We start from the raw sequence: 57,671 nt of genomic DNA on the forward strand, positions 1-57,671 counted from the left end.
GCCACGCCGATGCTGTCCGTGCGCGGCGCCACCCGCGCGCAGGTCGAGGCGCTCGCCGCCCGCGTCAACAACCCGCGCGGCCCCATCTCCATCGCCGTGACCAACTCCGCCAACCATCACGTGCTCTCCGGATTCCCGGACGATCTGGCCGCATTCGGCGTCGAAACCGCCAAGGAGCACAGGAAGCAGGCGCGTCTGCGCGAGGAGAAGGTGCGCGGTGGCGCCGTGTTCGCCCCCGTGCTCGAATACCTCGATGTCACCCTGCCGTTCCACTCGCCGCTCATGCAGCCGGCCGTCGACCGGACCGTCGAATGGGCGCGCGCCTGCGGCTTCGACGAGGATCGCGCCCGCGCGCTCGCCGAGGAAGTGCTCCTGAACCATGTCGACTGGGCCGCCCGCGTGCGCGCCACGCTCGAGGACACCGATCCGGCCAAGCTGTGGATCGTCGACCTGGGCCCGGGCACGACGCTCGGCAAGCTCATCGGCCACGTCGCGGAAGGCACCGGCGTCGGCATCGTCGAGGCGACCACGCTCGCCGAGCGCGCCGCCCTGTCCACCGCAACCGACGAGCCCGCGCGCACCCAGAACTGGAAGGTGTTCGCCCCGCGTCTGGCGCATACGCCCGCCGGCGACAGGCTCGTCACCAGATTCTCCAAGCTCACCGGCAAGCCGCCGGTGCTGCTGCCCGGCATGACCCCCACCACCGTCGATCCGGAGATCGTCGCGGCCGCCGCGAACGCCGGCTACTGGGCCGAGCTCGCCGGCGGCGGCCAGGTCACCGCCGAGGTGTTCGACCGCCACGTCGCACGTCTCGAGGAGCTGCTCGACGAGGGACGCACCGTCGAATTCAACGCGATGTTCATGGACCGCTACCTGTGGAACCTCCAGTTCGGCTCGACCCGCATCGTGCCGAAGAAGCGCGCGTCCGGAGCCCCGATCGACGGCGTCGTCATCTCCGCCGGCGTGCCCGAACTCGACGAGGCCGTCGAACTCATCGCCAAGCTGCGGAAGGACGGCCTGCCGTACGTGAGCTTCAAGCCCGGCACCGTCGACCAGATCCGTCAGGTGATCCGCATCGCCAAGGCCGTGGCCCCGACCGTCATCCTCATGCAGGTCGAAGGCGGCGCCGCGGGCGGCCACCACAGCTGGGAGTCGCTCGACGACCTGCTGACCTCCACCTACGCCGAGGTGCGCGCCTGCGACAACCTCGTGCTCGTCGCCGGCGGCGGCATCGGCACGCCCGACCGTGCGGCCGACTACCTGTCCGGCCAGTGGTCGCGCGCCTATGGCCTGCCCGACATGCCGGTCGACGGCGTGCGCTCGTCGGCACCGCCGTGATGACCGCCAAGGAGGCGCACACCAGCCCCGAGGTCAAGAAGCTGCTCGTCGCGACCCCCGGCATCACCGCCGACACCGCGGCCGACTCCGACACCGACCCGTTCGCCCCCGCCGGCGAGCGCTGGGTGCCGTCCGGCAAGTCGATCGGCGGCGTCGCCTCCGGTCTGTCCCACCTGCACGCCGACATCTACGAGGTGGAGAATTCCTCTGCCGAGTGCGGTCGACTGCTGGTGCGCGTGATGAAGCATCCGGAGGAGTTGGAGTCGCGTCGCGCCGAGATTATCGAGGCGCTCGACAGGACCGCCAAGCCGTACTTCGGCGACCTGAAGACCATGACCTACTTGCAGTGGGCGCAGCGCTTCGCCGAACTCGCCTACCCGTGGGTGGACGACACGTACGCCGATCGTTTCCTCGACCTGCTGCACCGCATCGAGGCGCGCGTCGCCGACGTCGACTCCGGCGAGTTCGTCTCGAAGCTCGACGTGACGCGCGAGGACGTGATCAAGGATCCGGCTCCGGCGCTCGCCGCGTTGGAGCGCGAGTATCCGCAGGCCGCCGGCATCACGGTGACGCCCGCCGACGAGGCGTGGTTCCCGGTGCTGGTGCGCGAGTATCCCAAGCCGATGCCGTTCGTGCCGGTGATCGACAACGATCTGCTGCGCTGGTGGGGTCAGGATCAGCTGTGGCAGTCCGAGGATCCGCGTTATTCTGCCGATTCCGTGCGTGTGATTCCGGGCCCGATCTCCGTGGCCGGCATCACGACCGTCGACGAGCCGGTGGCCGACATCCTCGGCCGCTTCGAGACGGCCGCGATCGAACGCGCCAAGGAACTGACGGAGGCGGAGACCGCCGCGCCGCTGTACGCGACGCTCGGCGAGGCGGCCAGCGCCGAGGACTTCATCCGCAAGTCCCCGAACGTCTCCTGGGTCGGCCACGTGACCGACAACCCGGCCTATGGCACGCCGCTCGGCGACAAGAACTACGAGATCCGCGCCGTCGACGAGGCGAAGGGCGAGTACGATCTCGACATCCATCTCGACACCTATTGGGACAACGATCCGGACGGCGGCACCTCGAAGCACGCCGTGCGCGACATCGTCATCCCGCTGACCGTGCCGGCCGACGCGACCGGCGGCATGCCGATCGTCAACCGTGAGCGTCTGATCCCGGACGTGTATGCGATGCTCGCCGCCACGGCCGGCATCGGCAACACCGCCATCACCGGCGACGTGCTCGCCGCCATGCCCGAGATCGAGAAGACGGACGGTGACAAGGAGCATGTGTTCGGCGTCGCCACCGCCGCCTACACGTTCTCCGCGAACCTCGGCTACGACCACGAGGCCGCGACCGGCGGCGCGCTGCCGTCCACTCTCAGGGCCTCCCGCATCGCGCCCGACGCGCTGGTCGGCCCGGCCTGGCCGGCGATCTACGCGGCGCTCGGCTCGGTGTCCGTCCACGGCTATCCGGTCATCGAAGGTCTGCTCAACGCCGTCCACCTCGACCACCTCATCGAACTTGAACAGACCGAGGACGAGTTGCTGAAGCACGTCGGCGAGACCATCACCCTGAAGTCGTGGGCCGAGGACTACTTCGAATCCGCCTCCGGCCGCGTCGTCACGATCCACGTGACGCACACCGCCGCCGACGGCACGCTGCTTGCGCGCGAGACCGAACGCTTCGCGATCCGCGGTCGCGTCTACTCCGACGTGCTGCCGGCGGACGCGCCCGAATACGGCGACTGGCTCGCCGCGCATCCGAGCGAATCGGACGAGCGTGGCGAGGAGCAGACCCGGATCCTGCCCACGCAGAGGCGCCTCCTGCGTCGCGTCAAGGTCACCGCTCCCGGCGATATGACCGCGTTCGCCCGCACCTCCGGCGACTTCAACCCGATCCACACCTCGAAGCGCGGCGCCGCGATCTCCGGACTGGCCGCCCCGCTCGTGCACGGCATGTGGCTGTCCGCCACCGCCCAGCACGCGGTGCAGGCGCTCGACGACAAGGGCGCCCACTACGAGATCGCCGGATGGACGTACAACATGTACGGCATGGTCCAGCTGAACGACCAGGTCGAGATCTCCATCGAACGCGTCGGCCGCGTCGAACACGGCGGCATGGCCCTCGAGGTCACCTGCCGCATCGCGGGTCAGCTCGTCTCCCGCGGCACCGCGCTCGTGCGCGCCCCGCGTGCGGCGTTCGTCTACCCCGGACAGGGCATCCAGAAGCAGGGCATGGTCCTCGACGAGCGCGCCAAGTCGCCCGCCGCCCGCGACGTGTGGGAGCGCGCCGACAAGCTCACCCGCGCCAAGCTCGGCTTCTCGATCATCGCCCTCGTGCGCGATAACCCGAAGGAGCTCACCGCCAACGGCGTCACCTACCGCCACCCGGAGGGACTGCTCAACCTGACGCAGTTCACGCAGGTCGCGCTCGCCACCGTCGCGTTCGCCCAGACCGCGCGACTGCGCGAGGCCGGCGCCGACATCTGGCCCGCCTACTTCGCCGGACACTCGCTCGGCGAATACAACGCGCTGTCCGCGTTCGCCGGCGTGATCCCGCTGGAGACCGTGCTCGAGCTGGTCTTCCACCGTGGCTCGACGATGCACCATCTGATCCCGCGCGACGCGCAGGGCCGCTCCAACTACCGCATGGGAGCCCTGCGTCCGAACCAGTTCGGCGTCGACGACGCGCACGTCAAGGCGTACATCGAATCCGTGGCAGAGAAGAGCGGCGAGTTCCTGCAGATCGTCAACTACAACCTCGCGGGCGCGCAGTACGCGGTCGCCGGCACCATCGCGGGATTGAAGTTCCTCAAGGAGGATGCGAACCGCCGCGCCAGGGAGGCGGGCGGCAAGCCGGCGTTCATGCTCGTGCCGGGCATCGACGTGCCGTTCCACTCCACGCTGCTCAGGAAGGGCGTGCCGGAGTTCCGCGACAAGCTCGACGCGCTGCTGCCGCAGTACATCGACTACCGCGGACGACTGGTAGGCCGCTACATTCCGAACCTTGTGGCCTGCCCGTTCGAAATGACCAAGGAGTTCGCCGCGAAGATCCTTCAGGTCGTGCCCTCCGAGCGCATCAAGGCCGCGCTCGACGATCCGGCCGTGTGGGACTCCTACGCCGCCGACGACCAGAAGCTCGGCCGCCTGCTGCTGACCGAACTGCTCTCCTGGCAGTTCGCCTCCCCGGTGCGCTGGATCGAAACCCAGTCGCTGCTCTTCCGCCACGCGGCGCAGGGTGGTCTGGGCGTCGAGGAGTACGTCGAGGTCGGTCTCGGCAACGCCCCGACCCTCGCGAACCTCGGTTCCAAGACCCTGCGTCTGCCCGAGTTCTCCGGCACTGACGTGACCGTGTACAACGTCGGTCGCGATGAGGGACGCGTGTACATGACCGACACCGATTCGCTCGTGCCGGACGAGTCGGCTGAGTCGGCTGAGTCGGCCCCGGCGCCCGTCGAAGCCGCCCCCGCCGGCGGATCCGCCGTCGCCAAGCTCGGCTCGGCCCCTGCCGACGGGGGAGAGAAGCCAGCGGCCGCCAAGCCCGCCGCGGCTGCCGCAGCTGGTCAAGCGGATGACTCCGTCGCCGGACAGTCCACTGGACTGTCCGACTCCTCGCGCGGCCTGCAATCAGGGCAGGCCGCCGGTCCGTCCGGCGCCGACGTGCCCGACATCCCCTTCAAGGCGTCCGACGCGATCGGCGTGCTCATGGCCTACTCGACCAAGATCCGCATCGATCAGATCGGCACCTCCGACACCACCGACACCCTGACCAACGGCGTCTCCTCGCGCCGCAACCAGCTGCTCATGGACATCAGCTCCGAGCTGGGCGTGGCCAGCGTCGACGGCGCCGCCGAGGCGACCCTCGACCAGCTCGCCAAGATCGTCAACAAGGTGGCCCCGAACTACAAGCCGTTCGGCCCGGTCCTCTCCGAGGCGATCCGCGACCGTCTGCGCGCCCTGTTCGGTGCGGCCGGCGTCAAGCCACGCACATCCGCGAGCGCGTCACCGGCGTGTGGGGCCTCGGCGAAGGCTGGGTCGCGGCCACGACCGCCGCGCTCCTGCTCGACACCCGCGAGGGTTCGAGCTCGCGTGGCGGCGATCTCGCCAAGCTGCCCACCGGCGCCGCCGCCAACCAGGCCGCCGCCGATCAGCTCATCGACGACGCCGTGGCTCTGGTCGGCCAAACCAAGGGCGTGCCGGTCTCCAAGCCGTCCGCGGGAGGTGCCGCGGGCGGAGCGGTGGTCGACTCCGCCGCGCTCGACGCGTTCGCCGAGAAGGTCACCGGCTCCAACGGCGTGCTCGCCGCCACCGCCCGCTTCGTCCTGAACGAGCTCGGCGTGGCCGCCCCGGCCTCCGAGGCTGGCGAGGACGAGAACGCCGCCGTGATCGCGGCCGTCGACGCCGAGCTCGGCTCCGACTGGCCCAAGCAGGTCGAGCCGCGCTTCGACGCGAACAAGGCGATCCTCTTCGACGATCGTTGGGCGTCCGCCCGCGAGGATCTCGCCCGCGCCTTCTACGAGAAGGACGCGGACCTGCTCTCCGGCGGGTTCGTCGGCCTCGGCAAGGCGGTCGCCGACGAGGCGCAGTGGTTCGCCGTGAAGAGTGATCCGGCAGACGCCGCGCTCAAGGGCGCCTTCGCGCGCATCGCCTCCGAGGCGCTGGAGCCCGTCAGCGAGGACCCGGCCGCCTCCCGCTTCGCGCGTGACATCGCCGTGGTCACCGGGGTCAGCCCGAACTCGATCGCCGCGCAGGTGGTCGAGGGGCTGCTTGCGGGCGGCGCGACCGTGATCGCCACGTCGCACAGCTTCAGGCCGTCCATCAAGGAATGGGCCAAGCGCGCCTACCGCACCCACGCGGCCGAAGGCGCCAGGCTGTGGCTCGTGCCCGCGAACCTGTCCAGCTTCCGTGACGTGGACGCGCTCGTCGACTGGGTCGGCAACGTCCAGAAGAAGACGACCGGCGCGACCACCACGATCCTCAAGCCCGCGTACGAGCCGACCCTGTTCTTCCCGTTCGCGGCCCCGCCGGTGCACGGCACGCTCGCCGATTCCGGCGAACTGTTCGAATCGCAGGCCCGTCTCATGCTCTGGGGCGTTGAGCGTGCGATCGCCGGCCTGTCGAGGATCGGCGCCGACACCGATGTGCAGCATCGCCTGCATGTCGTGCTGCCCGGCTCGCCGAACCGCGGCGTGTTCGGCGGCGACGGCGCATACGGCGAGGTCAAGTCGGCCTTCGATGCGATCGTCAACCGCGCCCACGCCGAGCGCGTGTGGTCCGACCGCGTGACCTTCGCCCATCCGAAGATCGGCTGGGTGCGCGGCACCGGACTCATGGGCGGCAACGACCCGCTGGTCGCCGTCGTCGAACGCCATGGCATCCACACGTACTCGACCGCGCAGATCGCCGCCAAGCTGCTCGACCTGTGCACCGCCGAATCGCGTGCCGCCGCGGCCGTCAAGCCGCTCGACGTGGACCTGACCGGCGGACTCGGCTCCGAGCCGATCGACATCAGGGCCCTGCGCGCGGAGGCCGAAGCCGATGCGGCAAAGGCGTCGGCTCCCTCCGACGAGGGAGAGCAGGCGCGGGAAACGGATGGCTCCGTCGTCGGACAGCGAATCAAGGCGCTGCCCACCCCGCACACCCCGCACCAGCCGCACGTCGACCTCGCCGACTGGGCGAACGTGACCGCCCGCCCCGAGGATGAGATCGTCATCGTCTCCATCGGCGAGCTCGGACCTTGGGGCTCCGGGCGCACGCGCGCCCAGGCCGAACTCGGCATCCACTCCGACGGTTCCGTCGACCTCAACGCGGGAGCCGTGCTGGAGCTCGCGTGGAACATGGGTCTGCTCACGTGGGCCGACAGCCCGAAGCCCGGCTGGTACGACACCGACGGCAACCTCGTGCCCGAGGAGGACATCGCCGAGCGCTACCACGACGAGGTCGTGGCCCGCTCCGGCATCCGCCCGTTCGAGGAGGGCATGGGCAACGACTACAGGGATGGCTCCGACGAGGAGGAGAGCGAAGTCTACCTCGACCACGACGTCACCTTCTCCGTGCCCACCGAGGACGTCGCCCGCGAATACGTCAAGCTTGACGAGGCCCACACCTCCTACGCGAAGGACGACGAGTCCGGCGAATGGAACGTGACCCGTCACGCCGGCTCGATGATCCGCGTGCCGCGCCGCGCCGCCATGACGCGCACGGTCGGCGGCCAGTTCCCGAAGGGCTTCGACCCGGTCAAGTGGGGCATCCCCGCCTCCATGGTCGGCGACGTCGACGAGATCGCGCTGTGGAACATCGTCACCACGGTCGACGCGTACCTGTCCGCCGGATTCAACCCGGCCGAGATCCTCGAGGCGATCCACCCGTCGATGGTCGCGTCCACGCAGGGCACCGGCTTCGGTGGCATGATGTCGATGCGCAAGCTCTACCTCGACCGCTTCCTGAACCACGAGATCCCGACCGACATCCTGCAGGAGGCACTGCCGAACGTCGTCGCCGCGCACGTGATGCAGAGCTACATCGGCGGCTACGGCAACATGGTCCAGCCGGTCTCCGCCTGCGCCACCGCCGCGGTGTCGCTCGAGGAGGGCGCCGACAAGATCGCGCTCGGCAAGGCCGACTTCGTCGTCACCGGCGCGATCGACGACATCGGCGTCGAATCCGTGATCGGATTCGGCAACATGAACGCGACCGCCAACTCCGAGGAGATGTACGCCAAGGGCATCGACGCGCGCTTCTTCTCCCGTGCGAACGATCGTCGCCGCGGCGGCTTCCTCGAATCCCAGGGCGGCGGCACGATCCTCTTGACCCGAGGCGACATCGCGCTGAAGCTCGGCCTGCCGGTCGCCGGCGTCGTCGGCTTCATCCACTCCTACGCGGACGGCGCGCACACGTCGATCCCGGCCCCGGGCCTCGGCGCGCTGGCCGCCGGCCTCGGCGGACGCGACGCGAAGCTCGTGAAGGATCTTGCGAAGCTCGGCGTCACGCCGGACGACATCGCCGTGGTCTCCAAGCACGACACGTCCACCAACGCCAACGATCCGAACGAGTCCGAGCTGCACAACACGCTCGCCCACGCGATCGGACGCACCGACGGCAACCCGCTGTTCGTCATCTCGCAGAAGACCCTCACCGGCCACGCGAAGGGCGGCGCCTGCATCTTCCAGGTCAACGGCCTGACGCAGCTGTTCGCCTCCGGAGTGATCCCTGCCAACGCCTCGCTCGACTGCGTCGACCCGAAGCTCGAACGCGACGACCACATGGTGTGGTTGAGGAAGCCGCTGCGCATCGGCGGTGGCGAGGACGCGTTCGGACGCGCCGCGGACGGCAGGCCGGTCAAGGCCGGACTCGCCACCTCGCTCGGCTTCGGCCACGTCTCCGGCTTCGTGGCGCTCGTGCACCCCGGTGCCTTCGAGGCGGCCGTCGCGAAGGCCGACGGCGAGGAGGCGCTGGAGTCGTGGCGCAAGCGCGCCAACGCGCGCCTCGCGGCCGGTCAGCGTCGCCTCGAGGAAGGCATGATGGGTCGCGCCGCGCTCTACGAGCCGATCGACAACCGCCGCTTCCGCGAGGACGGCACGCGTCTCGCCTCCGGCGGCCGCTACGACGCGCACGAGGTCGAGAAGGCCATGCTCCTCGACCCGAACGCCCGCCTCGGCGCCTCCGGCTACTTCGAGGCGTGAGCCGGTAACTGGTTATTCGCGCCTGTCATGTGAGATAGGCGAGTGAAGACCGGTGCGCTGGTGTGAAAAACCGGCGTGGCAAGGCTGGGGTAACGGGCTATGTGCCCGTTACCCCAGCCTTTCTTCGTTATAAGGGGTACTTCTGCGGTCTTGCGGACATCTATCTCGCTTACGAGGGGTACCTGCCGCGGGTATAGAGGCATCAAAATGGCTTGACTCCAACGGAATCAAGCCACATATGGGCTTTGATACTTCGCGTGGGTACCTCTCGTAAGCGAGATAGATGTCCGCAGTCGAGGAAATGTACCCCTTGTAACGCAGATAGCGTCTGTGGGGATATTGTTGTGACGCATGAAGTTGATGTCGTCGGGCATGTCGATGACGCACATGGCAGTGGCGCACGCATGCTGTTGACATGCGTGCTGTTGACGCAAGGTGAAAGGGAGCCTCAATGAGCGTATATGGACTGGGCCATGATGTGGTGGACGTCGTGGCGTTCGGCGGGCAGCTGGCCGAGCCCGGCTCTCGCATGCGTAACCTGTTCTCGGTGCGCGAAGTGCGGCAGGCCTCGGCCCGCGCACGTCTGAAGAACGACGGCGAGGCCGTGCACCTCGCCGCCAAGTGGGCCGGCAAGGAGGCGTTCCTCAAGGCGTGGTGCGAGGCGCTGGGGGAGGGTGACTACCCGTTCACGCTGGATGATTTCCCGTGGTCAGGCGTCGAGATCCTCGACGATTCGCGCGGCGTACCCCACGTAACTCTGACCGGTCGGCTCGCCGAGGCGTTCCGTGACTCGATCGGAGGGGTGCTCGGTGGTGCGGGTGCCTCGGGCGTCGAAGGCGTCGGCCGGTCGGGCATCGGCTCGACTTCGGGTTTGGGGGCCGGCGGAGCGGAGACGAGCCCGTACGCCGTGATGCGCGGCTCCCGACCGGTTGATCCCTCCATGGGGCCGTACGCCGTGATGCGCGGCGCTTCCGGTACATCGTCTCGTGGCGCCGCATCGGGCGCCGCCGGCAACCTGCCGGCGCGCATCCACGTCTCCCTGAGCCATGACGGCCCTGTCGCCTCCGCCGTGGTGGTCATCGACGGCGACTGATCGTCAACGTAGCCGAGTCTCCCCATGCGTGGGACGGTTGCCGTGCCGTATCGACGGCATATCGATGGCAGTCGGTGTCGAACCGTTTCGACACGCCGATATCGAACCGGTTTGATATTACGTGCGCGCGCGGATACCATAAAGCCAACGCCGATGCAGCACAACGGCATCGAACGACAGAACAATGAAGTGAAGTTGAGTGCAGTCCAGCACGACCAGTCAAGGAGCGATGATGTCCGCCAAGTCCCACGCCGCGAAGTCCAAGTCCATCAAGCCGTCGCAGGCCGCAAAGCCGGCCGAGGCCGTCGAGCCGATCGAATCGGCCGCCACGGCGTCCGACGACGGAATCTTCGCCGCCCGATTCGACCGCCACCGCGACGAGCTCGAATCGCTCTTCCGCATGCTCTACGGCGAGTCCGCCGAACTCAACGAGTTCGAACGCGCGATGGCCGACGCCTACGCCGCTCGACCCGCCGACTTGAAGGCCCTCGACGTCGCCCGCGAGCAGGACCCGCAGTGGTACAAGCGCGGAGACATGTTCGGCATGACCATGTACACCGACCTGTTCGCCGGCGACCTGAAGAAGCTCGCAGGAAAAATCGACTACTTGAAGGAGCAGAAGCTCACCTACCTGCACCTCATGCCCCTGCTCCAGATGCCCCACCCGGACAACGACGGCGGCTACGCCATCGAGGACTTCGACGCCGTCGACCCGCGCATCGGCACCAACGAGGACCTCGCCGCGCTCACCAGGAAGCTGCGCGAGGCCGGCATCAGCCTGTGCCTCGACTTCGTGATGAACCACACCGCCTCCTCCCATCGCTGGGCCAAGGCCGCCGAGGCCGGCGATCCGAAGTATCAGGACTACTACTTCTGCTACGACGACCGCACCGTCCCCGACCAGTACGACGCGCAGGTGCCGCAGGTCTTCCCGAACACCGCGCCCGGCAACTTCACGTACAACGAGAAGATGGGCAAGTGGGTGATGACCCAGTTCTACCCGTTCCAGTGGGACCTCAACTACCGCAATCCCAAGGTGTTCGTCGCGATGATGAGCTCCGTCATGCACCTCGCGAACCTCGGCGTCGAGGTGTTCCGACTCGACGCGGTGCCCTACATCTGGAAGCAGCTCGGCACCAACTGCCGCAACCTGCCGCAGGTCCACACGATCGTGCGCATGATGCGCATGATGCTTGAGATCGTCTGCCCGGCCGTCGTCCTCAAGGGCGAGGTCGTCATGGCACCCAAGGAGCTCGCCGCCTACTTCGGCACGCCCGAGCGCCCCGAATGCCACATGCTGTACAACGTATCGATCATGGTGAACCTGTGGAGCGCGCTCGCCAACGGCGACACCCGACTGCTCAAGGCCCAGATCGACAAGCTCGACGCCCTGCCCGAGAACTGCTGGTTCGTCAACTACCTGCGCTGCCACGACGACATCGGCTGGGGCCTCGACGAGGACGAGGAGGTGCGGCTCGCCATCGACCCGCTCAAGCACAAGGAGTTCCTCTACCACTTCTACGAGGGCGCGGAGCCCGGCAGCTGGGCGATGGGCGAACTGTACAACTACGACGAGGCGTCCAAGGACGCGCGCAGCTGCGGCACCACCGCGTCCCTGTGCGGTGTCGAGAAGGCGATCATCACCCACGACAAGCCGGCCTACGAGAAGGCCATCGGACGCGACCTGCTCATGCATCGCGCGATGGCGTTCCTGCGCGGCTTCCCGATGCTCAACTGCGGTGACGAGATCGGCCAGCTCAACGGCTGGGAGTACAAGGAGGATCCGGACCGAATCGAGGACAGCCGCAACCTGCACCGCAGCCCGTTCGACTGGAACAAGGCAGACGAGCGCCACACCGAGGGCACGCTGCAGAGTCGCCTGTGGGAGGGCATGGAGGGGCTGCGCGAGATGCGCTCCGACCCCTGCTTCGCGCCCGACGCGTGGGTCACCACGTGGGACACGCGCGACGACGGCGTCCTTGCCGTGGTCCGCAAGCAGGGCGAGCGCACGATCGTCGGCCTGTTCAACTTCGCCGATCGCGACGCCACCGCCACGATGGACAGCACCGCCGACGCGACGCTGCCCGCCGAGCCGGTCGCCCTCGCCCCGTACGAGTACAAGGTGATCGTCACCCACGAGTGACGTCCGGCCGACGCGTGCGCCAGACATCCTGATGCCGCCGGAACGAGACGGCAGCGAGGACTTCGCCGATCGCGTCCTATCGTGGAGGGCATGGTGCTCAACAATGCGATGTCCACGGATGGCACGTCGGCCGCGTCCGTGAGAATGCCGGCGACCTGCCGCGCCGCCGATCAGGTGACGCTTCTCGACGAGGTCGGTTCGACCAACACGCTCGCCCGTCAGATGGTGGCGGACGGTCGAATCGACCTGGTCGGGCTGTCCAATCCCGCCAATCCCATGAAAATCGCGGTCGTCGCGGCCGACACGCAGTCCGCCGGCCGCGGCCGCCTCGACCACACGTGGACGAGCCGGCCGGGCGAGTCGTTCACCGTGACCTTCGTCGTCGCCGTGCCGCGCGCGGTCGCCGTCGACGAATCCGTCAACGGCTGGCTGCAGATGATCGCCGGGTTGTGCGCGCTCGACGCCATCGACGACGCGCTCGCCATCAGCGGTGCCCGCCCATTGGCGGCCGATACGGTCGGCGTGGCCGGCGCCCCGCGGCTCAAATGGCCGAACGACGTGTATCTCGCCGGCCGCAAGCTCGGCGGCATACTCGCCGAAATGGTCCCGCTGCCGCAACAGGGCGATGACGCGGACGCGTCGTCCGTCGCCATCGTCTTCGGCATCGGACTGAATCTCGACGTGCCGGCCGATCGACTGCCGACGGACGAATCGACCTCGTTGCAGCTGCATTACGCGCCGCTGCCCTCGTCCGACGGTCTGCGCGACGCGATCGCCGCCGGCGTCGTACGCTCCCTGCGCCGTCGCCTCGCCGCGTTCGTGTCCGATCCTGGGCGACGCGCGGCCGTGCTGCTGCGCGAGACGCGCGAGCGCAGCTACACGCTCGGACGACACGCCGTCGCGCACTTCGTCGACGGCACGGAGCTGGAGGGCGTGGCCGAGGACCTGAACCCCGACGCCTCGCTGATCCTGCGTACCGCCGACGGCGCGGAACACACGGTGCACACCGCCGACGTCGGCGTATTGCCCACCCCTCGTGTATAATTGCTCGAGTTGTTTCGTTCGTACGGGCGCATCCCGTCGCGAACGGTGCGGCGCGCGGATGTAGCTCAATGGTAGAGCCTCAGTCTTCCAAACTGATTACGCGGGTTCGATTCCCGTCATCCGCTCCACCTGACAGGCCTTGGAATCACGCGATTCCGGGGCCTGTTCGCGTATCCGGGGCCGCCCGGGCGTGAAAGACGCCGTGCGCGCATCCGAGTACCATGTAACCGACAATGCAGGAACGGACGTGTCGACGGGAGGGCTATGACACACGCCAGCGGGGACAGCGAGGCCGACAACGAGGCCGACAACGAGGCCGTCGAGATCGTCAACGGCAAGGTCGAGACGGTCGAGGTGTCCAAGCACCCCGAAGCCACCATCCCAGTGACGGAGCTCTCCCTCGCCGACATCGAACGCCGTCGCTCGCACCCCGCGCAGTGGGCCGTGTACTTCACCGCCGTGCTCGCCGCGATCATCGGACCGTACTGGTTGGGCCGCGCGCTCGCCGTCGGCAGCACCGCGTGGCTGACCGAGCGCCTGAGCATGTTCACGCCGCAGGGTGCCGCGTTCGTCTCGTGGACCGTGACCCTCGTCGCCGTCGCCAGTCTGGGCCTCGCCGTCGTCGATTCGGGCCGATGGCTGTGGCGCATCGTGTTCGCGATAGGTCTTGCCGCCGAACAGTTCGTGGCCGGTATCTGCCTGCTTAAATTCGACTTCTGGTATTCGACGTACGTCGTCTACGGTGATTCCGCCACGATCGCGAACGCCACGAACCTCGGCATCATCGCCGCCGGCTTCGGTGTGGCCGTGTTCGCCGTCGTCTGGGTGGGGCTGCTCGTCATCATCAAAAAGGATTCGCCCCTGAACGTCCTGACCCGCAGCTGGGCCTCGTTCATCCTCTTCTTCGTCATCGAGGTGATCGCCCTTCTGGTCGTCATGTTCGGCGGCCTGCTCACCACGGTGTGATCGGTCCGCATTGTGCTGGTCCGCACTGTGCCCTATACTTTCCATTTGGCGTAAATCGCCCGCGGATAGAGAGCGCTTCAGGTAGCGTGCCTGAGGCACCGCGCAACAAACAACCTTGAAGGAGGACGCCGTGGCACTGACGGCTGAACAGAAGTCCCAGATTATCAACGAGTTCGCGACGCACGAAGGCGACACCGGCTCTCCGGAGGTCCAGGTCGCTCTGCTGTCCAAGCGCATCGCCGATCTGACCGAGCACCTGAAGGAGCACAAGCACGATCATCACTCCCGTCGTGGTATGCAGATGATGATCGGTTCCCGTCGTTCCCTGCTTGACTACCTCAAGCGCAACGACATCAACCGCTACCGTGCGCTGATCGAGAAGCTTGGTCTGCGTCGATAGAAGACTTCCGCCCGGGCGCCAATGGCACTCGGGCGTTTTACATACGCCTGACAATGGCAACACGAACGAAGTAGGAACGAGCCAGGAGGATAGGCTCCGCAGGCCGGAAGGTCCGGACCGGTCGGGGTCGACAAGAGGACTCACCTCTCGGGGTTGACACGAGGGAAACGCGGTCGAGGCACGTCACGGGGGAAACCAGAGGCTGCCGGAAGCGACAATGACAGAAGGCCGCGGGGTCGCAAGGCCGAAGCACACGCCCGCAACACATGCGAATGTAAGAGCCCGCCCAGCTGAAGATGGGCACATGTCCGTAGGAAAAAAAGAACACACGATAACAGAAAAAGGAGGAACCCTATGGAGGGTCCCGAAATCAAGGCCACCGAGGCCGTGATCGACAATGGTTCATTCGGCAAGCGCACGCTGCGCTTCGAGACCGGCCGCCTCGCCCAGCAGGCCGACGGCGCCGTCGCCGCCTATCTGGACGACGACACGATGGTGCTGAGCACCACCACCGCCGGCTCCAGCCCGAAGGAGAACTACGACTTCTTCCCGCTGACCGTCGACGTCGAGGAGAAGATGTACGCCGCGGGCAAGATCCCGGGCTCGTTCTTCCGCCGCGAAGGCCGTCCGTCCAACGACGCGATCCTGGCCTGCCGCATCATCGACCGCCCGCTGCGCCCGCTGTTCCCGCACACGCTGCGCAACGAGGTGCAGGTCGTCGAGACCGTGCTCGCCGTCAACCCGGACGACGCGTACGATGTGCTCGCCCTGAACGCCGCCTCCGCCTCCACCATGATCTCCGGTCTGCCGTTCTCCGGCCCGGTCTCCGGCGTGCGTCTGGCTCTGATCGACGGCCAGTGGGTCGCCTTCCCGAAGTGGAGCGAGCGCGAGCGCGCCGTCTTCGAGATCGTGGTCGCCGGCCGCGTGATCGACAACGGTGACGTCGCCATCGCCATGATCGAGGCGGGTGCCGGCAAGAACGCCTGGCACCTGATCTACGACGAGGGCCAGGCCAAGCCGGACGAGGCCGTCGTGGCCGAGGGCCTCGAGGCCGCCAAGCCGTTCATCAAGACCATCTGCGTGGCGCAGAACGAGCTCAAGGAGAAGGCCTCCAAGGAGACCAAGGAGTTCCCGCTCTTCCCGGAGTACACCGACGAGCTGTACGCCCGCATCGACGAGATCGCCCACAAGGATCTCGATGAGGCCCTGACCATCGCGGAGAAGCTGCCGCGTCAGGATCGCATCCACGAGATCAAGGAGCACGTGCGCGCCATCCTCGCCAACGAGTTCACCGACATGGCGGACGACGAGAAGGACAAGGAGCTGTCCAACGCGTTCAAGGAGCTGCAGCGCCAGATCGTGCGTCGTCGCATCCTCACCGAGGACTACCGCATCGACGGCCGTGGCCTGAAGGACATCCGCACCCTGTCCGCCGAGGTGGACATCGTGCCGCGCGTTCACGGTTCCGCCCTCTTCCAGCGCGGCGAGACCCAGATCCTGGGCATCACCACGCTGAACATGCTCAAGATGGAGCAGCAGCTCGACTCCCTGTCCGGCCCGCAGTCGAAGCGCTACATGCACAACTACGAGATGCCGCCGTACTCCACCGGCGAGACCGGCCGCGTCGGCTCCCCGAAGCGCCGCGAGATCGGCCACGGCGCCCTCGCTGAGAAGGCCCTCGTCCCGGTGCTGCCGGATCGCGAGGAGTTCCCCTACGCCATCCGTCAGGTCTCCGAGGCCATCGGCTCCAACGGCTCGACGTCGATGGGCTCCGTGTGCGCCTCCACCCTGTCCCTGCTGGCCGCCGGCGTGCCGCTGAAGGCCCCGGTCGCGGGCATCGCGATGGGTCTGGTCTCCGGTGACGTGGACGGCAAGCACGTCTACAAGACCCTCACCGACATCCTGGGCGCCGAGGACGCGTTCGGCGACATGGACTTCAAGGTCGCCGGCACCTCCGAGTTCATCACCGCCCTGCAGCTCGACACCAAGCTCGACGGCATCCCCGCCGACATTCTGGCCGCTGCCCTGCAGCAGGCCAAGGACGCCCGTACGACGATCCTCGAGGTCATCAACGAGTGCATCGACGGCCCGGCCGAGATGAGCGAGTTCGCCCCGCGCATCATCACCACCACGATCCCGGTCGAGAAGATCGGCGAGGTCATCGGCCCGAAGGGCAAGATGATCAACCAGATCCAGGAGGACACCGGCGCCGAGATCGCGATCGAGGACGACGGCACCGTCTTCATCTCCTCCGAGGGCGGCGAGGCCGCCGAGAAGGCGAAGCAGATCATCGATTCCATCGCCAACCCGCACGTGCCGGAGGCCGGCGAGGTGTACAACGGCAAGGTCGTCAAGACCACGAGCTTCGGCGCGTTCGTGAACCTCACGCCGGGCACCGACGGCCTGCTGCACATCTCCCAGATCCGCAACCTCGCCAACGGCGAGCGCATCGATCAGGTCGAGGACGTGCTCAAGGAGGGCGACACCGTCGAGGTCGTCGTTCAGGGCGTCGACGATCGCGGCAAGATCAGCCTTGCGATCCCGGGCTTCGAGGATCAGGAATCCGGCGCCGACCGTGGCTCTCGCGGTGGGGATCGTGGCGATCGCGACGATCGTCGCGCCGGCCGTGACGATCGCCGTTCCGCCGGCCGTGGCCGTCGTGACGATCGTGACTTCGATGATCGTCCGCGTCGCCGCCGTCCGGCCGATGATGACGATCGCGATTACGATGATCGTCCGCGTCGCCGCCGTGCCGCCGATCGTGACGATCTCGACTCCCGTGACGACGATCGTCGCGCCTCCCGCGGCTATGATCGTGACGACCGCGATGACGATTACGATGATCGTCCGCGTCGTCGCCGTGCCGCCGATCGCGATGACGACCGCGGCTACGATCGCGATGACCGTCGTGCCTCCCGTGCCTCCCGCGATGACGATCGTCCGCGTCGCCGTCGCTCCTCCGACCGTGACGACGACCGTCGTTCGTCCCGTGGCGGCCGTGGCGGCTACGATCGCAACCCGCGCTACGCCACCGACGAGAACTACGACGAGTACCACGCCGACCGCATCGAGCGCACCGAGCGCCCGCGCCGCCGCGTGCGTCGCGACTTTGATCCGTTCGAGGACTGATCGTCCTCTCACGGATCCCTCGCGGCATAGCCGCTCGCCTCACCTACGGAAAGCCCGCTGGGCTTTCCGCTTGGCGGTTCGGCATTCGAGGACTGATCGTCCTCTCACGGATCCCTCGCGGCATAGCCGCTGAGTGATGAAAGGGGTCTGTCACCGGTTGATTTCCGGTGACAGACCCCTTCTGCATCCGGTTGCCGCTAGCAGGCATGCACAACCGATATGATCCGGACTCGCCCTTACAACTCCGCTTCGGCCAGCGCGTGGTCGATGTCGCGGATCAGGTCGTCGGTGTCCTCGAGGCCGACGGCGAGACGGAAGAATCCGCGGTGGAACTCCGGCGGGTAGAGGTACTTGCGTTCGTCATCCTCGCCGAGGAACACGATCAGGCTCTCGTCATGGCCGAGCGAGACGGCCGAGGTGATCACGTTGAGCTTGGAGACGAAGCGGTTGTGGCCGTCGTGATCGGTGTCGAGGCCGAAGGCGAGCACGCCGCCGAAGCCCGCATCCGGGCGGGCGAGCTGACGGGCCGCAACATCATGGTGCGGATGCGATTCGAGTCCCGGATAGGCGACGAACCGCACCTGCGGCAGCGATTCGAGGTGCTTCGCAATGGCCAGTGCGGAGGCGTTGTGCTGCCGCATGCGTAAGGGGAGCGTCACCGAACCGCGGTTGATGAGCCACGCGTTGAACGGCGAGATGATGCCGCCGTAGTTCACCTGATACGTGAAGCGGATCTGGTCGGTAAGCTCCTTGCGTGTGGCGATCGCGCCGCCCAAGGCGTCGCCGTGGCCGTTGATGTACTTGGTGAGGCTTTCGATGACGATGTCCGCGCCGAGGTCGATCGGTCGCACGTTGAACGGGGAGTTGAACGTGTTGTCGACCGACAGCAGTGCACCCGCATCGTGCGCGAGCTTCGCCGCCGCCTCGATGTCCGTGACCTTGAGGGTCGGGTTCGCGGGCGTCTCGATGTGGACGAGCTTCGTGTTCGGACGGATCGCGTCGGCGATGTTCCTCGGATCCGACGTGTCGACGATCGACGTCTCGATGCCGTACTTCTCGGGCAGGATCTGGTTGAGCAGACGGTAGGCGGCGATGTACGTCGTGTCGGAGAAGATCGCGTGGTCGCCGCGGTTCAGCACCGTGGTGAAGGTCGCCGCGAGCGCCGCGACGCCGGAGGCGAGCACGACCGCGTCCTCGGCGCCCTCGAGATTGGCGAGCTTCGCCTCGAGATAGCGCTGGTTCGGGTGGCCGTTGCGCGTGTACAGGTTCACATCGGAGCTCGACCAGTTGATGTCGGACGGGTCGTAGGGCAGCGCGTAGGCATTCGCCAGGGTGATCGGGCGGCGGATCGCGCCGGTTTCGGCGTCGACCCCGTTGCCGAGGTGGATGGATTTGGTCGCGAAGCCGAGCGGCGTGCCGTCGAAGGATTCGCCATGATGCACAAGATCTGAAGTCATGATTCAAGTCTGCCAGCCGCGGCCCGGACGCGCACCTTGTCTCGGTAGCTCGGAAACGTTGCGATTCCGGCGTTTGATAGCCGTTCATAGTTAGAAACGAATACGGGTTCGCCGGGTTCGTCGGCGTTCGCTCCGAGTGCTCGGGCCGTGGGGAGCCGGGCCATCCCGTTCGGGACACGCTCAAGGCCGCTCGGCCAAGCCTACGGTCCCGAACGGGATGGTCCGGCTCCCCACTCCTTTGGCTGTGATGTTCCGGTTATTGTCCTTCATCTTTTTGCGTGAAACAGTGATTTCATCCTTAGAATTTTTGCATAGATATGCATATACTTCGTCAGTATTTTTGTATCACACTTGTATGGACGGTAGACTGGAGTGTGTGTGCAGACCGCGCGGAACGTGATCGGAGACAGGGAAGGGGACGCGATGAAGCGTGATGTGATGGGTCAACTGGAGTCATGGAGCAAGTCCAGACACAGACTTCCGCTGATACTGTGCGGAGCGAGACAGGTGGGCAAGACCTACGTGCTCAAGGAGCTGGGTTCTACTCGATACGACTCGTGCGCTTATCTCAATCTCATGGATGAATCCACGCACGCCGTGTTCGCTCCGGGGTATGACGCGCGTCAGGTGTTGGAGAACATCGAGGTGTTCACAGGGGTGAAGATCGTTCCCGGTCGTACGCTGGTCGTCATCGACGAGATCCAGGAGGTGCCCTCCGCCATCACGCTGATGAAGGCGTTCGCCGAGAATACGCCCGAACAGCATATTGCCGCGGCGGGCTCGTATCTCGGCCTGTCATACCATGCCGGTCGCTCATTCCCCGTCGGCAAGATCGATTCGATCGACATGTATCCTCTGTCGTTCATCGAGTTTCTGCGGGCGTGTGGGCAGGATGTGCTCGCCGACATCGTATGCTCTCTCGACTTCGTTCGAGCGGAGGCGTTCGGCGACCGGTTGGAACGCATGCTGCGTCGATATTATTTCGTCGGCGGTATGCCGCAGGTCGTCAACGAGTTTCTGGACGGAGACAATGACTACATCGCGGCACGTCGACGTCAGAATGCGCTGTTGTCTGACTATGACAACGACTTCTCCAAGCACAAGGGTGATGTGCCGGAGATCGACGTTGAGCGCGTACGCCTCGCGTACCGTTCCATTCCCTCGCATCTGGGACGGGAGAACCACAAATTCGTCTTCGGCCACATCGCGCAGGGCGCCCGGCGCGCGCAGTATGAGACGGCGATACAGTTCATCGTGGATTCCGGTCTGGCGCACCGTGTGTATCGTGTCGACAAGCCGCAGCTTCCGTTACGGGATTACGAGGACCTGTCGGCGTTCAAACTGTATATGCACGATGTCGGATTGCTTGGTGCCGCGATGAATGTGACGGCCCGTGACGTGATCCTGTCGAATACGGCATTCGAGGAATACAAGGGCGCTATGACCGAACAGTATGTCTGCCAGCAGCTCGCTGCGGCAGGCCGGGATCCCTACTATTGGACGTCGGGCAAAGGTACGGCGGAAGTGGATTTCGTCCTGCAATATGATGGTCGTCCCGCGCCGCTGGAGGTCAAGGCCGAGGAGAATGTACATGCCAAAAGTCTGCGACTACTGTGTTCAGCCACCGGATTGCACGGGTATCGTACATCGATGAGGGGATTCCGTGAGCAGGATTGGCTCACCAACGTGCCGTTGTGGGCGGTCGGTGAGTATTTCTCTGCGTCGCATGATCCCGCCAACATCATCCCGGATGACGTTTTGGATTGACGAACATGGTCTCGGCGCTGATCCCGCTGATCCCGCCGATTGTGTGAGACAATGGAAGGGCGACCAATAGGGGGACGCTCCGAAGAAGGGGAATGGTCATGGGTGCGGGAACGGATGGGCGCAGTACTTCGAGGCCGACGAGGCGAGTCGCGCCGTGCCTCAGGTCCGGTTCTGAAGACGGTTCCATCGGGCACGACCCAGTGCGCAAGGAAGCGAAGGACATAAAAGGACATAAGCCATGAGAAACCGCATCGTCCGCGCCGCTCTCCAGTCGGTGCTCATCACGCTTATCATCGCGCTCATCGTCGGCGGCGCCGCCTTCATCGTCACGGTGGCCGATGACGATTCCGCCAGCCTGAGCTACCGTTCCATCGACTATGAGGCGACGGCGACGAAGGACGGCGACCTCAAGATCACGCAGCGTCTCGACTACAAGCTGCGATCCCGCGACGACGAGGACGGCAATACCAAGCCGTGGAAGCAGCTGTACTGGCGGTACACGCTCGACCCGTCGAACCTCATCGACATCACCGACATTCGGGTGCGCAACGTCGACACCGGGCAGGCGTTCACGCAGACCGAGTTCCGCAACCCGAACCAGGTCGGCGACACCAGTTGGGACAGCGACTACGCGAACCGCTGGTACATCGTCGACGTCACCGGCGGCGACTCCAATCCGCAGCCGTACGAACCCGGCTCGAACCTCGCGCCGAACACGCAGCCCGGGAGACGGATCATCGAGATCGGCTGGAACATCCCCGCCACGGACAATGCGAAGAGCCTCAAGATCGACGTATCGTTCACGATGCGCGGCGTCGCCACGAAATACGACGACGTGACCACCTTCCAGTGGGAGCCGATCGCCAAGGAGAACGAGGTGCCGGCCGGCAAGGTCACCGGCGTCGTACGATTCCCCGAGGGCACGGGCTCGTCCGGTGCGCCGGACGCCTCCGACCCCACCGTCCCGCACACCTGGCTGCACACCGCCAACACGAACGAGGTCACGCGTGAGTCGGACGGCACGATGCACTTCACCGTGTACGACCTCAAGGTCGGCGGGTACATCAACGTGATCGGCGCCTTCGACTCCGCCCGCGCCGGCGACGTGGCGCGCACGGCGGCCGGCGGCCGTCTGCAATCGCTCAACGACGAGGAGGACGCCAAGGCGCGCTATGCCGCCGATCGCAAGCGCGACAGCGCACGTGTCACGGTCATGGTATGGGCGGGCAGCGTCGTGCTCGCCATTGCGCTCGGCATATGGGGCGTGCTTGGCGCGCTCTACACGCTTCGCGCCGCCCGCTACAAGGGAAACATCGAATACTGGCGCGACAAACCGGGCATCAGTCCCGACTCCGCCGCACGGCTCGTCGACGTGTTCGACGCCGCGGGCTCGAGCATCCACCCTTCCGGCAAACTGGACGACCGGTCGCTCTCCGCCACCGTCATGTCGCTCGCCGTAAAGAAGGCGATCGCGCTCTACCCCGGCCCGTCCGACCTGTACCGCGACCTCGACATGGCTCACGCCGATCCAGCAGCCATCGCGCAGCGGATCGGACGGCAGACGAGGCGAGTCAGGGCCGCACAATCGACCACCACGGTCGTGATCCTGCCGGCGGCGCTCGCCGTCCCCTACGATCCGCGACGTAAGACGCTGGAACTGAGCAGGTCGGAATCCGCCTGCCTCGATCTGCTCGTCGACATCTCGCGGCGGGTCGGCGGACCGGTGTTCGATTTCGTGCAGATGAAGCACGCATGCGAGGACTGGAAGACGGGCTACCAGTCGCTCGAACGGTTCCGCACCACCGTGCGCGACGAGTTCGCCCAGCTCGGCGCGACCAGATCGGTCTCAGGGTATTATGTTCTGCCTGCCGTCCTCGAGACGATGCTCGGGGTGGTGTGCTTCATCTTCAACCTCGCATTCGCCGGCAATGCCGTGGCCGCCCTGTGCTTCGGATTGCCGCCGTTCGCGATCGGCCTGTTCTGCGCTCTGGCCGGGGTGGAGGATGTCCCCACACCGGCCGGTCAGGAGTACGGCGGCCGATGCCTGGGGCTGAGACGCTACATGGTCGATTTCTCCGACTTCACCGACCGTGGCGTGCCTGATCTGGCGCTGTGGGACTGGTACATGGTGTATGCGGCCGCGTTCGGCATCTCGCGCGAGGCCATCGCGCAGCTTGCCAAGGCGTATCCGCAGGTCAGGGATTCCGAATGGCTCGACGAGCACGCCTCCGATTCGCTGTGGTACTGGACGTACCGTCCGTACCTCTGGAACGCCGGTTATTCCGGTTCGGACCGATCGGGCGGCGGGTCGACGGGTGATTTCGCGTTCGGCGGCGACTCGTTCGCGTCCGGTCTATCCGATCTCGGCACGCAGATCAGCGCCGGTTTCGCCGACATCTCCTCGACGATCAGGGCCGCGGCCCCCTCGTCGTCGTCCGGTTCCTCGAGCTTCGGCGGCGGCTTCGACGGAGGCGGCGGCGGTTCCGGCGGCGGCACCTCCGGTGGCCGTTGACCGGTCAGCCGACCAACTGGTCGACTGCTACAGCGATTGGAGATACTGCCCGAGATGCGGCACGGCGAATTCAAGCTGCCCGTGTCCGGCAGACCGGATGAGTCGGTCCTTGATGAGTGCCGCGCGGTACTTGCTCACCCAGCTGCGGCTGCGTTTGGTGCGTTCCGCGATGTCCCCGACCTGCGTGGGGTCGGGGACATCCTTCGCCATGGCCTTGAGGAACAGTCGCTCCGCACTGGTGGTTCCGTCCATGGCGGGAGCGCAGACGGCGTCGTCGAAGGCGAGTTTGGCATCCGCCGCGCCGGTCGCGATGTCCGAAGCGGTGATGACGTCGGAGTGACGTCGCTGCGCGGACTGCCACATGTAGTAGCCGACAAGCTGCACCATATACGGATATCCGTCGGAAAGCCTCGCCGCTTCGCGTGCGTCGGGCTCGCTGACGGTCTTGCCCGAATCCAAAACGGTCTCCAGAAAGGCGTTCCTGACGTCCGGCAACGGCACGTTCTCCAGTTCCCGTCGCAGTGCGCGGCGCAGGAAGGTGGTCACTTCGTTGTCCAGCAGATCGTTGAGCATGTATGGCAATCCCGCGAATACGATGGCGACGCCCTTCTTGTCGGCGTCGGGGACGTCGCTTTCATCGGCATCGGTGATGACATGCTGTACGGCGGTGGCGATCGCGACCAGATCCTCGTGTGCGGCGGCCTGCGTCTCGTCGATGGTGATGAGGATGCCTTTGCCTTTGCCGATCTTCCTGGAGTTCAGGCGTCTGTTCAATGCATTGCGCAGGGTGAGCGGATTGGATTCCGCGGAGAATCGTGCCTGGCCGAGACTCGCGGTTGCGATGCCTGCGATTCCGATTGACGGGCTGATGTCGGCCTGATCCAGTCGCATGCCGGTGGGGGAGAGAGTGGCTATAAGTCGTGCGACGAGGCCTGTGGACGCGGTTTCCGCGATGACCTCCCAATGTCGTGCCTTGGCTATGCGTCGGAATTCCGTCAGCATGACGGTTTTGCCGAAGCCACGTTGCCCGGTGATCAGCATGATGCGTCCCGGAGCGCCGACTCCGTTGTCAAGCGCCTCCGAGAAGTCGTCGATGATCGGCTGCCGTCCGATGAGGATCGGCGGCATCTTGCCGGCAGTCGGTTTGAACGGATTGATGGATGGCATGACGGAGTCTCATTCCTTCTTGGAAGCATTGCTGATGCGGTTTCGTATTGCCGTTGCATCTTCCTTCAGTATATGCGAATACGTACCAAGTTACACGAATGCGTACCAAAGTACACGAATGTACACTATTGCGTACCATCTTCCACCGGTACGCGTCAGCGGATGCGTATCGGACGTCCGTGTGGCGAAAACCGGCCGGGACGCCTACGCTTGGCACTGTCACCGTTTCGACGAATGAAGGGAGCAGCCATGGCGCTGTATCGTAATCTGGGACCGTTCTCCACCACCGCGATCGGCCACGGCGAGATGCCGCTGACCATCGAGAACAACCGTGGGCATGACGTCGGCATCGAGACGCTGCACGCCTCGCTCGATGCCGGATGCCGCCACATCGACACCGCGTGGGCGTACTACACGCCGGGCGAGGAGGAGCAGACCGGCGAGAAGCTGGTGCGCGAGGCGCTCGCCACATGGAAGGGCCCGAAGAGCGAGGTCACCGTCGCCACGAAGATCGGCCTGCGCCGCGTCTGGGGCGAGCACGGCGAGCCGCTGTGGCCGCGCGACGGCAAGCCCGAGCACCTCATCGAGTACGGCAAGCAGTCCGCGCTGGCGCTCGGCGTCGACACGATCGACCTGCTCTACCTGCACCGCCACGATCCGGAGGTGCCGTACAACGAGTCGATCGAGGCGCTCAAGCAGCTCGTCGACGAGGGTGTGGCGCGCGTGGCCGGCGTCTCCAACGCCTCGATCGAGCAGATCGACATCGCCCGTTCGATCCTGGGGGACAAGCTCGTCGCCGTGCAGAACCAGTACTCGCCGATCCACCTCGACACGCAGGACACGCTTGACTACTGCGCCAAGCTCGGTCTCGCGTTCGTGTGCTGGAGCCCGCTCGGCGGCTACCGTCACCCGTACGACGAGTCGAAGTTCGACCCGTTCCGCGAGGTCGCGGCCGCCCACGGCGTCAGCTACCAGCAGGTCGTGCTTGCGTGGGAGCTTGCCAAGGGCGATCATATGTTCGTCATCCCCGGCGCCCACCGCCCCGAGACGATCCTCGACTCCCTCAAGGCCGACCAGCTCGAGCTCTCTCCGGACGAGCTCGCCAAGCTCGGCTGATTTCCGTCTCCCTCGCCCCCACGTCACACGAGATCGGCCAGCACCTGCGCCGCCCCGGCGAACTCCTCCGGGGTGGTGTAGACGTAGCTCAGACGCAGCGCGTTGTTGCCTCGGAAGTCGTAGATGTCTCCGGGGTTGAGCAGTATGCCGTGATCGATCGCCCGCTGGAACAGGCGTCCCATATGCACCGGCTCATCGAACGTGAGCCAGATGTAGAAGCCGCCGCGCGGCACGTTCCAGTGGGCGCGGCCGGCGAAGAGGCGGTCCAGCGTCTCCAGCGCGGCGTCGCGACGCCGGCGCAGTTCGGCGCACAGCGACTCCAGATACTCCGCGTACAGGCCGGAGTCGAGGAACCGCGCGAACACCCACTGGCTCAGCGTGCTCGCGCCGTAGTCCATCTGCATCTTCACGTCGGCGAGACGATGCACGATGCGCTCGTCCGCGCACACCCAGCCGATTCTCAGCCCCGGCGCCAGCGCCTTCGACGCGCTGCCCACCGTGATCACCATGCCGTTGTCGTCCAGCGCGGCGAGTGAGCGCGGCGTCGGCCCCTCGAAGACGAGGTCCTGATACGCGCAGTCCTCGATGATCGGCAGACGATGCTCCGTGCAGGCGGCGAGAAGCGCACGCCGTCGTTCCTCGGGCATCGTGATCCCCGTGGGATTGTGATTGGTGGGAATCGTGTACAGCACCGCGTCGCCGTGGTCGGTGGCCTGATCGGGTTGAGCGTCGGCGCGATCGTCGCCGTGTCATCTCCGAGTAGCTTCCCCAGCGCATTCACGTCGAGTCCCCGCCCGTCCATCGGCACGCCGGTCAGCCGCATGCCGGCCGACTGGAACACCTGCAGCGACTTGATGTAGCTCGGTGCCTCCGCGTACACGGTGGATCCTGCCGACAGCAGGCTCACCGAGATCATCTGCAGACCCTGCAGCGCTCCCGAGGAGACGAGTATTCGCTCGGGTCGGCAGTCGACGCCCCATTCGCGCATGTGCGCGGCGATCGCCTCGCGCAGCACGTCCAACCCCTCCGGTGGCGGATAGCCGAGCGAATCGATCCGGTCGGCGGCCTCGCGTGCCACGCGCCGCCACATGTCACGCGGGAAGAGCCGCGGGTCGAGTTCGCCGGTGCCGAGTCTCGTCTTCGTATGGTCGAATTCCAGACGGTTGATGGTCTGGATCGTCGTGTTGTTCGCCTTGAAGAAGCCGGAGGAGACGTAGTCGGCCCAATCGGGCGCGCCCGGCAGCATCAGCGACCACGTGTTGCTCACAATGCGCGTGCCGCCGCCGCGCCTCCCCTCGACGATGCCGTAGTCGGCGAGCTCCTCGACGGCCGCGATGACCGTGGACCGGTTCACGCCGAAACGCTCCGCCATTGCGCGCTGACTGGGCAGGCGCGAGCCGATCGGCCAGGCGCCCGAGGAGATGCGCTCGCACATGAAGTCGACGATCTGTTCGGTGACGGGCCTGCCGGACGTGCGATCCGGAGCCCAGTCGATGTCGAGTGGTGCGCTGCGTGCCATCCATACTCCTTTGGCTGGGTTGCATGTGGTGTTCTTGGCTGGTTGTCAAGTGTAATGCGCTGCGTAGGATATGGCAATGGTATTGGAATATGGCGGATTTCCGTTCGAGGCATCCGCAAGGAAGAGTTCACTCGAAGTTTATTTGGCTGGTTTGGCTGGGTGTGTATGGTCCAGCCAAACATGAAGACGTGGGGAGAGTAGACGATGGGCCTGTACATTCAGGGACTGACGATGGGATTGGCGTACATCGCGCCGATTGGCATGCAGAATCTGTTCGTCATCAATTCGGCGCTAACGCGCACGCGGCGCAACGCCCTCATCACGGCGCTCATCGTCATTTTCTTCGATATGGCGTTGAGCCTGTCCTGCTTCTTCGGCATCGGCGCGTTGATGCAGGCGAACCCGTGGCTCGAGACCATCGTGCTCGGCCTTGGCGGCTTGGTCGTGATCCGCATCGGCATGGGGCTCGTGCTGCCGAAGCGGAAGCGGAATGATGCGGCCGGGGCCGAACCCGTTTCGGCCGCCGCCCCGGCCGACCAGTCGGCTCCGTCCAAGCATCTCGGCATGCGCGGCCTGCTCGACACCATCGGCACCGCCTGCGCGGTCACCTGGTTCAACCCGCAGGCGATCATCGATGGCACGCTGATGCTCGGCGCGTTCGCCGCCACGCTCAACGCCGGCCAGACCACGCCGTTCATCACCGGCGTTGAAACCGCCTCCGTACTGTGGTTCCTCGGCGTCACCCTCGTCGTCAACGCGTTCGCGCACAAGTTCAGCCCGAAGGTCATCGACGTGCTCAACCGCGTGTGCGGCGGCGTCATCACCCTCTACGGCATCAAGCTGCTCGTCGACTTCGCGCTTGCCGTCCTGTGAAGCATCCCCGCGCGTCGCGGGGCCTGTTCGCGCCTTGTCGGGCTAGCTCCGCAAACATCTGCGCCGTCCCAAAGGAGTTCCTAGTATCCTGCGCCGTAAGTTCATTGTTGAATTGACCGCTCCTCAGGCCTGCTTCAGGTCTGCTTCGCGGTCTGGCTTGTCCTGAGATTACGGACGCGCTGCGCGCGTCATGCTGGGTCGCCTGTCGGCCCCGACGTTGCCTGCAAACGGTGAAACTGTTTTTTCACGGTGACGTTTGGCCAACGGCGACGCCCCGACAAGGGGAGATGGGATGAGACCAGCGAATTTCCGGTGGAGGTGCTAGACACTCGGCCGCGCCATCGCAGACCGACTCAATTGTGTGTGTCGCCGGGCCGCGCCACCTCAGTCATGCCGTCCGGCCACGCCTCGGCTGTGCCGTCCGGCCATACTGTCCAGTTGTGCTGCAGCTGTGCCGTCCGGCTGTGCTCTGGCTGTGTCGTTCAACGCATTTTTCAGTGTTTTTGGCGTTGAGCGGCACGACGATACGTCATTGCTGCCTCGCCGACTTTTTGACATGTTGTCAAAATGGCTGTTTTCCAACGATTCCGCAATGGCCGGTATCGCAAGGACCGCCCCTGTCGCCGATGTGTCTGCCGTTCAACGCGAAAAACCACCGAAATCGCGTTGAGCGGCACGGTTTTCTGCCGCTCAACGAACATCAACCGATTGACATGCACTGAGTGGCAGCCCCATCGCGACTCATCGCGCATTCATCCTCGATTCACCCTAATCGACGTATCGGCCCCTACGGAATCAAACGTTGTCGCCACTTCCCACCACCCCCTCAACGCCGGATCCTACAGGATCGGACGAAGTGTGTGTTCAATAGAAAGTGGGCCGTATGGGCGTGCGGAAAGGCTCCGAAGCAGGCCCGAGGGGGCGGCCAATTCAACAACGAACTTCCAACGCAGGATACTAGGGCGGCACAGATGCTGGCTCACGTACAGGGCGTATCTTCTGTGAAGTTAGATTCTTTCGTTGTTTTTCTTGCGATCCTTTATAGCTCTTTTTTATTAATGCTTCTTAAATGCTTTTATAAAAGCGTAAACTACTATGCCGATAATGCTGAATGCCATTATGCCGATAACGGCTTCTCCTATTAAAGCTCCCATAATATGCCTCATTGATACCTTGAAGAACAGATATTGTCATAACCGACAACGGCGCATTGCAAATACAACATGCCTCCTCCTCCGGCTGTCGTGGAGTAGATCCAAGTCATTTTTGCTGTCGTAGAATTATGCGTTAGGGTGACTTCTGATGGGATGAATGGTGGTAGCATCGCGACATAAGGACTATCTGCAGCCGTCACGCGATTGTTTGTTACCGTCACCCAAAAGCTTGCGTGGTCAGTCACTGTGGTTCGGTGTATCTTTGCTCGTCTTGAGCTGCGTGTGGAATCGGGCGATACTTCAAGTTGCCATATGACCGTCTCTCCATTGGGATCGTAGGTGGTGGCGATTAGTGGTTGGCCTGATTGAAGCAGATTGATGTTTTTAAATACTACTGTTCCATCAGTGCTGCTTATCGCTTGTGCCTGAATATGGTCGTTGCGATACTCTGTAGCGTTAGCTGAAGTAGGCACTGTGCAGATGGTTGCTAGCATAAAAAGTGTGACAAAAAAAGAAATATAACGATGCATTTTGTTCTCCTTTGAGCACATTTCTATTATATGTGCATAACGGTGAGATGTCAACGCCGACGCATACACCGCTACACCGTTCTCGCTACACTGTTGGGGTGATGAACGAGGACATGAGTAAGAATCTGCATATGCGCCGCAAGCCCGAGGTGCTCGCCCCGGCCGGAAACCTGCGCGGGCTCAAGACCGCCGTCGACTACGGCGCCGACGCCGTCTACTGCGGCGGCAAGGCCTTCGGCATGCGCTCCGCCCCGAAGAACCTGAGCCTGGAGGACTTCGAGGAGGGTGCCCGCTATGCGCACGAGCGCGGATCGCGCGTCTACGTCACCCTGAACGTACTGCCCCGCAACGCCGAGGTCGAGGCGATGCGCGACTACATCGGCCAGCTGAAGGACACCGGCATCGACGCGATGATCGTCACCGACATCGGCGTGATGATGATGGCCCATCAGATCGCCCCCGACGTCGAACTGCACGTCTCCACGCAGGCCGGCGTCACCAACTACGGCGCCGCGCAGGCCCTCTACGAGTTCGGCGCGCGCCGCGTCGTGCTCGCGCGCGAGATGGATCTTCAGGCCGTGCGCGACATCCGCGCCCGCATCCCCGACGACATGGACATCGAATGCTTCGTCCACGGCGCGATGTGCATGGCGTTCTCCGGCCGCTGCCTCTTCTCCAACTATCTGACCGGCCGCGACGGCAATCACGGCGAATGCGCCCAGCCCTGCCGCTGGAAGTACTCGATCGTCGAGGAGAAGCGCCCCGGACAGTACTTCCCGATCGAACAGACCGAGGAGGGCGCGTACCTGTTCAACTCGCAGGACATGTGCATGCTCGAGCACATCGACGATCTCATCGACTCCGGAGCGACGAGCCTCAAGATCGAGGGCCGCTCCAAGTCCGCCTACTACATCGCGGCGATGACCAACGCGTACAAGACCGCCGTCAACGAGTACATGGTCCAGCGCGGCTTCGAAACCGCCGACGGCACGGTGCTGCAGCCGTTCCGCGATCGCGTGATCCGCGAGGGCGATCCCGACTACGCCGCCTCGATCGGCGAGACGCCCGATCAGATCGAACGCGACGCCGACAAGGCGTTCGCCGGCGTGCCCGGAGGCGACATCGGGCTGGAGTTCGCGGGCGATGCCGCGCCGACCGCGCCGACAGTGCCGACCGAGGACGCCGCGGCCCGTTCCGCCGGCGGCGCCGAACTCGACGAACTGAGCTACAAGGCCCGCTCCGCACGCCGCAAGTCGAACACGCGCGAGGAGGTGCTGCCCGAAGGCTGGCATCACGCGAAGGTCCGCCCCGCCGAACACGTCACCCTGCCCGACTGGCTGCTCGACGAGCCGGACAAGGTCGCCCACCGCGACTACTCCACCGGCTTCTACTACCCGGAGCACAAGGTCACGCAGAACACCAACCGCTCCGCCTACTTCCGCGCGTGGATGGTCGTCGGCGAGGTGCTCTCGTGGAGCCCGGAGCGCGGCGGACGAGTCACCATCATGAGCCGCAACAAGATCGAACCCGGTCAGCTCGTCGAATTCGTGCTGCCCGGCGAGCCTCCGCTCGTCTACACCGTGCCGGCCCGCGGACTCGAGGACACCGACGGCGTGCCGGTCTCGGCGATCAACAACCCGGCGCACGTGTTCTCGCTGCCCTGCCCGCACGAGGTGCCGGACAACGCCGCCATCCGTTCGCGCACGAAGCATCCGACCCTCAAGGCCGAATAGCCCCGCATCCATCATCGCCAAGACTTCGACTGACTTCGACCGTAAGGAGAACCCACATGAGCGAATACGACGATACGATCATCGACTCCAACAAGATCAGCTCCACCGACCGCGACGGCCGTCCGATCCCGGTGACCATCCCGATCGCGCTCGCCCCCGGCGTGACCGTCGTCTACACCACCCGACTCGGCGGCCTGAGCACCGGCGACTACGGCAACCTCAACCTGGGCGGCAAGTCCGGCGACGACCCGGAGGCCGTGCTGTCCAACCGCGTGGCCCTCGCCGAGGCGATCGGCGCCCGACTCTCGCTCGTCTCGCAGGTCCACTCCGGCATCGCCGTCGACGTGGACAGCGCCTTCGAGATCAACACCCCGTTCGGCTTCGACGTCTCCGGCACGAATCATACGGGCGATGCCGCCGACTCCGCCGCGCCGCAGGTCAAGGAGGCCGACGGACAGGTGACCACGCGCACCGGCATCGCCCTGGGCATGTTCGCCGCCGACTGCCTGCCCGTGCTCATGGCAGACCCCGAGGCCGGCGTGATCGGCGCCGCCCACTGCGGCCGCCGTGGTCTCGAGAAGGGCGTGATCGGCGCGACCGTCGACCTGATGAAGCTCAAGGGCGCCGATCCGAACCGCATCGTCGCCACGCTCGGCCCCCGCATCTGCGGAGACTGCTACGAGGTCGGCGACGAGATCGCCGACACGTTCGAGAAGCGCTTCCCGCTGACCCGGACCACGACCCGTTTCGGCGGCGCCGGCATCGACATCGCCGAAGCCGCGATGATCGACCTCGCCTTCGCCGGCGTGAGCCACGTCGTCGATTCGATGCCGCGCGTCCACGCCGCCACCGAATACCTCGAGGAGGATACGGAGCTCGCCGAACTGTGCCGCACCGACGGCGAGGGGCCGGCCGAGCTCGCCGAACGCATCGGCGCGATCAACCACTCGATGTGCACCCTCGAGAACCCGCTGTGGTACTCCCACCGCCGCGCCTCCAAGGCCGGCAAGACGCACGAGGGGCGCCTCCTCGCCCTCATCGTGCGTCACTAGTCACCGGTTGCCCTCGCGGCCGGCCCCTACCGGTACAGCTCCTTCGCCAGTTCGATCAGCGTCTTGTCCGAACCGGCGGGGCCGATGAGGCATGCGCCGCATGGCAGGCCGTCGGCGGTCTCCAGCGGGATGTTCACCGCCGGCAGACCGCCGACGCCCGCGATCGACGTGAGCCGCAGCGTCTGGGCGCGCGCATGCTCGACCATCGTCACATCCCCGTTGTTGACAAGGAACGGCGCCACCGACGAGGCCGACGGGATGAGCAGCGCATGCCGTCCGATGATGCCGCGCACCAGCGTACGCGCCTGTTCGAGACGCGTACGCCCGCGTCTGTAGTCGTCCTCGCCGATCGTCGCATCATGGCGGAACCGCTCGGCGATCTCCGGAGCCGGCGAGTCCCAATGCCTCGAGATCCACGCGCCGTTGGCACGCCACGCCTCGAACCCGCGCACGACCTGGAAGATCGCGAGCAGCTCGTCGAGCATGTTCGGCGTGATGCCGGCGTTGTCCACCTGTTTGCCGCTCTTGCGCAGCGCCATGTCGCGGAACGCCTCGAACGCCTCGCGCACATCGTGCTCGGCGAGAGGATCGAGGTCCGTCGCGATCGCGAGCCCGTCGATCGCGTCTCCCGATTCGCGATCCGGCATCAGCGCGCGGGCCACGAATCCCAGCGTCTGCGCGTCGCGCGTCATCCAACCGACCGTGTCGAACGAGTCGGACAGCGGATGGATGCCCCTGCGGCTGATGCGGTCATGCGTCGTGCGAATACCCCACAACCCCTGATATGACGCGGGAATGCGGATCGAACCGGCGGTGTCCGTGCCGAGACCGATCTGCGCCTGACCAAGCGCCACGGCCGACGCCGGACCGGACGACGAGCCGCCGCTGATGCGGTCCGGGGCCTTCGGATTCGGCGGCGTGCCGTAATGCACGTTCGCTCCGGCCAGCGAATACGCGAACTCGTCCGTCTGTGCGATGCCGACGATCGACGCGCCTGCGTCGCGCAGCATATCCACCGCGTCGGCGTTCGTCTCGCACACGGGAGAGTCGGCGAGGAAATCGGGATTGCCTGCGCCGATGCGCTGCCCGGCGACGGCGTAGAGATCCTTGACCGCGACGCCCATGCCGCTCAACGGACCCTGCTTGGCCGCGGGCATCAGCGGAGTTCCCGCCACGCGCCACACGCGCCGATCCAGCGCGGGAGCGGGGTAGGTCAGATGCGCGGCGACGATCCGCCACGCGCCCGGCACGCCCGACGCATCGCGCGCGCCGCGACGGGTGTCCTGCGCACCTGCCGTCCCGGCGGCCTCGCCGTGGATCCGCATCCACACCTGCGTCTGGATCACCTTGCCGCCGGCGACCTTGTCGAACTCGGAGACGACGACCGCATTGTCCGCATCCAGCTGACGCGCCACGCGCCGGTGCAGTCTGCGGGCGGGAGCGCCGCCGCGCTTGGCGCGGAACGCGGTGATCGCATTGTGTCCCACGCGCATGCCCGCACCATCCGAGCGCACGACCGGAATGTCGTCGGGATTGTCCGCGAAGAGTTCGGAAAGCGTATCCGTGTCGTTCGCCATCAGCGCGCGCTCGTAGCGTTCGATCGCCGTGCGCAGCGCCGGGTCGAGCGTCTCCGCATTGTCGAATGCGGGCGCGCTCGTGGCCTTGGAAGCCGAAATCGCCATCACTGTCTCCTCATGTCGATGCGTACTGATTCAGCCGTGAACGATCCGATCGCGGCGATCGCCTCATCGTATCCGGGGCAGTCGCGGAACATCGTAAGATCCACGAGTCCGTGCGCTCCCTTGACGATGTCGACCGCCTGCGTCACGTCGAAGTCGACCGCCGCCGACAGCAGCAGATACGCCTGATGGCGCGGCAGGCCGAACAGCGTCGAAACCATGTCGATCGTGTGCTCGACGCTCTGTTTGAGCGCGTCGTCGAGCGTGTCGCCGAGACCCAGCGGAATGAGCGCGCCGTGCGCCACCGCGAACGGCAGATCGGTGCGGCCGAACAGCGACTTCGCGCGCGCCGCCGGCACGACCTCGACATGCAGCGTGGCCCTCAGGGAGGCCTCGAGCGCCGTCAGCGCCACCTCGCCGTTGCCTTGCGCGAAGTGCGGGTCGCCGACGTACAGGCCCGCGCCCTCGACCTGCACAGGCAGGAACAGCGTCGCGCCCTCGGTCAGGTCGTTCAGGTCGATGTTGCCGCCGAACTCGGCCGGCGGGATCGAGCTCGGCCGCGTTTCGCAGGCCGTCGTCACGCCCGTGATGCCAAGGAACGGCCGCATCGGGAACCGCACGATCGGGCCGTTCTCGGCGGATGGGGAGACGCGGAACCAAGCGGTGCCCGTCTCCTCGTCGGCACGGCAGAACTGGCCGTAATCGCCGTCGAAGTCCGTGCTGTTCGCGAGCACGCCGCGCGCGTGTCGGGTCGAGATCACGCCGTAGGGCACGCGCGGCTCGAGCTTGACGATCGAGACGGCCAGCAGATCGCCGGGATGCGCGCCGGGCACACGGATCGGGCCGGTGACCACATGCGGGCCGTCGGCGTCAGGATCGCGCGGCACCTCGCGCACGATCGCCGCCGCGTCATCGAGCACCTCGTCGGCCGGCACGCCGTGCGAGCCGAAATAGGCGATCGGATCACTGCCCTGGTCCGGCAGCAGCCCCTCATGACTCACCGTGTCGATGACGATGCTGCCGCCGGATTCGACCTCGCCGACCACGCGACCGGAGGATGCCATGTCGCCGCTCGCGGGCAGACGTCCCCACAGCACGTGGTCGGGGGTCGACGCCACATAGTTCGCGTCCGCCGGCACGTCGACGCCGGTCTGCAGAATGCGTGTCATATCGCTCCTCGCCCTTTCAGAACCGTTCGGAACCGTTCAGAACCGTTCGGAATCGGACGGTGCCGGTTCCTCCGCCGTGTACGGCCGGCGAATCAGATTCGCCGGATCGCCGGCCTCGCTGAAGTCATCCGGATGCACCGTCACCCCGCCGATCATCGTACGGCTGATGACGCCGTCGAGCACGCGGCCGTCGAACGCGCTGATCGGATTGCGGCTCAGCAACTCGTCCGCATGCACGGTGAACCGCTCGTCCGGCCTGATGACGACCAGATCGGCGCGCATGCCCGGCGCGATCGCACCGCGATCATGGAATCCGGCGAAACGGGCCGTGTTCTCGCTCATCCAACGCACCGCGTCGGCCAGCCCCAATCCACGACGCTTCGCCTCGGTCAGCACCGCGCGGAACCCGACCTGCAGGCTGGAGACACCGCCCCACGCCTTCGCAAGACCTCCGGCCTTCATCGCGGCGGTCGCGGGCGAATGGTCGGTCGCGATGAAATCGAGCGTTCCGTCGACGAGCCCGGCCCACAGGGCATCCTGCTCGTCGAGGCTACGGATCGGCGGACAGCATTTGAACGCCGTGTTCCCGTCGGGGATGTGATCGCAGTCGATCGTCAGATAATGCGGACAGGTTTCGGCCGTGATCGGCAGACCCTTGGCCTTGGCCTCGCGGATCACATCGAGGGACGCGCCGCAGGAGATGTGCAGCAGATGCGTGCGGCACCCGGTGCGTTCGACCGCCTCGACGACCTGCGCCACCGCGTGCGCCTCGCACTCGGCGGGACGCGAGTCGGCGAAACTGCGATACGAGTCGGTCACATGTCCGCCGTGCGCGGCGAGCTCGCGCGGATCCTCGGCGTGGATGATGAGCTGGCCACCGAAGGACGCGATCTCGCGCATCGCCGCCTCCAGCTTCGGGTAGGCGAGCGAACCGTACTCGTCGACGCCGCTGGGGGAGAGGAAGCATTTGAATCCGAACACGCCCTCATCCCACAGGCGCTTCAACATGCCGGTGCCGAGATTCGTCTCGTCGACGCCGCCCCAGAAGCCGAGCTGCGTGTGCGCCTTATGCTCGGCGCAGGCCTTCTTCACGTTCAATGCATCGACGGTCAGCGTCGGCGGATTCGAGTTGAGCGGCATGTCGAGCACGGTCGTCACCCCGCCCGCCGCGGCCGCGCGGGTCGCATGGTCGAAGCCCTCCCATTCGGTACGACCCGGCTCGTTGATGTGCACGTGCGTGTCCACGATGCCGGGGATGAGCACCTCGTCGTCGGCGAGGGTGATCGTCTCGCGGGCGTCGACGGGAGCGATCGCGTTGCCGGACGCGTCGGCCGCGGAATCGCCCGCACCGTCCAATCCACGGCCGCGCGTCACCGAGACGATCCGTCCGTCGTTCACCAGCACGGTGCCGTTCACCACGACCCCGCCGAGCAGCATCCGGCCGGTGATCTTCAGGTCGACGTCGTTCATTCCGTTCATCCCGCTCATCTCACGCCTCCATCGCCAGCACGACGTCCGCGTTCAGCGCCGCGGACCGGGCTTCGGCCTCATCGGCCGCCGCACGCAGTCGCGTTGCCACGTTCTCGATCGCATGCGCGAACGCGTCGGCGCCGTACGCCACGTCGTCCTCGCGCACCGATTCGAGCGGACTGTGGCTGATGCCGCCCTTGCATCGCACGTACAGCATCGCGATCGGCAGCAGCCCGGCCACGGCCATGCCGTCATGGCCTGGATAGCTGATCAGTCCGAACGCCTCCTTGCCCTCCGACTGTTCGATGCCCTCCTCGATGCAGGATCGCAGGAACGGGTCGCACTGCGCGCTGTCGGCGGTGTGGATGCACTCGCGATCCATCGTCACGTGATAGCGCTCGCACACGTCGGCGGCCATATCCCAGATTTTCGCGAACGTCTCGTCGCGCAGCTCGTCGGTACCGGCTCTGAGGTCGAGGCTGAACGTCGCCTTGCCGGCGATCACGTTGACGCCGCCCGGCTCGGCGCTGATCTCGCCGACGTTCGCGCGTGTGCCCGCCTCGCGGCTGATGCGGTCGATGCCGGTGATGATCTCGGCCGCCGCGGTCAGCGCGTCGTGACGCAGATCGTACGGGGTGGCGATATGGCAGCTCAGGCCGTGGATCGTCACCATGTAGCGCGATGCGGCGGCGATCGAACTGACGGACGAGAGCGCGCGATCCCTCTGCTCGAGGATCGGCCCCTGTTCGATATGGAACTCGAGATAGCCGATCGCGTCCTCGGTGGTGTGCGCCGCCTCGGCGACGCGTTCCGGGTCGAGACCGAAGTCGCGGAACGCCTGTCGCATCGTGATGCCGTCCGCGTCGGTCAGATCGAGCCACTCGTCGTTCCAGCCGCCGCCGAGCGCGTAGGAGCCGAGCAGCGTCGCGCCGAATCGTGCGCCCTCCTCGTCGCCGAATCCGACGACCTCGAGGGCGAACGGCAGCGTCGCGGTCGCTCCGGACTTCACCAGATGCTCCGCCACGGACAGCGCCGTGATCACGCCGAGGATGCCGTCGTACTTGCCGGCGTCGGGCACCGAATCGAGGTGGGAGCCGAGTATCAGTGCGGGCAGTCCGTCGCGCTCGCCTTCGGCGCGGCCGCGCAGGTTGCCGGCCGGGTCGATGCTCACCTTGAGTCCGGCGTTCCTCATCCAGCCGCCGACCAGTTCGAAGGCCTTCGCCATCTGCGGTGACAGATATGTGCGTTCGATGCCGTTCTCCATGCTGGTCAGTGTGGCCAGCTGATCGCACCGGTCCATGATCGTCCGGGCCGCGTCCTCGGCCCACTGCGCTGCGCTCATTTGATTGCCTCGGTTCAGTTGCGTGTGATGTGTGATTGTTTCGATTACTCGCCGTAGACTTCGAGTGCCGCCTCGATGCCCTTGTCGGTGCTCACCTTGACGCCGTTGCGTTCGAGCACGTTGCCGAGCGCCGCCGCGCAGGTCAGGACCGCGTCCTTGCGCGCGTTGACGCCCATCACGCCGATGCGCCAGATCGTGCCCTTGAGTGGGCCGAACGAGGAGGCGATTTCGACGGAGAAGTCGTTGAGCAGCTGCGCGCGGATGGCCGCATCGTCCACGCCTTCCGGGATGACCACGCCGACCACGTCGTTCATGCGGTGAGACTGGTCGCCGTACAGCTTCAGGCCCATGCCCTCGATGGCGGCCGACATCGCCCTGCCGTTGAGCGCATGGCGTGCGATCGCGTTGTCGATGCCCTCCTCGCACACGATGCGCGCGGCCTCGTGCACGGCGTACAGCGCATGCGTGGCCTCGGTGTGGTGGTTCAGGTGGCGCGGACCCCAGTAGTCGAAGATCTGCGCCATGTCGAAGTAGTTGCTGTGGATGCGATCCTCGTCCGGGGCGATCTCGCCGGCGTTGGCGACGCCCGCCTCGATGCTGCGGCGCTCGTTGATCACCTCGACCGCGCGGTCGGACACCGTGATCGGCGCGGAGCCGGACGGGCCGCCGAGGCACTTCTGCATGCCGGTGGTGACGATGTCGAGTCCCCACGCGTCGGCCTGCATGTCGTTGCCGACCAGGCTCGCGGTGGCGTCGGTGTAGAGCAGCGCGCCGTACCTGTGGCAGATGTCGCCCAGGCCTTCGAGCGGCTGGCACATCGTCGTGGAGGTGTCTCCCTGGACCGTGGCGACGAGCTTCGGCTTGACCTCCTTGATCGCCTCCTCGATCTCGGCGAGCGTGAACACCTCGCCCCACGGGCGTTCGATGACGTGCACGTCGGCGCCGGCGCGTTCGGCGATCTCCTTGAGCAGCATGCCGAATCGGCCGGCGCAGCACACGAGCACAGGGTCGCCGGGCGCGAGCACGGAGACCAGCGCCGCCTCGATGGCGGAGCGGGAGGTGCCGTCGACGACCATCGTCTGCTGGTTGCGGGTCTTGAAGATGGTGCGGAACATCGCCTGCACCTCGCCCATCACCTTGAACATGTACGGGTCGAACTGGCCGACGGTGGGCTTGCTCATCGCGGTCAGGACGCGCGGATCCACGTTGACCGGGCCGGGCGCCATGAGTAGGCGGTGCGGCGGGTTGACGGGCTTGATCTTGGACGTGTCGATGGTCTCTTCGGTGGTGACTGACATATCGCTCATCTCCTTGGCGGGAATCCTCGGTGAGGATGCGGTTCGTGTTCCTTGGGGCGGGTCCGTGCATGGTTTCCATTCATCGGACCCCGTCGTGATGAAAATTATTTCAGCACTGCCCCAATTCTGAAATTTTTCATTCATGTTAACGTGAGTTTTCGCGATACGGGGTGACGGGGCGCGGATGGGACGTCCGTTCTCCGTTGTGAACGCCTCCGCACTCAACGGAATCGGACGCCGAAAGCCGGATTCGAGCCCGTTTGCCGTGGGCTGGGTTGGATCCTGGTGGGAAATGGACGCAAAGAAACCGATAGGCGTCCGTTTCCCGCCAGAGCTTGGATGCTGTTGGTGGGAATCGGACGCCTATGGTGTGATCAGGAGCGGATGGGGTGAACGGGCATCACGCGGTTTCGTATGCCGGGTTTTCGACAGCGGCCTTCCCGCGGCGGGCGGCCTTGTCGGCGGCGAAGACTCGCGTCATCTTCTCGTGGTCGAGATCGCCCTCCCAGTTGGCCACCACGAAGGTCGCCACGCAGTTGCCGAGCAGGTTGATGAACACGCGCATCGAATCCATGATGCGATCCGCGCCGAGCAGCAGCGCCACGCCCGAGACCGGGAAGATACCCAATGCGGTCGCCGTTGCGGACAGGGCGAGGAACGCTGAACCGGGGACACCGGCCATGCCCTTGGAGGTGAGCAGCAGCACGCCGATCGCGACCAGCTGCTGGCCGAGGCTCAGATGCACGCCGAACGCCTGCGCGAGGAACAGCAGCGAGGTGGACAGGTAGATCGCCGCACCGTCGAGGTTGAACGAGTATCCGGTCGGCACCACGAGACCGGCCACACCGCGCGGGGCGCCCGCATCGATGAGCTTTTCGATGATCTGCGGCATCACCGCCTCGGTGGATGCGGTGCCGAGCGCCGTGCCGAATTCGGAGCGCGCGTAGGAGATGAAGGATCCGAGCGGCACGCGGGCGAAGACCCATGCGATGAGGAACAGGATCGCGGCGAAGCAGACCGCGGCGCCGTAGCAGGCGGCGATGAGCTTGGCGTACTGGCCGAGCGTGCCGATGCCGTACTGGCCGATGATGTACGCCATCGCGCCGAATGCGCCCAATGGCGCCACGCGCATGATCCAACGCATGATGGTGAAGATCACGGTCAGACCGGCGTCCATGACGTCGAGCAGCGGCCTGACCTTCTCCTGGCCGACGGCGACGACCGCAAGACCGGCGAACACGGAGAACACCAGCACCTGCAGAATGTTGTTGTTGGCCAGAGCGTCGAAGATGCTCGACGGCAGTGCGCTCAGCACGAACGCGGAGAACGACGTCGTGGCGCTCGCCCCGTTGGTCTTGGCGTCAAGCGCGGAGGTGTCCAGAGAATTCGGGTCGATGTTGAGTCCGGCTCCCGGTTGGACGAGGTTGCCGGTGATCATGCCGAAGACGATCGCGAACGTGGAGACGGCGAGGAAGTAGAGCAGCGCCTTGCCGCCCACGCGCCCCACGGCCTTGATATCGCCCATGCGCGCGATGCCGGTGATGACGACCAGCAGGATCAGCGGCGAGATCACCATCTTGATGAGCACGATGAACGCGTCGCCCAGCAGCTTCACCTGTGCGGCGAATGACGGCCAGAGCATGCCGACGACGATGCCCGCGACGATCGCGACGACGAGCTGGAAGAACAGGGATTCGGCGATCGCCCTGATCGTGGCGCCGATGGAGGCGCGCGGGTGGCCGGGGCCGTTGCCGGACCCGCCGGGGCCGCCGGTTGCAGTGCGGGATGCGATTGGTGCGGATTCCTTGACTTGTCCGATGGTGATGGCTGTCATCGTGCGCTCCTTGGCTGTATGGGTGAGCTCTCTGCGGGCTCTGTGATGGTGGAAGATGTTGGAGGTGCCCTCAGTCGCGGGTGAAGGGGGAGAGGAGGCCGACGACCTCCTTGGCGGGCGGGGTGGCGAACTCCTCGCGTTTGGAGGTTTTCGCGCCGATGTGGACCATTGCCTCGACGAGGGAGGCGGCCGCGGCCACGCCGTCGATCACCGGCAGGCCGAGTTCCGACTGCAGTCGGGCGCACATGCCGGCCATGCCGGCGCATCCGAGCACGATCGCATCGGGCGAGGCGTCGGCGATCGTGCGCTCGCATTCGGCCCTGAGCGCCGCATACGCGCTCTCGGGGTCCTCGTCGAGTCCCAGCACCGGCACCTCGCATGCGCGGTAGGCGACGCATGCGCGCGTGAAGCCGTATTCGTCGACCAGATCGCGCGCCCGCCCGAGCGTGCGTCCGAGCGTGGTGACGATCGCGAACGACCGTCCGAGGAAGCTTGCCGCATGGAACGCGCCCTCGGCGATGCCGATCACCGGGCCCGAGGCGAGTTCGCGCGCCGCGTGCAGGCCCGGGTCGCCGAAGCAGGCGAGTACGTATCCGTCGCATCCGTCGGCCTCGCCCTTGCGGACCTCATCCATGACGCCGACGGCGGCCAACGCCTCGTCCGCGTGCGATTCGATCGACACCGGTCCCATCGTGGGGCTGACCGCCTCGATCTCGACGTCCGACGAGACGGATGCTCGTGCCGCCGCCTCGATCGTGCGGGTCATGGACCACGTGGTGTTCGGATTGATGACCTTGATCCTCATGGGATGCCCCCGTTCAGTCCTTGATCGCCGCGCCGTCGTTGACGCTCGGATCGTCTGCGGCCAGCGGCACCATCTGCGGGCACTTGGCCTCGAGCAGCGCGAAGAACAGGAATCCGAGACCGGCGCCGATGAACCAGCTGAAGTTGGACAGCCAGGTCACGTCGATGACGCCCATCTGCTTCAGAGGCGAGGGCAGCACGGCGCAGACGATGGACGGCACGCCGGCCAGCACGATCGCGAGCACCGCGTTCGGGTTGAATCCGTTGCGGTACCAGTAGCGGCCGCGCGGGTCCATCGTGAACATGTCATCGACGGCGATGCGCTGGTGGGAGACCACGAAGTAGCCGGCCACGAGGATGCCGAACAGCGGTCCGATGAGCGATCCGAGCAGATCGAGGGTGTAGTGGATGGTCTGATCGTTCGAGTACCAGTTCCACGGGGTGATGATCACGGAGCCGACCGCGGCGATCATACCGCCGGTGCGCCAGCTGATCTTGCGCGGGTTGACGTGCGAGAAGTCGAAGGCGGGGGAGACGAAGTTCGCCACGATGTTGATGCCGACGGTCGCCACCACGAACGTGAGTCCGCCCAGAAGGATCGCGAACGGGGTGTCGATGCGCTCGACGGTCTTGATCGGGTCGGTGATGAGCTCGCCGAACACCGGCACGGTGGCGGAGGCGCACACCACGGTCAGCAGGGAGAAGACGAGGAAGTTGATCGGCAGACCCCAGAAGTTGCCGCGCTTGACCGCGCCGTAGGTCTTGCCGTAGCGGGAGAAGTCGCCGAAGTTGAGCATCGGGCCGGAGAAGTAGGAGACGACGAGCGCGATGGCGGTGATCATCACCGGAATGGACTCCATGAAGCCCATCGGCCTGCCGCTGGAGAGGTTCAGATCGATGGCGCCGAGACCGCCGGCACGCGCCACGAGGTAGATCGCGAGGATGAACATGACCGCGTAGACCAGCGGGCCGGCCCAGTCGATGAACTTGCGGATCGTGTCCATGCCGGTCCAGAACACGCATGCCTGCGCCACCCACAGAATGCCGTACGAGATCCAGCCGAGGGCCGACAGGCCGAGGAACGAGTAGTCGGTGGCGAGCGGCTGGACCGCCGGAATGAACTTGAGGAAGATGATGTTGAGCGACTCGCTGGCCAGGTAGGTCTGCACGCCGTACCAGGCGACCGCGATGATGCCGCGGATGATCGCCGGGATGTTCGCGCCCTTGACACCGAACACGAAGCGCATCGTCACCGGGAACGGCACGCCGGCGCGCTGGCTGGGCTTGGCGATCAGGTTGACGAGCGCCTGGACGATGACGATGCCGACGATCAGGGCGATGAACACCTGCCAGCTGGCGATGCCGAGCGCGAACAGGCTGCCGGCGGTCACGTAGCCGCCGACGGAGTGCACGTCGGACATCCAGAACGCGAAGATGTTGTACCACGACCACGTCTGGTGCTTGAGCGGCGCGAGGTCGGCGTTGGCCAGCCTCGGATCGTATCCGTCCTTGATGATGGTGGCGTCGTCCGGTTCTACGGGTTCCGGTACCGGCGGCTCCTTGACTTGTCCGATGGTGATGGCGGTCATCGCGTGCTCCTTACGTTCTGTGGTCGGCTGTGGTTTTCGACCTGCCATCATTAACGGAAATTAATATTTCACTTCCGCCGATCCGAAAATTTCGTTTTCTTTTCCGCATGCCCGATTTGGAAACCCGCATGACACATACCGTCCCGAGAAGCCTGATTCAGGACTCGAAACCGCCCCATCCGTTTACCCTGGGGAAACAATCATCCGAAACAGTGTGATTCATGACCGCTGAAATCCATCTTTCAGACCCCGATGCCACGTCCGGCGTAACGTCCGACGCAACACCCGGCGCGTCGAACGACGTGTCCGCCGTCGACCGCATCCGGCGGACCTTCGACGAGCTCACCGCCACCGAGCAGGAGGCCGCGCGATTCATCCTCGGCCACCTGACCGACGTGCTCGTGTGCAATTCGGCCGAACTCGCCGAACTGAGCGGCGTCTCCCAGCCGACGATGAGCCGCCTGTACCGCAAGCTCGGCTACGCCAACGCCGGCGAGTTCCGCCGTGACGTGCGCCGCTTCCACCAGCCCGGATCGCCCGAACTCGCCAGCGTCGGCGAGGACGACGAAGCCGGCGGGCTCGTCGCCTCGCATATGGACCGCGAGCTCACCGCCGTGCGACGCACCTTCTCCAGACTCGACGAGACGTCCATACGTCAGGCGGCCAAGGCGATCGTCGACGCCCGCCGCGTGTGCGTCATCGGACTGAGAAACGGATATCCGATCGCCCTGCATCTGCGCGAACAGCTCATCCAGCTGCGCGCCGACGTGCGCGTCCTGCCGCAGCCCGGCCAGTCCATCGCCGAGGAGATCGTCGACTACGGACCTGCCGACGTCGCGATCGTCATCGGCGTGCGCCGCCGCCCCGCGACGTTCCCCGCCCTCGTCGCCGCGCTCGCCGACGCCCGGGTGCCGATGATCGTCATCGGCGACGCCACCGTGCGCTCGTCACTGCCCGCGTCCGCCCCGCCGATCACCGTCCTCGAGGCCGACCTGAGTTCGCACGTGCTCTCCAGCTACACGGCAGCCTTCGCGCTCGCCGCCCTGCTGGTCGATGCCGTCTCCGACTGTCTGCCGGCCGAGGAGTCGGCCGCCCGCATCAGCGCGATCAATCGCCTGTTCGACGACATGGGCGAACTGGAGTCGTCCCCCCGCCGTCGCCAGTAGCTTCCGTTGTGAATTCATTGATGAATCGACTGCCTCTCAGACCTGCTTCGCGGGCCGGCTCGTCGTGCAATTACGGACGCGCTGCGCGCGTGTCTTGTCGGTTTGCATGTTGCCTGCAAGCAGCTTCTCCGTTTGCTCCATGGCAACGTCCCGACAGGGGTGGGGTAACGCCCTGGCCAACAGCAACGTCCTGACAAGGGGAGCTGGGAATGAGGCCAAATGCACTTCCGACGCGAGGTGCCAGACACTCGGCCGCGCCATTACAGGCTGACTCAATTGCGCCGCCCGGCCGCGCCTCCCGGTCGCACCCCCTGCTGTGCTGCCGGCTGTGCCTCCATCTGTGCCTCCATCTGTGCCGCTCAACGCATTTTTCAGTGTTTTTGGCGTTGAGCGGCACGACGATACATCATTACCGCCTCACCGCCTTTTTGACACATTGTCAAAATGGCTATTTTCCAACGATTCCGCAATGGCCGGTATTCCAAGAACTGCTCCTGCCGCCGATGCGTCTGCCGCTGAACGCGAAAAACCGCCGAAATCGCGTTGAGCGGCACAGTTTTCTGCCACTCAACGAACATCAACCGATTGACGTGCGCTGAGTGGCAGACTTGTCACGCGTTCATCCCTGATCCGCCCCGGACACCGTATCGGCCCCTACGTGATCGGACGTTTTCGTCATTTCCCCTACCCCTCTCAACGCCGGTTCCTACGGGATCAGACGTAACGGAACAAGAAATGCGGGTTATTGCAACGGATTCTACAGTATCGGACGTTTTCCCCGACCTTGCAAGCTCCCATAACGTCGGATCCTGCGGGATCGGGCATAATGGGGCGGGGAATGTGGGTTGCTGCGGCGGATCCTATGGGGTCGGGCGCAATGGGCTCGGACCGGACTGGACGCTCGGGTTGGATTTGTTTGGCGGGCGGATAGTTGACGCAGGCCTGTGCGACACCTGCGTGACGCAGACCTGGCATCGCACTCCAGAAATTCGCTGGACTCATTCCGGCCCTCTTGTCAGGGCTCCCCTCGTCTGGACGCTGCCATGAAGCAAACGGCGGAGCTGTTTTGCAGGCGAGTCGACATGACGAGCCTGCATGACGCGCGCGCAGCGTGTCCCTTAATCGCAGGACGAACCGGCCCGCAAAGCAGGCCTGAGAGGCAGTCAATTCAACAACGAACGACGCCAGTAGGCCCCCGTGCGCGTACACATTCCGTGCAGACACCGTGAGCCGACTCACACTCGCCCGCCCCTCGTTCTACGGTTGGAGTCATTATGACCGAGAGAGAACAGAATACCCCCGTCCAGTCTGCCCCGGCGCCCGTCGTCGCCGTGGTTCTCGCCGCCGGATTCGGCACGCGATTCGACCCCGACAACCCCAAGCAGCTCGTCTCCGTGGGCGGCAAGCCGATCGTGTGCTGGAGCATCGAGGCGTTCGAGCGCTGCGAACGCGTCACCGACATCGTCGTGGTCGTCAATGAGAAGGTGCGCGCCACCGTCGAGGAGCTGATCGAGGAGGCCGGATACGGCAAGGTCCGCGTCGTCATCGACGGCGGCGCCGAACGCGTCGACAGCACCGCGGCCGCGCTCGACATGCTCGCGCAGGCGGGCATCCCCGACAACGCGAAGATCCTCATCCACGACGCGGTCCGCCCGTTCGTTGCGCCGTCCGCGATCGACGGGTCGATCGACGCGCTCGACCAGTTCAACGCCGCCACCGTCGCGTTCGCGTCCACCGACACGATCCTCCTGACCGAGGATCTAGGCGATCGCAAGGTCGTCAAGGCCGTGCCCGATCGTCCGAACACGTTCCGAGCGCAGACGCCGCAGTCGTTCCGTTTCGCGACGATCCGCCACGCGTACGAACTGGCGTCCGCCGACCCCGACTTCCATCCGACCGACGACACGCGCGTCGTCGTCGACTATCTGCCCGACGAGCCGGTCGCGATCGTCGCCGGCGCCGAGACGAACCTGAAGATCACGACGATGGCCGACATCCCCGTCGCCGAGCGCATCGCCGCCGATCTGACGCACCACATGACCAAGGAGGAGGCCAAGGCCCGCATGCACGCGCTGCTGAGCGGCGCCGCGGCCCAGATGGCACGCAGGTAGCGGCTCGGCACGGGTAGACTTGGTGTCATGCAGCAGCTCAGTGTCGTGATCTCCGGCTTCGATCATTACGATGACGTCCGCGTCAACCCGTCCTACGAGGTGCCCAAGGCATTGGCCGAAAAGGGCGTGGACGGGCTTGACGACGTGGAGCTCGCCATCAGCGCGGTGAGCCTGCCCGTGAGCTTCGCGAAGGCCTGGCCGACCCTGCGCGAGACCATCGAGGCCACGCATCCGAACATCGTCATCGCCACGGGTCTCAAGCACGCGGCCCGCGGTGTGATGCTCGAACGGTGCGCCACGAACCTGATGGACGCCGCCAAGCCGGACGTCGACAACATGACGCCCCGCCGCGCTCCGATCGATCCGAACGGTCCTGCCGCATACTGGACGCGTCTGCCGCTGCGTTCGATCCTCGCCGATTTCACGCGTGACGGCATTCCCGCCACCCTAAGCTCCGACGCCGGCACCTTCGTGTGCAATTCGCTGTTCTACAACCTGCTCAACTGGGCGTCGGGTCAGGACAAGGTGCTCGCCGGATTCGTGAGCTTCCCGCTGATCAACGAATCGCGCCACCCGCAGCACGGTCTGCCGCTGCGCCATCTGGTGACCGCCGGCGCCGACGTCGTGCGCGACAGCGTGCGCTACTATCGCAGACCCACGTCGGGCGACATCCTCATCGCCTGATTTCGGCCTTTCGCCTCCGGTCGAACTAGACACGAACGAAAATGGATGAAGCTGTGTGAATCGCAGATAATCGCTGCTCGTCTCCGGCGTGTTTGGGCTACGATGCTGAAAGCGTACGGGGCCCGTCTCGGACGGGACGACGAGTGATGTGCTGAGCCCGATCAGGCGAAAGGAATGAGGGACATGGATCAGTTCCCGATTGTGTTGAGGGGATACGACAAGGACAAGGTCGACGAAGCGTTCGCCACCGCGCAGGCCAGCGTGCGTCAGGCGCAGCAGACCCTCGCGGGCATGCGCGAGCAGATCGCCGCGAGCGACGCCCGCATCCTCAAGCTGCAGGCGCAGCTCGAGGAGGAGAAGAAGCGCAAGCCGAAGTCGAGCAGCTTCGCCTCGCTCGGCGCCAACGCACAGCAGATGCTCGCCTCCGCCGAACAGACCAGCTCCGAGCTGCTCGAGCGCGCCAAGTCCGACGCCGCGGCAACCCGCAAGGCCGCGCAGGCGCAGGCCCAGACCCTGATCAACAACGCCAAGCTCGACGCCAAGCACATCGTCGACGACGCCTCCCAGAAAGCGTCCACGATCCTCGCCCAGGCCAACACCGAAGCGGACACCATCACCACCTCCGCGAAGAACAACGCCGCCCAGCTGCGCGCGGAAACCGCGAAGAACGTCACCGAGCAGCGTCAGACCGTCGAACTGGAGCTGAGCAACTCCCGTGAGGCGCACGACAAGCAGCTCGCCTCCGAGAAGGCCAAGCAGGAGCGCGAGCTCTCCGATCTCAAGGCCGAGGCCACCGCGCAGATCGCCGCCCAGCGCAAGAGCACCAACGAGGAGCTGGCCCGTCTCAAGTCAGAGGCGAACGACCAGATCGAGGCCGCGCTCGCCGAGGCGAACAAGAAGCTTGCCGACGTGCGCGAGCAGGTCTCCAAGATGATGACCGACGCGCAGCGCCGCGCCGGCGAGATTGTCGACGACGCCAAGTCCAAGGCGCAGGAGATCAACGACGAGGCCGAGGTCAAGCGCACCAAGACGATGAGCCAGGTCAACGCGGAGGTCGAGCAGATCCGCACCGACATCGCCGCCCAGCAGGATGAGGCCACGAAGAAGGTCTCCGAGTTGCTCGACAACCTCGAGGAGCGTCGCACCGCCGCCAAGAAGGAGGCCGACGAGCTGGTCGGCCAGGCCAAGACCGCACGCGAGGAGGCCGATGCCTACGCCGCCGCGAAGCGCGCCGCCGCCGACGAACAGGCCACCGCCACCCTGCGCAAGGCCAGCGAGGACGCCGAACGTCAGATCGAGGAGCGTCGCACTGCCGCCCAGCAGGAGCTCGATGGTCTCAAGCACCACATCGCCGCCCTGCAGCAGCGCGAGGCGCAGATCACCCAGCGTGTCAGCGAGCTGCGTGCCATGTTCTCCAACGCCTTCGCCGGCTTCGTCGGCGGCGAGGAAACCCCCGCCCCCGACGTTCCGGTCAACGCCCCGATCCCCGGTGCCTCCGGCGCCTCCGGCGAGCCTGCTGCTGTCGCCGAAGCGGAGCAGCCCGCCCCTGAGCCCGCCCCTGAGGCCGGGCCTGAGGTCGGGCCTGAGGCCGAGTCCGACGAAACGGTAGCCCTCCCCACCAACCCGGCTGCCACTCAGGAGTCCCCGGAGGTGCAGAAGTAGCAGCCAGTCGCAGTTAGCTGCAACCGAACGCTCCTCCATCTCCCCGATGGAAGGGCGTTCGCGCGTTTACCACATTCCTGAGGTTGGGCGGATTATGCGATGCGCGACCGTAGGCTTGGCCGAGCGGCCTTGAGCGTGTCGCGCATCGCATAATCCGCCCAACCTCCCACGCCGGAAACCCCCAAACGCCAGAACTCCATCGCCCAATCTTCGTCGCCGGATTGTAAGGTAGTGCCCCGAAACCAACCCACAAGGTCAGTAAAAGGAGCACAAAGCTATGACCACCCTGCAGCCGTTGAGCAGCGAGGCCCTGTCCGCCCTGCGCGAGGAATTCGACGCGGACGGCACCAACCGCATGGCGATGAACGCGGTGACCGCCGCCGGCATCAACACCGTCGCCAAGAACTATGATCGCGCCCGCCTGCTGCAGCGTCGCTTCTCCACCGTCATCGACAACGGCGAGGCCACGCATCAGGATCATTCCGGCCGCTGCTGGCTGTTCAGCTCGCTGAACGTCGCCCGCTTCGTCGCGAAGAAGAACCTGAACGTCAAGGAGTTCGAGTTCTCGCAGAACTACGCGATGTACTACGACAAGCTCGAGCGCATCAACTACTTCCTGCAGGACGTCGCGGCCCTCGTGCGCGCCGGCGAACCGGCTGATTCCCGTCTGATCCAGCACCTGCTCGCCGACGTGATGGGCGACGGCGGCCAGTGGACGATGGCGATGAACGTGTACAAGAAGTACGGTGCGGTGCCGAAGGACCTGTTCCCGGAGACCGAGTCCTCGAAGAACACCGGCCCGATGAACACGCAGCTGCGTCACATGCTGCACACCGCCGTCGCGCACATGTTCGCCGCGCACGCCGCCGGTGAGGACGCCGGCATCGACGAGACCATCGCCGACGCCCGCGCCGCCGGTCACCGCATGCTGACCATCCACCTCGGCGAGCCGCCGGTCTCCTTCGACTGGGAGTGGACGGACAAGGACGGCGAGTTCCACCGCGATGGCGAGATCACCCCGCAGGAGTTCTGGGCGAAGTACGTCGGCTCCGCCGATCTGGAGAGCTACGTGTGCCTGGTCGATGATCCGCGTCAGGAGCACCCGAAGGGCAAGAAGATCGCCATCGAGCATCTGGGCAACGTCGCCGGCGGCGACGCGACCGAGTACCTCAACGTGCCGAACCAGTTCATGAAGGACTGCGTCAAGCAGATCCTCGTCGAGCAGGGCATCCCGGTGTGGTTTGGCGCCGACTGCGGTCCGTTCATGGACCGCGAGTCCGGCGCGTGGGCGACCGACCTGTTCGAGTACGGTTCGATCTACGACGTCGACTTCGATCTCGACAAGGAGGCGCGCGTGCGCTTCGCCGACTCCGCGATGAACCACGCGATGGCCTTCGCTGGCGTGGATGTCGCCGATGACGGCTCCACCCGCCGTTGGCGCGTCGAGAACTCCTGGGGTACCAAGATCGCCGACAAGGGCTACTTCACGATGAGCGACGACTGGTTCACCGAGTACGTCTACGAGGTCGCCGTCCCGAAGGCGCTCCTGCCCGAGGAATACCTCAAGGCCCTTGAAGAGCCCGCCATCTCCCTGCCGGCATGGGATCCGATGGGAGCTCTTGCCTGAGCTGCGCTCGGGGCAAGAGCTCCTGAGCCGACACGCCGTGTGGCGGACAGCCCGGTGGGCTGTCCGTAGGCGTGGCCCGTGGGCGTAAGCACGCGGGGAACGGCGAAGGTAGGCTTGAGCCTCGCCGTCAGGCGAGTCCGTAATTGCAGGGCTCGGAGAGCTCTTGCCTGAGCTGCGCTCGGAGCAGGAGCTCCTGAGTCGACACGCCGTGTGGCGGACAGCTTCTGCCAATAACCTTCACTAATCTGCCGATCGTTCCACAGAACGGTCGGCAGATGCCGTTTTCGTGGCATGATCGCTACAGTAAGGTCCTTGTTGCATAGCAAGTATCGATGCAGGCCGATGTACGTACACCGATGAGAAAGGAGAGTCGGCATGGCAGCACTTCGTGGCCCGGATAGTTCCGAGGACGTTCAGCGTTTGGGGGAGCAGGCCGTCTTTCCCGAGACCGTCGACGTCAACATCCGTCAGCTTGACCCGATCCCCGCGCCCCGCGCGTTTCTGAAGGAACTGCCGCTCACCAAGTCGATGAGCGATCTGGTCCTCACCTCCCGTCAGGAGATCCGCGATATCCTGCATGGTCGCGACGACCGTCTGCTGGTCATCGTCGGCCCCTGCTCGATCCATGATCCGAAGGCCGCGCACGAGTATGCGACCAAGCTGGCCGCCGTCTCCAGGCAGCTGGATGACCGGCTGCTCATCGTCATGCGCGTCTACTTCGAGAAGCCGCGTACGACGATCGGCTGGAAGGGTCTGATCAACGATCCGGATCTGGATGGGCGTTTCAACATTCGCAAGGGCATGTGGCTGGCGCGCAAGGTGCTGACCGACGTGCTGAATCTCGGTCTGCCCACCGCCACCGAGTGGCTCGATCCGATTACCCCGCAGTACATCTGCGATCTGATCAGCTGGGGCGCGATCGGCGCTCGCAACACCGAAAGCCAGGTGCACCGCGAGCTGGCGAGCGGCCTGTCGATGCCGGTCGGCTTCAAGAACGCGACCGACGGTTCGATCAAGCCGGCCGCCGATTCCTGCTATGCTGCCGCGTTCGAGCATCATTTCCTGTCCATCAATCTGGATGGTCGCGTGATCTCCGCCGAGACGAAGGGCAATCCCGATTGCCATCTGGTGCTGCGCGGTTCCAACCATGGTCCGAACTATGACCGTGATTCCGTCGCGCAGGCGCTGGTGGACCTCAAGAAGTCCAAGGCGTCGGGACCGAGCGAGCATGGTCTGATCATCGATGCCGCGCACGGCAACTGCGGCAAGGACGAGGTGCGTGAGGCCGAGGTCGTCGAGGAGATCGCCGAGCGTGTCGCTCAGGGTGAGCCGGGCATCCTCGGTGTGATGATGGAGAGCTTCCTCGTCGCAGGCCATCAGAAGCCGGCTCCGCTCGACCAGCTGGTCTACGGACAGTCCGTGACCGACTCCTGCGTGCCGTGGGATCGCACCGAGGAGCTGCTGCATTGTTTGGCCGACGCCGTTTCGGCTAGGCGCGCCCTCTAACGGTTGCAGCGAATCGTTCTCAATAAGAAAAGTGTGAGGGTTGACAGATCGTCAATCGCCCATAACATCGCCCGGAATGGCCATTTTCCGCCGTTTCGGGCGATGTTCGTTTGTGCGATCGTGTGCGTTGGGCTCACACTTTTCTAATTGAGAACGATTCGCTGTAAGTCATCCACTATCCTATAAGGGGAATATCGGATAAAGGGAGAGAAGACCATGCAGCAGCAGCCGCTCAACAAGCCGGAGGACCTCAGGGCGATCCAGGAGGCGATGGACGCGGGCAAGAATCCGCTTATCGCCACCGACGTGCCTCGTTGGGAGGATCAGGTTGGCATCAGCCGCATCGTCAACCGCCGCGTACTCGAGTTCGAGGTACTGCCCACCCCGGCGCAGGTCCTCGCCGATCTCCCGCTGACCGATGACGCGCAGGAGATCGTCGCCTACTCGCGTGACGAGATCCGCGCTTGCCTCTACGGTCAGGACGATCGACTGCTCGTCATCGTCGGCCCGTGCTCGGTGCACGATCCCGCCGCCGCACTCGACTACGCGCGTCGTCTCGCCAAGCTCAAGGACGAGCTCGACGAGCAGCTGCTCATCGTCATGCGCGTCTACTTCGAAAAGCCCCGCACCACCGTCGGGTGGAAGGGCCTGATCAACGATCCGGACATCGACGGCTCGTGCAACATCAAGAAGGGGTTGCTGCTCGCCCGCCGCACGTTGCTTGGCGTGCTGGGTGAGGGGCTCGCCGCCGCCACCGAGTTCCTTGAGCCGACCAGCCCGCAGTTCATCGCCGATGCCGTCAGCTGGGGCGCGATCGGCGCTCGCAACACCGAAAGCCAGGTGCATCGCCAGCTGGCGAGCGGCCTGTCGATGCCGATCGGATTCAAGAACGCGACCGACGGTTCGGTCAAGGCCGCGTCCGACTCCTGTTTCGCCGCCGCGCAGCAGCACACGTTCTTCGGCATCGACCACAGAGGCCGTGCCGCCGTCGTCAAGACGCTCGGCAATCCCGACTGCCATGTCGTGCTGCGTGGATCCAGCTCCGGGCCGAACTACTCCAAGGAGGACGTCGCCGCCGCACTTGAGACGATCCGGGAGCGCATGCCGGCCGATTCCGCCGCCTCGCATGGTCTGGTCGTCGATTGCTCGCATGGCAACTCCGGTAAGGACGAGCATCGTCAGGCCGAGGTCGTGCGCGAGATCGCCGCCCGCATCGCCGACGGCGAGCGCGGCATCACCGGCGTGATGATGGAGAGCTTCCTCGAGGGCGGCAATCAGCCCGCGGCGCCCCTAAGCCAGCTCGTCTACGGCAAGTCGATCACCGACAAGTGCCTGAGCTGGCCCGTCACCGAGCAGCTGCTGCGCACGCTCGCCGAAGCCGTCGCCACGCGCCGTTGGCGCTGAATCGCGCGTTTTCTCCTGCGTTCGCGAGCTGGACGATTCCATAGCGAGCATGAAAAGATGAGATTGCGTTCCACTATGTGAGCGATATCACCATGGGCCTCGGAGTGCGAGTAGACCTATACCTCAGCACAGCGGTGTGCGGACGCCGCTGCAAGCCACAAGCTCCAGTCGGTCGGACCGCATCCCGCCATTGACGTGGGACGCCCCGTTACCCCGGGTGCGCTCCCCGCGTGAGAGAAGCTGTTATCACATAAGGGGTATTTCAATCATGTCCGCAACTGCAGTCGCAGCGGCCACACCCGAGAAGAAGGATTCGGTTCCCGAGATCATCGCGGCGTCGATGGTGGGCACCGCCATCGAGTTCTACGACAACTACTGCTATTCCATCGCATCCGCCAGCTACTTCGGCGCGATCTTCTTCCCGGCGGCCACCAAGGCCAACCCGGCCATCGGTACGATGCTCGCGTTCCTGACGTTCGCCGTGTCGTTCCTCGCCCGCCCGTTCGGTTCGATGCTCTTCGGTCACTTCGGCGACAAGATCGGTCGTAAGACCACGCTGGTCGTCGCCCTGATGACCATGGGCATCTCCACGTTCCTCGTCGGCTGCCTGCCGAGCTATGACCAGCTCGGCATCCTCGCCATCATCATCCTGTGCATCTGCCGCGCCTGCCAGGGCGTCGGTCTCGCCGGCGAATGGTCCGGCGCCGCGCTCGTCGCCACCGAGAACGCTCCGGCCAACAAGCGCGCCCTGTATGGTTCCTTCCCGAACCTCGGCGCCCCGATCGGCTTCTTCTGCGCCTACGGCCTGAACCTGCTGCTTGACTCCACCCTTGGCCCCGACAAGATGCAGGCCTGGGGCTGGCGTATCCCGTTCCTGTGCTCCGCGGTCCTCGTCGCCATCGGCCTGTACGTGCGTCTGCGCATGACCGAGACCCCGATCTTCCGCAAGGCCGTCGAGAACGATCGCGTCGTCAAGCACCCGCTGCGTGCTCTCGTGCCGTACTGGAAGGAAGTGCTCCTCGGCACCTTCGCCATGGGCATCACCTACACCCTGTTCTACGTGCTCGGCACCTGGTCGCTGAGCTACGGCGTCAAGGTCATGAAGCCTGCGTTCACGCAGAACGAGTATCTCGCCATGCAGATGACCTCGGTGGTGTTCTTTGCGATCTTCATCCTCATCTCCTGCGTCTACTCCGATAGGATCGGCCGCAAGAAGGTCCTCATCACCACGACCGCTCTGACACTGGTCTTCTCGCTGTTCGCAATGCACCTGCTCCAGCACAACGTCGTCACCGTGATGATCTTCCTGTGCGTCGGCTTCGCCCTCATGGGCGGTCTGTTCGGACCGTGCGGCGCCTACCTGCCCGAGCTGTTCCCGACCAACGTGCGCTACTCCGGCGCCGGCCTGAGCTACAACCTCGCCGCCATCCTCGGTGGTGCCTTCGCCCCGACCATCGCCACCGCCCTGGTGCAGTCCACCGGTTCCGTGGTGTCCGTCGGCTGGTACATGGCCATCATGGCCGCCCTCGCTCTCATCGCCCTCTTCCTCATCAAGGAAAGCAAGGACAAGGACTACGAGGAGTGATTTCCGGTAGTTGTAACCGGTACATGTAAGTAGTGCCGGTGTCCGCGGAGGACCGGAATATTTCATTCTCGACACGCTCAAGGCCGCTCGGCCAAGCCTACGGTCGAGAACGAAATATTCCGGTCCTCCGCTCTTTGTGGCAATGTCGCGTGGCGATGCGACGTAACTTCCCAACGTTCCGAGTGAGGGGGCGATATGCCCTGTTCGTGACCGTAGGCTTGGCCGAGCGGCCTTGAGCGTGTCACGAGCAGGGCATATCGCCCCCTCACGGTCACCGTCGGAACGTGACAGTACGCCCAATTCTGAGTACGCTCGGAAGCGACAGGTCGACAAGCGAAACGAGCGACAGGAGAAACGACATGGGCAGGACGATCGCCATCATCGGAGCGCTGGACGAGGAGGTCGCGCTGATCGCGCGCGCCCTCGACGATGTCGAGCATGACAGGGCCGCCAGCCTTGATGTGGCGCGCGGCACCATCACGACGAACGCGGGCGAGCGCCTGACCGTCGTCGCCACCGTCGGCGGCATGGGTCTGGTCGCCGCCGCCGCGACCACGCAGCATCTGATCAGCGTCTATCATCCGCAGGCCGTGATCTTCTCCGGCATCGCGGGCAATCTCAACACGCACCTGCATATCAACGACGTCGTGCTCGGCGGCACGCTGCGCTTCCTTGACACCGACATGCGTCTGGTCGGCCAGTGGAAGCCCGGTACGCCCGACGCTCCGGTCGATGAGTTCCATTCCGACGATCATCTGCTCGCTCTGGCCGACGAGGCGCTGACCGCCGCCGGCATCACGCATATCACCGGCATCATCGCCTCCGGCAACTATTTCGTCGATACCGATGCGCAGGTGCGCAAGGTCGTGCACGACACGGGCGCCGATGCGGTCGAGATGGAGGGTGCGGCCGTTGCGCAGGTCGCGGCGCGCAACGAGGTGCCGGCGCTGGTCATCCGTGCCCTGTCGGACAATGCGGATACCGATTACGAGGTCTTCAAGGAGTTCGATATCAGCGAGTACGCCGATACGGCGGCCGCGCTGGCGGTCGACATCCTCAGGCGCCTGTAGTCGGTCGTACGGCCACGCCGTCATGCCCTCGATTGCGTATACCGCCTGCGACGAGTGCATGAACTTCTGCTGAACTTACGTAGTTTACCGTATCGGATAACGCTGCGGCCGCTATCGTGGATACCCGGACACAACAGATACATAGCGGGTTGCGGGCGTCCTACGAGTGGGGTGGAGCATGGTGTGGTGGCAGATTCTGATCGTTGCGGTCATCGTCGGCGGCATCGCCGCGGCGATCGCCTATTCCACCGGTCTTGAACGTGGAGAGCGTCTGGGGCTTGAGACCCGTTCTCGCGCCCAGAGCGAGCTGTCCGAGAACGACGTGCTGTTCGGCGTCGTGCCGTCCGTTCGCGTCGCCGAGGAGTCGTTCGTCCATGCAATGCCCGAAGCGGTGATCCTCGTCAACGGCGAGGGCGACGTCGTCTATATGGGCAAGCGATGCGTCGACCTCGGACTGACCGAATCGGGACGAATCAGCGACGAGGATGCCGCCGGTATCCTCTCCCGGGTCGCGTCCGACGGTCAGCCGCGCGAGCGTGAGATCGAGCTGCCGATCGACCCGGTGCTTGCCGGCGCGCCGGTCGTTCCGGGCAATTCCGGGCACGGCGTGCAGGCGGGGGAGCGGATCCCTTCGAATACCCGGTATCTCAAGCTTCGCGTCGCGGCGATCGGCGACGACCGGTATGCGATCTTTGTCAGCGACATGAGCGAGCAGCGCCGATTCGAGGCGATGCGTCGCGACTTCATGACCAACGTCTCGCACGAGCTCAAGACCCCGGCGGGCGCGATCTCCCTGCTCGCCGAGACGATCGGCGATGCCGCCGACGATCCGGACGCCGTTCGCTACTTCTCCGGGCGCATCGCCAAGGAGTCGACGCGACTGACCGAACTCGTCCACCGTCTGATCGATCTGCAGAAGGCGCAGGACGCCGGCGGCGTGCTCGATGTGAAACGCCTGTCGGTGCTTTCCGTCGTGCGTCATGCGATCGCGGAGAACCAGGTG

The 57,671-nt window shown here is 65.4% G+C and carries 35 protein-coding genes, 1 tRNA gene and 2 pseudogenes (1 of these 38 running past the window's edge); 26 read left to right on the forward strand and 12 right to left on the reverse strand.

Annotated elements, in window-relative coordinates:
• From BCAL_RS14060 to BCAL_RS04315, 9 genes and pseudogenes are all read left to right on the forward strand, one after another.
• On the forward strand, positions 1 to 1,338 hold a 1,338-nt coding region (locus BCAL_RS14060; protein ID WP_420796810.1), incomplete at its 5' end, for a fatty acid synthase subunit beta domain-containing protein.
• Positions 1,338 to 9,013, forward strand: a pseudogene (locus BCAL_RS04280) (fatty acid synthase subunit beta domain-containing protein). The gene BCAL_RS14060 and the pseudogene BCAL_RS04280, both read left to right, overlap by 1 nt.
• Positions 9,014 to 9,464: 451 nt before the next feature.
• Positions 9,465 to 10,106 (forward strand): holo-ACP synthase, encoded by a 642-nt coding sequence (locus BCAL_RS04285; RefSeq protein WP_043164661.1) that lies wholly within the window; start codon positions 9,465 to 9,467, stop codon positions 10,104 to 10,106.
• 229 nt (positions 10,107 to 10,335) lie between these two features.
• Positions 10,336 to 12,249, forward strand: coding sequence for an alpha-amylase family protein (locus BCAL_RS04290; RefSeq protein ID WP_238549616.1), 1,914 nt, complete (start codon positions 10,336 to 10,338; stop codon positions 12,247 to 12,249).
• Between the two features lie 90 nt (positions 12,250 to 12,339).
• On the forward strand, positions 12,340 to 13,293 hold the full coding sequence (locus BCAL_RS04295; RefSeq protein ID WP_238549617.1) for a biotin--[acetyl-CoA-carboxylase] ligase: 954 nt from the start codon (positions 12,340 to 12,342) through the stop codon (positions 13,291 to 13,293).
• Positions 13,294 to 13,347: 54 nt separating this feature from the next.
• Positions 13,348 to 13,421, forward strand: a tRNA-Gly gene (locus BCAL_RS04300).
• 136 nt (positions 13,422 to 13,557) lie between these two features.
• A complete protein-coding gene (locus BCAL_RS04305) occupies positions 13,558 to 14,259 on the forward strand; it encodes a hypothetical protein (RefSeq protein WP_043164659.1) in 702 nt (233 codons plus the stop codon).
• A gap of 130 nt (positions 14,260 to 14,389) precedes the next feature.
• The gene (gene rpsO / locus BCAL_RS04310; RefSeq protein ID WP_043164734.1) at positions 14,390 to 14,659 is read left to right on the forward strand and encodes a 30S ribosomal protein S15; all 270 of its coding nucleotides are present in this window, start codon (positions 14,390 to 14,392) and stop codon (positions 14,657 to 14,659) included.
• A gap of 354 nt (positions 14,660 to 15,013) precedes the next feature.
• Positions 15,014 to 17,788: a polyribonucleotide nucleotidyltransferase gene (locus BCAL_RS04315; RefSeq protein WP_043164658.1), complete on the forward strand. Its 2,775-nt coding sequence runs from the start codon at positions 15,014 to 15,016 to the stop codon at positions 17,786 to 17,788.
• Positions 17,789 to 18,024: 236 nt separating this feature from the next.
• Here BCAL_RS04315 and BCAL_RS04320 read toward each other — a convergent pair whose 3' ends face one another.
• Positions 18,025 to 19,245, reverse strand: a complete 1,221-nt coding sequence (locus tag BCAL_RS04320; protein ID WP_043164656.1) for a trans-sulfuration enzyme family protein — start codon at positions 19,243 to 19,245, stop codon at positions 18,025 to 18,027.
• A 423-nt stretch (positions 19,246 to 19,668) separates the two neighbouring features.
• On the opposite strand from BCAL_RS04320, the gene BCAL_RS04325 reads away from it, so the two are divergent.
• Positions 19,669 to 21,012 (forward strand): ATP-binding protein, encoded by a 1,344-nt coding sequence (locus BCAL_RS04325; RefSeq protein WP_043164654.1) that lies wholly within the window; start codon positions 19,669 to 19,671, stop codon positions 21,010 to 21,012.
• Positions 21,013 to 21,250: 238 nt separating this feature from the next.
• Complete coding sequence (locus tag BCAL_RS04330; protein WP_043164652.1) at positions 21,251 to 23,524, forward strand: DUF2207 domain-containing protein; 2,274 nt, start codon at positions 21,251 to 21,253, stop codon at positions 23,522 to 23,524.
• A 27-nt stretch (positions 23,525 to 23,551) separates the two neighbouring features.
• Here the strand turns inward: BCAL_RS04330 and BCAL_RS04335 are convergent, their stop codons facing one another.
• Entirely contained in the window at positions 23,552 to 24,691 is a 1,140-nt protein-coding gene (locus BCAL_RS04335) for an ATP-binding protein (protein ID WP_043164650.1), read from the reverse strand.
• A 249-nt stretch (positions 24,692 to 24,940) separates the two neighbouring features.
• Between BCAL_RS04335 and BCAL_RS04340 the strand changes: the two genes are divergently transcribed.
• Positions 24,941 to 25,807: an aldo/keto reductase gene (locus BCAL_RS04340; protein ID WP_043164648.1), complete on the forward strand. Its 867-nt coding sequence runs from the start codon at positions 24,941 to 24,943 to the stop codon at positions 25,805 to 25,807.
• Positions 25,808 to 25,830: 23 nt separating this feature from the next.
• Here the strand turns inward: BCAL_RS04340 and BCAL_RS14000 are convergent.
• Positions 25,831 to 27,326: pseudogene (locus BCAL_RS14000) on the reverse strand (aminotransferase-like domain-containing protein).
• A 204-nt stretch (positions 27,327 to 27,530) separates the two neighbouring features.
• Between BCAL_RS14000 and BCAL_RS04350 the strand changes: the two are divergent.
• Positions 27,531 to 28,199 carry a LysE/ArgO family amino acid transporter gene (locus BCAL_RS04350; protein ID WP_043164644.1) on the forward strand — a complete coding sequence of 223 codons (669 nt, stop codon included), beginning with the start codon at positions 27,531 to 27,533 and terminating at the stop codon, positions 28,197 to 28,199.
• Between the two features lie 1,162 nt (positions 28,200 to 29,361).
• Here the strand turns inward: BCAL_RS04350 and BCAL_RS13120 are convergent.
• The gene (locus BCAL_RS13120) at positions 29,362 to 29,883 is read right to left on the reverse strand and encodes a DUF5626 family protein (protein WP_152600308.1); all 522 of its coding nucleotides are present in this window, start codon (positions 29,881 to 29,883) and stop codon (positions 29,362 to 29,364) included.
• 113 nt (positions 29,884 to 29,996) lie between these two features.
• Between BCAL_RS13120 and BCAL_RS04355 the strand changes: the two genes are divergently transcribed.
• Positions 29,997 to 31,616, forward strand: a complete 1,620-nt coding sequence (locus tag BCAL_RS04355) for a peptidase U32 family protein (protein WP_052119019.1) — start codon at positions 29,997 to 29,999, stop codon at positions 31,614 to 31,616.
• Positions 31,617 to 31,672: 56 nt separating this feature from the next.
• Positions 31,673 to 32,668 carry a purine nucleoside phosphorylase YfiH/LACC1 family protein gene (locus tag BCAL_RS04360; protein WP_043164641.1) on the forward strand — a complete coding sequence of 332 codons (996 nt, stop codon included), beginning with the start codon at positions 31,673 to 31,675 and terminating at the stop codon, positions 32,666 to 32,668.
• Between the two features lie 26 nt (positions 32,669 to 32,694).
• Here the strand turns inward: BCAL_RS04360 and BCAL_RS12165 are convergent, their stop codons facing one another.
• The 8 genes from BCAL_RS12165 to BCAL_RS04400 form a co-directional block, all read right to left on the reverse strand.
• Positions 32,695 to 34,350 (reverse strand): AtzH-like domain-containing protein, encoded by a 1,656-nt coding sequence (locus BCAL_RS12165; RefSeq protein ID WP_052119018.1) that lies wholly within the window; start codon positions 34,348 to 34,350, stop codon positions 32,695 to 32,697.
• Positions 34,350 to 35,516 carry an acetamidase/formamidase family protein gene (locus BCAL_RS04370; RefSeq protein ID WP_081887245.1) on the reverse strand — a complete coding sequence of 389 codons (1,167 nt, stop codon included), beginning with the start codon at positions 35,514 to 35,516 and terminating at the stop codon, positions 34,350 to 34,352. The genes BCAL_RS12165 and BCAL_RS04370 overlap by 1 nt, the downstream gene beginning before the upstream one ends.
• A 36-nt stretch (positions 35,517 to 35,552) precedes the next feature.
• Entirely contained in the window at positions 35,553 to 37,004 is a 1,452-nt protein-coding gene (gene allB / locus BCAL_RS04375; RefSeq protein WP_081887246.1) for an allantoinase AllB, read from the reverse strand.
• Position 37,005: 1 nt separating this feature from the next.
• A complete protein-coding gene (locus BCAL_RS04380) occupies positions 37,006 to 38,328 on the reverse strand; it encodes a Zn-dependent hydrolase (RefSeq protein WP_052119017.1) in 1,323 nt (440 codons plus the stop codon).
• A gap of 44 nt (positions 38,329 to 38,372) precedes the next feature.
• A complete protein-coding gene (locus BCAL_RS04385; RefSeq protein WP_238549618.1) occupies positions 38,373 to 39,635 on the reverse strand; it encodes a pyridoxal-phosphate-dependent aminotransferase family protein in 1,263 nt (420 codons plus the stop codon).
• 391 nt (positions 39,636 to 40,026) lie between these two features.
• Positions 40,027 to 41,460 (reverse strand): cation:dicarboxylate symporter family transporter, encoded by a 1,434-nt coding sequence (locus BCAL_RS04390; protein ID WP_081887247.1) that lies wholly within the window; start codon positions 41,458 to 41,460, stop codon positions 40,027 to 40,029.
• A 70-nt stretch (positions 41,461 to 41,530) separates the two neighbouring features.
• Positions 41,531 to 42,265 carry an aspartate/glutamate racemase family protein gene (locus BCAL_RS04395; protein ID WP_043164639.1) on the reverse strand — a complete coding sequence of 245 codons (735 nt, stop codon included), beginning with the start codon at positions 42,263 to 42,265 and terminating at the stop codon, positions 41,531 to 41,533.
• Positions 42,266 to 42,278: 13 nt separating this feature from the next.
• Entirely contained in the window at positions 42,279 to 43,853 is a 1,575-nt protein-coding gene (locus BCAL_RS04400; protein WP_043164637.1) for an NCS1 family nucleobase:cation symporter-1, read from the reverse strand.
• Between the two features lie 221 nt (positions 43,854 to 44,074).
• On the opposite strand from BCAL_RS04400, the gene BCAL_RS04405 reads away from it, so the two are divergent.
• The 11 genes from BCAL_RS04405 to BCAL_RS04455 all read left to right on the forward strand — a co-directional run.
• On the forward strand, positions 44,075 to 45,019 hold the full coding sequence (locus tag BCAL_RS04405) for a MurR/RpiR family transcriptional regulator (protein WP_081887248.1): 945 nt from the start codon (positions 44,075 to 44,077) through the stop codon (positions 45,017 to 45,019).
• A 386-nt stretch (positions 45,020 to 45,405) separates the two neighbouring features.
• The gene (locus tag BCAL_RS13125; RefSeq protein WP_152600306.1) at positions 45,406 to 45,618 is read left to right on the forward strand and encodes a hypothetical protein; all 213 of its coding nucleotides are present in this window, start codon (positions 45,406 to 45,408) and stop codon (positions 45,616 to 45,618) included.
• Between the two features lie 675 nt (positions 45,619 to 46,293).
• Positions 46,294 to 47,130, forward strand: a complete 837-nt coding sequence (locus tag BCAL_RS04415) for an IspD/TarI family cytidylyltransferase (RefSeq protein WP_043164632.1) — start codon at positions 46,294 to 46,296, stop codon at positions 47,128 to 47,130.
• 27 nt (positions 47,131 to 47,157) lie between these two features.
• Entirely contained in the window at positions 47,158 to 47,814 is a 657-nt protein-coding gene (locus BCAL_RS04420) for a pyroglutamyl-peptidase I (RefSeq protein WP_043164630.1), read from the forward strand.
• Between the two features lie 174 nt (positions 47,815 to 47,988).
• Positions 47,989 to 49,476, forward strand: a complete 1,488-nt coding sequence (locus BCAL_RS04425) for a cell division protein (protein ID WP_439097336.1) — start codon at positions 47,989 to 47,991, stop codon at positions 49,474 to 49,476.
• A gap of 277 nt (positions 49,477 to 49,753) precedes the next feature.
• Complete coding sequence (locus tag BCAL_RS04430; protein WP_043164628.1) at positions 49,754 to 51,103, forward strand: C1 family peptidase; 1,350 nt, start codon at positions 49,754 to 49,756, stop codon at positions 51,101 to 51,103.
• A 375-nt stretch (positions 51,104 to 51,478) separates the two neighbouring features.
• Positions 51,479 to 52,609 carry a 3-deoxy-7-phosphoheptulonate synthase gene (locus BCAL_RS04435; protein WP_043164626.1) on the forward strand — a complete coding sequence of 377 codons (1,131 nt, stop codon included), beginning with the start codon at positions 51,479 to 51,481 and terminating at the stop codon, positions 52,607 to 52,609.
• Positions 52,610 to 52,825: 216 nt separating this feature from the next.
• Positions 52,826 to 54,013: a 3-deoxy-7-phosphoheptulonate synthase gene (locus BCAL_RS04440; protein WP_052119015.1), complete on the forward strand. Its 1,188-nt coding sequence runs from the start codon at positions 52,826 to 52,828 to the stop codon at positions 54,011 to 54,013.
• Positions 54,014 to 54,281: 268 nt separating this feature from the next.
• Complete coding sequence (locus tag BCAL_RS04445; protein WP_043164623.1) at positions 54,282 to 55,598, forward strand: MFS transporter; 1,317 nt, start codon at positions 54,282 to 54,284, stop codon at positions 55,596 to 55,598.
• A 359-nt stretch (positions 55,599 to 55,957) separates the two neighbouring features.
• Positions 55,958 to 56,668: a 5'-methylthioadenosine/S-adenosylhomocysteine nucleosidase gene (gene mtnN, locus BCAL_RS04450; protein WP_043164622.1), complete on the forward strand. Its 711-nt coding sequence runs from the start codon at positions 55,958 to 55,960 to the stop codon at positions 56,666 to 56,668.
• Positions 56,669 to 56,846: 178 nt separating this feature from the next.
• Positions 56,847 to 57,671 carry the 5' portion of a sensor histidine kinase gene (locus BCAL_RS04455; protein ID WP_043164621.1) on the forward strand. It continues 555 nt past the right edge of the window, so 825 of the gene's 1,380 nt are visible here — the first part of the coding sequence; it begins with the start codon at positions 56,847 to 56,849; its stop codon lies off the right edge, out of view.

The organism is Bifidobacterium callitrichos DSM 23973, from assembly GCF_000741175.1.
In the GTDB taxonomy this organism is placed as follows: Bacteria; Actinomycetota; Actinomycetes; order Actinomycetales; family Bifidobacteriaceae; genus Bifidobacterium; species Bifidobacterium callitrichos.

What these genes read in the sequence shown, in the direction of transcription:
- BCAL_RS04390 (WP_081887247.1), bottom strand. Translation starts at nt 41,460, where the DNA reads ATGACAGCCATCACCATCGGACAAGTCAAGGAATCCGCACCAATCGCA.
- BCAL_RS04415 (WP_043164632.1), top strand. Translation starts at nt 46,294, where the DNA reads ATGACCGAGAGAGAACAGAATACCCCCGTCCAGTCTGCCCCGGCGCCC.
- BCAL_RS13120 (WP_152600308.1), bottom strand. Translation starts at nt 29,883, where the DNA reads ATGCATCGTTATATTTCTTTTTTTGTCACACTTTTTATGCTAGCAACC.
- BCAL_RS04315 (WP_043164658.1), top strand. Translation starts at nt 15,014, where the DNA reads ATGGAGGGTCCCGAAATCAAGGCCACCGAGGCCGTGATCGACAATGGT.
- BCAL_RS04360 (WP_043164641.1), top strand. Translation starts at nt 31,673, where the DNA reads ATGAGCGAATACGACGATACGATCATCGACTCCAACAAGATCAGCTCC.
- allB (WP_081887246.1), bottom strand. Translation starts at nt 37,004, where the DNA reads ATGAGCGGGATGAACGGAATGAACGACGTCGACCTGAAGATCACCGGC.
- BCAL_RS04290 (WP_238549616.1), top strand. Translation starts at nt 10,336, where the DNA reads ATGATGTCCGCCAAGTCCCACGCCGCGAAGTCCAAGTCCATCAAGCCG.
- BCAL_RS04320 (WP_043164656.1), bottom strand. Translation starts at nt 19,245, where the DNA reads ATGACTTCAGATCTTGTGCATCATGGCGAATCCTTCGACGGCACGCCG.
- BCAL_RS04400 (WP_043164637.1), bottom strand. Translation starts at nt 43,853, where the DNA reads ATGACCGCCATCACCATCGGACAAGTCAAGGAGCCGCCGGTACCGGAA.
- BCAL_RS04335 (WP_043164650.1), bottom strand. Translation starts at nt 24,691, where the DNA reads ATGCCATCCATCAATCCGTTCAAACCGACTGCCGGCAAGATGCCGCCG.
- BCAL_RS04435 (WP_043164626.1), top strand. Translation starts at nt 51,479, where the DNA reads ATGGCAGCACTTCGTGGCCCGGATAGTTCCGAGGACGTTCAGCGTTTG.
- BCAL_RS04285 (WP_043164661.1), top strand. Translation starts at nt 9,465, where the DNA reads ATGAGCGTATATGGACTGGGCCATGATGTGGTGGACGTCGTGGCGTTC.
- BCAL_RS04325 (WP_043164654.1), top strand. Translation starts at nt 19,669, where the DNA reads ATGAAGCGTGATGTGATGGGTCAACTGGAGTCATGGAGCAAGTCCAGA.
- BCAL_RS04330 (WP_043164652.1), top strand. Translation starts at nt 21,251, where the DNA reads ATGAGAAACCGCATCGTCCGCGCCGCTCTCCAGTCGGTGCTCATCACG.
- BCAL_RS04370 (WP_081887245.1), bottom strand. Translation starts at nt 35,516, where the DNA reads ATGACACGCATTCTGCAGACCGGCGTCGACGTGCCGGCGGACGCGAAC.
- BCAL_RS04405 (WP_081887248.1), top strand. Translation starts at nt 44,075, where the DNA reads ATGACCGCTGAAATCCATCTTTCAGACCCCGATGCCACGTCCGGCGTA.
- BCAL_RS04350 (WP_043164644.1), top strand. Translation starts at nt 27,531, where the DNA reads ATGGGCCTGTACATTCAGGGACTGACGATGGGATTGGCGTACATCGCG.
- BCAL_RS04420 (WP_043164630.1), top strand. Translation starts at nt 47,158, where the DNA reads ATGCAGCAGCTCAGTGTCGTGATCTCCGGCTTCGATCATTACGATGAC.
- mtnN (WP_043164622.1), top strand. Translation starts at nt 55,958, where the DNA reads ATGGGCAGGACGATCGCCATCATCGGAGCGCTGGACGAGGAGGTCGCG.
- BCAL_RS04305 (WP_043164659.1), top strand. Translation starts at nt 13,558, where the DNA reads ATGACACACGCCAGCGGGGACAGCGAGGCCGACAACGAGGCCGACAAC.
- BCAL_RS04430 (WP_043164628.1), top strand. Translation starts at nt 49,754, where the DNA reads ATGACCACCCTGCAGCCGTTGAGCAGCGAGGCCCTGTCCGCCCTGCGC.
- BCAL_RS04425 (WP_439097336.1), top strand. Translation starts at nt 47,989, where the DNA reads ATGAGGGACATGGATCAGTTCCCGATTGTGTTGAGGGGATACGACAAG.
- BCAL_RS04295 (WP_238549617.1), top strand. Translation starts at nt 12,340, where the DNA reads ATGGTGCTCAACAATGCGATGTCCACGGATGGCACGTCGGCCGCGTCC.
- BCAL_RS04440 (WP_052119015.1), top strand. Translation starts at nt 52,826, where the DNA reads ATGCAGCAGCAGCCGCTCAACAAGCCGGAGGACCTCAGGGCGATCCAG.
- BCAL_RS04395 (WP_043164639.1), bottom strand. Translation starts at nt 42,265, where the DNA reads ATGAGGATCAAGGTCATCAATCCGAACACCACGTGGTCCATGACCCGC.
- BCAL_RS04340 (WP_043164648.1), top strand. Translation starts at nt 24,941, where the DNA reads ATGGCGCTGTATCGTAATCTGGGACCGTTCTCCACCACCGCGATCGGC.
- BCAL_RS04385 (WP_238549618.1), bottom strand. Translation starts at nt 39,635, where the DNA reads ATGAGCGATATGTCAGTCACCACCGAAGAGACCATCGACACGTCCAAG.
- BCAL_RS12165 (WP_052119018.1), bottom strand. Translation starts at nt 34,350, where the DNA reads ATGGCGATTTCGGCTTCCAAGGCCACGAGCGCGCCCGCATTCGACAAT.
- BCAL_RS04380 (WP_052119017.1), bottom strand. Translation starts at nt 38,328, where the DNA reads ATGAGCGCAGCGCAGTGGGCCGAGGACGCGGCCCGGACGATCATGGAC.
- BCAL_RS04445 (WP_043164623.1), top strand. Translation starts at nt 54,282, where the DNA reads ATGTCCGCAACTGCAGTCGCAGCGGCCACACCCGAGAAGAAGGATTCG.
- BCAL_RS04355 (WP_052119019.1), top strand. Translation starts at nt 29,997, where the DNA reads ATGAGTAAGAATCTGCATATGCGCCGCAAGCCCGAGGTGCTCGCCCCG.